The 57,671-nt window shown below is 71.1% G+C and carries 43 protein-coding genes, 1 tRNA gene and 1 pseudogene (2 of these 45 running past the window's edge); 19 read left to right on the forward strand and 26 right to left on the reverse strand.

The window, feature by feature from the left end:
- A protein-coding gene (locus WA675_RS00535) for an arylsulfatase (RefSeq protein ID WP_336080977.1) crosses the window boundary here: on the reverse strand, positions 1-1,958 show its 5' portion. The gene continues 472 nt to the left of window position 1, outside the view; only the first 1,958 of its 2,430 coding nucleotides appear in the window; its start codon is at positions 1,956-1,958; the stop codon falls past the left edge of the window.
- A gap of 253 nt (positions 1,959-2,211) precedes the next feature.
- Between WA675_RS00535 and WA675_RS00540 the strand changes: the two genes are divergently transcribed.
- The 4 genes from WA675_RS00540 to WA675_RS00555 are packed head-to-tail and all read left to right on the forward strand — an operon-like array spanning position 2,212 to position 7,863.
- The gene (locus WA675_RS00540) at positions 2,212-3,789 is read left to right on the forward strand and encodes an ABC transporter substrate-binding protein (protein WP_336080978.1); all 1,578 of its coding nucleotides are present in this window, start codon (positions 2,212-2,214) and stop codon (positions 3,787-3,789) included.
- Entirely contained in the window at positions 3,786-4,745 is a 960-nt protein-coding gene (locus WA675_RS00545; RefSeq protein WP_336080980.1) for an ABC transporter permease, read from the forward strand. The genes WA675_RS00540 and WA675_RS00545 overlap by 4 nt, the downstream gene beginning before the upstream one ends.
- Positions 4,742-5,602 (forward strand): ABC transporter permease, encoded by an 861-nt coding sequence (locus WA675_RS00550; RefSeq protein ID WP_336080981.1) that lies wholly within the window; start codon positions 4,742-4,744, stop codon positions 5,600-5,602. Before WA675_RS00545 ends, WA675_RS00550 begins: the two co-directional genes overlap by 4 nt.
- Complete coding sequence (locus tag WA675_RS00555) at positions 5,599-7,863, forward strand: dipeptide ABC transporter ATP-binding protein (RefSeq protein WP_336080983.1); 2,265 nt, start codon at positions 5,599-5,601, stop codon at positions 7,861-7,863. Before WA675_RS00550 ends, WA675_RS00555 begins: the two co-directional genes overlap by 4 nt.
- A 50-nt stretch (positions 7,864-7,913) precedes the next feature.
- Here WA675_RS00555 and WA675_RS00560 read toward each other — a convergent pair whose 3' ends face one another.
- From WA675_RS00560 to WA675_RS00575, 4 genes are all read right to left on the reverse strand, one after another.
- The gene (locus WA675_RS00560) at positions 7,914-8,069 is read right to left on the reverse strand and encodes a hypothetical protein (protein ID WP_336080984.1); all 156 of its coding nucleotides are present in this window, start codon (positions 8,067-8,069) and stop codon (positions 7,914-7,916) included.
- Between the two features lie 193 nt (positions 8,070-8,262).
- Positions 8,263-10,008, reverse strand: coding sequence for an NTP transferase domain-containing protein (locus WA675_RS00565; RefSeq protein WP_336080985.1), 1,746 nt, complete (start codon positions 10,006-10,008; stop codon positions 8,263-8,265).
- 222 nt (positions 10,009-10,230) lie between these two features.
- Positions 10,231-10,551, reverse strand: a complete 321-nt coding sequence (locus WA675_RS00570; RefSeq protein ID WP_336080986.1) for an MGMT family protein — start codon at positions 10,549-10,551, stop codon at positions 10,231-10,233.
- Positions 10,552-10,555: 4 nt separating this feature from the next.
- On the reverse strand, positions 10,556-11,347 hold the full coding sequence (locus WA675_RS00575) for an alpha/beta fold hydrolase (RefSeq protein WP_336080988.1): 792 nt from the start codon (positions 11,345-11,347) through the stop codon (positions 10,556-10,558).
- Between the two features lie 115 nt (positions 11,348-11,462).
- Between WA675_RS00575 and WA675_RS00580 the strand changes: the two genes are divergently transcribed.
- The 4 genes from WA675_RS00580 (at position 11,463) to nudC (ending at position 20,999) form a co-directional block, all read left to right on the forward strand.
- A complete protein-coding gene (locus tag WA675_RS00580; protein ID WP_336080989.1) occupies positions 11,463-15,212 on the forward strand; it encodes an ATP-dependent helicase in 3,750 nt (1,249 codons plus the stop codon).
- The gene (locus WA675_RS00585) at positions 15,209-18,940 is read left to right on the forward strand and encodes an ATP-dependent helicase (protein WP_442945524.1); all 3,732 of its coding nucleotides are present in this window, start codon (positions 15,209-15,211) and stop codon (positions 18,938-18,940) included. The genes WA675_RS00580 and WA675_RS00585 overlap by 4 nt, the downstream gene beginning before the upstream one ends.
- Positions 18,941-19,016: 76 nt before the next feature.
- Positions 19,017-20,072: a potassium channel family protein gene (locus tag WA675_RS00590; protein ID WP_336080991.1), complete on the forward strand. Its 1,056-nt coding sequence runs from the start codon at positions 19,017-19,019 to the stop codon at positions 20,070-20,072.
- 33 nt (positions 20,073-20,105) lie between these two features.
- Entirely contained in the window at positions 20,106-20,999 is an 894-nt protein-coding gene (gene nudC / locus WA675_RS00595; protein WP_336080993.1) for an NAD(+) diphosphatase, read from the forward strand.
- On the opposite strand, the gene WA675_RS00600 is transcribed toward nudC, so the two are convergent.
- Complete coding sequence (locus tag WA675_RS00600; protein ID WP_336081824.1) at positions 21,000-21,230, reverse strand: mycoredoxin; 231 nt, start codon at positions 21,228-21,230, stop codon at positions 21,000-21,002.
- Between the two features lie 120 nt (positions 21,231-21,350).
- Here WA675_RS00600 and WA675_RS00605 point away from each other — a divergent pair, with 120 nt between their 5' ends.
- The 5 genes from WA675_RS00605 to WA675_RS00625 all read left to right on the forward strand — a co-directional run bounded on the left by WA675_RS00605 (position 21,351) and on the right by WA675_RS00625 (position 26,493).
- Complete coding sequence (locus WA675_RS00605; protein ID WP_336081825.1) at positions 21,351-23,504, forward strand: ATP-dependent DNA helicase UvrD2; 2,154 nt, start codon at positions 21,351-21,353, stop codon at positions 23,502-23,504.
- 110 nt (positions 23,505-23,614) lie between these two features.
- Positions 23,615-23,941 (forward strand): hypothetical protein, encoded by a 327-nt coding sequence (locus WA675_RS00610; protein WP_336080995.1) that lies wholly within the window; start codon positions 23,615-23,617, stop codon positions 23,939-23,941.
- A gap of 135 nt (positions 23,942-24,076) precedes the next feature.
- Positions 24,077-24,370, forward strand: a complete 294-nt coding sequence (locus tag WA675_RS00615; RefSeq protein WP_442945525.1) for a WhiB family transcriptional regulator — start codon at positions 24,077-24,079, stop codon at positions 24,368-24,370.
- Positions 24,371-24,575: 205 nt separating this feature from the next.
- Positions 24,576-26,084: a SulP family inorganic anion transporter gene (locus WA675_RS00620; protein WP_336080996.1), complete on the forward strand. Its 1,509-nt coding sequence runs from the start codon at positions 24,576-24,578 to the stop codon at positions 26,082-26,084.
- On the forward strand, positions 26,074-26,493 hold the full coding sequence (locus WA675_RS00625; protein WP_336080999.1) for a MerR family transcriptional regulator: 420 nt from the start codon (positions 26,074-26,076) through the stop codon (positions 26,491-26,493). The genes WA675_RS00620 and WA675_RS00625 overlap by 11 nt, the downstream gene beginning before the upstream one ends.
- A gap of 34 nt (positions 26,494-26,527) precedes the next feature.
- Here WA675_RS00625 and WA675_RS00630 read toward each other — a convergent pair whose 3' ends face one another.
- From WA675_RS00630 to WA675_RS00640, 3 genes are all read right to left on the reverse strand, one after another.
- A complete protein-coding gene (locus WA675_RS00630) occupies positions 26,528-27,877 on the reverse strand; it encodes an ABC1 kinase family protein (protein ID WP_442945526.1) in 1,350 nt (449 codons plus the stop codon).
- Positions 27,878-27,921: 44 nt separating this feature from the next.
- Complete coding sequence (locus tag WA675_RS00635; RefSeq protein ID WP_336081002.1) at positions 27,922-28,797, reverse strand: TOMM precursor leader peptide-binding protein; 876 nt, start codon at positions 28,795-28,797, stop codon at positions 27,922-27,924.
- Between the two features lie 204 nt (positions 28,798-29,001).
- Positions 29,002-30,411, reverse strand: coding sequence for a zinc-dependent metalloprotease (locus WA675_RS00640; RefSeq protein WP_336081004.1), 1,410 nt, complete (start codon positions 30,409-30,411; stop codon positions 29,002-29,004).
- 127 nt (positions 30,412-30,538) lie between these two features.
- Here WA675_RS00640 and WA675_RS00645 point away from each other — a divergent pair, with 127 nt between their 5' ends.
- Positions 30,539-31,564 (forward strand): YlbL family protein, encoded by a 1,026-nt coding sequence (locus tag WA675_RS00645; RefSeq protein ID WP_336081005.1) that lies wholly within the window; start codon positions 30,539-30,541, stop codon positions 31,562-31,564.
- A 24-nt stretch (positions 31,565-31,588) separates the two neighbouring features.
- Here the strand turns inward: WA675_RS00645 and WA675_RS00650 are convergent, their stop codons facing one another.
- Entirely contained in the window at positions 31,589-32,167 is a 579-nt protein-coding gene (locus WA675_RS00650; protein ID WP_336081007.1) for a PPA1309 family protein, read from the reverse strand.
- A 156-nt stretch (positions 32,168-32,323) separates the two neighbouring features.
- On the opposite strand from WA675_RS00650, the gene WA675_RS00655 reads away from it, so the two are divergent.
- On the forward strand, positions 32,324-35,308 hold the full coding sequence (locus WA675_RS00655) for a UPF0182 family protein (RefSeq protein WP_336081009.1): 2,985 nt from the start codon (positions 32,324-32,326) through the stop codon (positions 35,306-35,308).
- Positions 35,309-35,371: 63 nt separating this feature from the next.
- On the opposite strand, the gene WA675_RS00660 is transcribed toward WA675_RS00655, so the two are convergent.
- The gene (locus tag WA675_RS00660; RefSeq protein WP_336081010.1) at positions 35,372-35,917 is read right to left on the reverse strand and encodes a transglycosylase family protein; all 546 of its coding nucleotides are present in this window, start codon (positions 35,915-35,917) and stop codon (positions 35,372-35,374) included.
- 354 nt (positions 35,918-36,271) lie between these two features.
- On the opposite strand from WA675_RS00660, the gene WA675_RS00665 reads away from it, so the two are divergent.
- Positions 36,272-36,345, forward strand: a tRNA-Met gene (locus WA675_RS00665).
- A gap of 56 nt (positions 36,346-36,401) precedes the next feature.
- On the opposite strand, the gene WA675_RS00670 is transcribed toward WA675_RS00665, so the two are convergent.
- The 6 genes and pseudogenes from WA675_RS00670 to WA675_RS00695 form a co-directional block, all read right to left on the reverse strand.
- Positions 36,402-38,072, reverse strand: a complete 1,671-nt coding sequence (locus tag WA675_RS00670; RefSeq protein WP_336081011.1) for a hypothetical protein — start codon at positions 38,070-38,072, stop codon at positions 36,402-36,404.
- Positions 38,073-38,259: 187 nt separating this feature from the next.
- Positions 38,260-38,517: an HPr family phosphocarrier protein gene (locus WA675_RS00675; RefSeq protein WP_336081013.1), complete on the reverse strand. Its 258-nt coding sequence runs from the start codon at positions 38,515-38,517 to the stop codon at positions 38,260-38,262.
- Positions 38,518-38,543: 26 nt separating this feature from the next.
- A complete protein-coding gene (locus WA675_RS00680) occupies positions 38,544-40,733 on the reverse strand; it encodes a fructose-specific PTS transporter subunit EIIC (RefSeq protein WP_336081014.1) in 2,190 nt (729 codons plus the stop codon).
- Positions 40,734-40,956: 223 nt separating this feature from the next.
- A pseudogene (locus WA675_RS00685) lies at positions 40,957-41,925 on the reverse strand (1-phosphofructokinase family hexose kinase); the annotation flags it as partial.
- Positions 41,922-42,689, reverse strand: coding sequence for a DeoR/GlpR family DNA-binding transcription regulator (locus WA675_RS00690; protein WP_336081015.1), 768 nt, complete (start codon positions 42,687-42,689; stop codon positions 41,922-41,924). The pseudogene WA675_RS00685 and the gene WA675_RS00690, both read right to left, overlap by 4 nt.
- Positions 42,690-43,142: 453 nt before the next feature.
- The gene (locus tag WA675_RS00695; RefSeq protein ID WP_336081016.1) at positions 43,143-43,352 is read right to left on the reverse strand and encodes a hypothetical protein; all 210 of its coding nucleotides are present in this window, start codon (positions 43,350-43,352) and stop codon (positions 43,143-43,145) included.
- A 123-nt stretch (positions 43,353-43,475) separates the two neighbouring features.
- Between WA675_RS00695 and WA675_RS00700 the strand changes: the two genes are divergently transcribed.
- On the forward strand, positions 43,476-44,651 hold the full coding sequence (locus WA675_RS00700; protein ID WP_336081017.1) for an alpha-hydroxy-acid oxidizing protein: 1,176 nt from the start codon (positions 43,476-43,478) through the stop codon (positions 44,649-44,651).
- A gap of 134 nt (positions 44,652-44,785) precedes the next feature.
- Entirely contained in the window at positions 44,786-45,520 is a 735-nt protein-coding gene (locus tag WA675_RS00705) for a DUF6319 family protein (protein WP_336081018.1), read from the forward strand.
- Positions 45,521-45,544: 24 nt separating this feature from the next.
- On the opposite strand, the gene WA675_RS00710 is transcribed toward WA675_RS00705, so the two are convergent.
- Positions 45,545-47,044 carry a GGDEF domain-containing protein gene (locus WA675_RS00710; protein ID WP_336081019.1) on the reverse strand — a complete coding sequence of 500 codons (1,500 nt, stop codon included), beginning with the start codon at positions 47,042-47,044 and terminating at the stop codon, positions 45,545-45,547.
- Positions 47,045-47,287: 243 nt separating this feature from the next.
- Here WA675_RS00710 and galK point away from each other — a divergent pair, with 243 nt between their 5' ends.
- Positions 47,288-48,400: a galactokinase gene (gene galK, locus WA675_RS00715; RefSeq protein WP_336081021.1), complete on the forward strand. Its 1,113-nt coding sequence runs from the start codon at positions 47,288-47,290 to the stop codon at positions 48,398-48,400.
- Between the two features lie 44 nt (positions 48,401-48,444).
- Here the strand turns inward: galK and WA675_RS00720 are convergent, their stop codons facing one another.
- The 8 genes from WA675_RS00720 to WA675_RS00755 form a co-directional block, all read right to left on the reverse strand.
- On the reverse strand, positions 48,445-48,915 hold the full coding sequence (locus WA675_RS00720; RefSeq protein WP_336081023.1) for a hypothetical protein: 471 nt from the start codon (positions 48,913-48,915) through the stop codon (positions 48,445-48,447).
- Positions 48,916-48,994: 79 nt separating this feature from the next.
- On the reverse strand, positions 48,995-50,578 hold the full coding sequence (locus WA675_RS00725) for an alkaline phosphatase D family protein (protein ID WP_336081024.1): 1,584 nt from the start codon (positions 50,576-50,578) through the stop codon (positions 48,995-48,997).
- Between the two features lie 121 nt (positions 50,579-50,699).
- Positions 50,700-51,395 carry a hypothetical protein gene (locus WA675_RS00730; RefSeq protein WP_336081025.1) on the reverse strand — a complete coding sequence of 232 codons (696 nt, stop codon included), beginning with the start codon at positions 51,393-51,395 and terminating at the stop codon, positions 50,700-50,702.
- 117 nt (positions 51,396-51,512) lie between these two features.
- On the reverse strand, positions 51,513-52,964 hold the full coding sequence (locus WA675_RS00735) for a PepSY-associated TM helix domain-containing protein (RefSeq protein ID WP_336081026.1): 1,452 nt from the start codon (positions 52,962-52,964) through the stop codon (positions 51,513-51,515).
- 209 nt (positions 52,965-53,173) lie between these two features.
- On the reverse strand, positions 53,174-53,734 hold the full coding sequence (locus WA675_RS00740; protein WP_336081027.1) for a hypothetical protein: 561 nt from the start codon (positions 53,732-53,734) through the stop codon (positions 53,174-53,176).
- Positions 53,735-53,762: 28 nt separating this feature from the next.
- A complete protein-coding gene (locus WA675_RS00745; RefSeq protein ID WP_336081028.1) occupies positions 53,763-55,421 on the reverse strand; it encodes an acyl-CoA synthetase in 1,659 nt (552 codons plus the stop codon).
- A 127-nt stretch (positions 55,422-55,548) separates the two neighbouring features.
- The gene (locus tag WA675_RS00750) at positions 55,549-57,174 is read right to left on the reverse strand and encodes an acyl-CoA synthetase (protein WP_336081029.1); all 1,626 of its coding nucleotides are present in this window, start codon (positions 57,172-57,174) and stop codon (positions 55,549-55,551) included.
- 98 nt (positions 57,175-57,272) lie between these two features.
- Positions 57,273-57,671 carry the 3' portion of an ArsR/SmtB family transcription factor gene (locus tag WA675_RS00755; RefSeq protein ID WP_336081030.1) on the reverse strand. It continues 99 nt past the right edge of the window, so only the last 399 of its 498 coding nucleotides appear in the window; the start codon falls outside the window, past its right edge; the stop codon is at positions 57,273-57,275.

Below are 57,671 nucleotides of genomic sequence, written 5' to 3' on the forward strand. Positions count from 1 at the left end.
TCGGCCCGGCTCGGCGTGTCCGGGCCGGACGCACTGGTGTGCCCGTCGGCATGCGCGCTCGCCCCAGTAGGTGTGCCGAGGGTGTCTTCGGGGCGGCGGCCGGTGAGGTCGGCGGTGATGGTGAAGTCGCGGTAGGCGATGAGGCGTTGGGAGCGGTAGCGCTCCAGGGTGGGAGTGCCGGGCAGGAGGCGGACCGGGGTCGCGAACCGGGCTTCCTCGGGTCGGCGGCGGAACAGGTCCGCGCGGGTGAGGAGGGGGAATACCGTGTTGGCCCAGGCGGATTCGTCCCAGGCAGCGGCAAGCTCCGCCGCCTTCTCGGGGAATCGCGCCGCGAGATCGCGCAGTTCGGTGGGGTCGGCGCGCACGTCGAACAGCTGCCAGTGCGGGGCGTCGATATCCGCGTCGGCCTCGTGCAGCGAGAGCAGCTTCCAGCCGTCGCGGTAGAAGCCGCGATGGCCGGTCATCTCCGAGTACTGCTCGGTGTGCCGGGTGGCGGCGGCGGGATCGCGCAGCAGATCGGTGGCCGAGACGCCGTCGAAGTCCTTGGCGGGCAGACCGTGACGGACGGAGGGCCGGTCGAGCCCGGCCAGCTCCAGGAGGGTGGGCGCCAGGTCGGTGACGTAGGCGTACTCGTGCCGGATGCCCGTGTCGCCCTCGGCGCGCGGCAGCCCCTTCGGCCACGACACGATCAGCGGCACCCGCACCCCACCGGCGAAGGTCTGGCCCTTGTAGAACCGGAACGGGGTATTGGATGCCTGGCCCCAGCCGCGCGGATAGTGCACGCCCAGCTTCGCGGTGCCGATCAGGTCCTCGTCGTGCGGCACGTCGCCGATCCACTCCGGGTCGTCGATATGGGCGAACTCGGCGAAATAGGAGCGGGTGCCCTCCGGCCCGCCCTCGGCGGTGCCGCCGTTGTCGGAGGTGAACACGATGATGGTGTTGTCGAGTTCGCCGAGATCTTCGAGGAGGTCGACGATGCGGCCCAGGCTCTGGTCGATGCTGTCGACCATGCCCGCGTACACCTCCATGTATTTGGCGTAGCGGCGCTGCTCGTCGGCGGAGAGCGAATCCCACTCCGCGGCTTCGTAACCCGGCTCGGTATTGCGCGGCTTCTGCTGGGTGCCGGGCGGGAACAGGCCCTGCGCGAGCTGCTCGGCGAAGCGCTTGCGGCGCAACTCGTCCCAGCCCTCGGCGTAGCGGCCCCGGTACTTGGCCTGGTCCTCGGGCTTGGCCTGGAGCGGGCCGTGCATGGCCACGTGCGCGAAGTACAGGAAGAACGGCTTGGTGGCGTCGTGCGCGCGCAGGTCCTTGATATAGGACAGTGCCCTGTCGGTGAGATCGTCGGTGAGGTAGTAGCCCTCCGGGTACTCCTCGACATCGACCACCGAGCTGTCGGAGACCAGCTGGTTCGGGTAGTAGAAGGAGTTCAGGCCCTCGAGCGAGCCGTAGTAGCGATCGAAACCACGCTGGGTCGGCCAGGAATCGCGGTGCGCCGCCGGGTTCATCGTGGCATCGCGGACCAGATGCCACTTGCCCACCGCGTAGGTGGCATAGCCGTTGCCGCGCAGGATCTCCGGCAGGGTGAGCACGTCGTCGGCCAGCTCCAGACGCAGGCCGGGATAGCCGGGATCGGCATTGGCGACGAAGCCGAAACCCGCACGGTGGGAATTGATCCCGGTCAGCAGCGCCGCGCGTGAGGGCGAGCACAGCGGGGTGGTGTGGTAGTTCGACAGCCGCACGCCCTGCGCCGCGAGGCGGTCCAGGGTGGGTGTCTCGATCTCGGAACCGAACGGGCCGATATCGCTGTAGCCCATGTCGTCGACGAGGACGACGACGATATTCGGCGCACCGGCGGGCGCGCTCGGCGGCGAGGTCCACCGCGGGGACGACTCGGCCGACGTGCGACCGGCCGTGCCGCCGAAGGATTCGTAACCACGGGCATGGGAGGGGACTGGCATACTCGCAGTAAATGCGGAATCCCCGCAGGTCACCAGGGTTATATGCACCGTGCGCGCAATCGGTGACCGCCCCGGGCACACCTTGTTAGCGTGCAGCCATGCCCACGAACCAGCGCACGCAGGACCCGTCCCGCTGCTGTTCGTGTCGCGTCCCGCGCGGCTGACCCGCCGCTGGTGTGCGGCCGTGCCGAGCCGATATTTCCCCTGCCCTGACGGTGCGCGAGCGTGCGCCGAATCCTCGAGGAACCTCACGATGAGCTCTACCCCCGGCGGCTTCGACCGCCGTAACTTCTTGCGCGCCAGCGGCATCGCCGCGGCCGCCATCTTCGGTGGCGCGGCGCTGGCGGCGTGCACCTCGGCCGTCCAGGAACAGAAGGCGGGCGGTGACGACGCCACCCCCGTGCGCGGCGGCACACTGAAGGTGGGCATCCGCGACGACCTCGCCCCCGCGAACCTGCTCACCAATACCGGCGCCACTCCGGTGCTGATCGGCCTGGTCTACGAATCGCTGATCCGCTACCCCAACGACTCGCTGGAACCGCGACCGCTGCTGGCGACGTCGTGGCAGCTGGCCGCCGACGGCCGCTCGCTGACCCTGGACCTGCGCGACGACGTCACCTTCCACTCCGGCCGCCGGTTCACCGCCGAGGACGTGGAGTTCTCGATCCGCACCTACGCCGACGCCAAGTGGTCGGCCCAGCTGCGCAGCAGCGCCGCGGCGGTCACCGGCTTCGACATCGTCTCGCCGACCCGGATCGTGCTCCGGCTCGCCCACCCGCTCAGCAATATCTACGACCTGCTCGACACCGTGCCGATCCTCGACAGCGAGAGCATCGACCAGCTCGGCAGCGGCGAGAAGTACATCGGCACCGGGCCGTTCAAGTACGTGCAGCGAATCCCCAACTCGCAGATCGTCTTCGAGAAGAACCCGGCCTACCGCGTGCCGGACCGGCCGTATCTGGACCGGGTGGAGGTCTCGATCATCCCCGATTCGCAGGCGCTGCTCAGTGCGCTCAAGTCCGGCCAGATCGCGCTGGCCAGGGAACTCAACTACCGCGATACCGAGAACCTGGCCAAGTCCGGCGGGTACCGGGTGCACGATCTCGAGGGCGCCGAACTGCAGGCGTATGTGGGCGTGAATGTCACCGAGCCCGCGCTGGCCGATGTGCGTGTGCGCCAGGCCATCGCCTTCGCGCTGGACCGCGAGCGCGTCATCGCCGAGGTGTTCCGCGGCTCGGGGTACCCGCTCAATGTGCCGTGGCCGAAGAACTCGCCCGCCTACGACGAAGCGCGCAACACTCGCTACAGCCGCGATATCGGCAAGGCGAAAGAGCTTGTCGCGCAGGCGGGCAAGCCGCCGACGCTGCCGCTCACCTTCGCCCCCGGCTACGACGAGCTCGCCCAGATCGTGCAGGCCAACCTGGCCGAGGCGGGCATCGAGGTCACCCTCGACCCGGTCGACGGCGCCACCTTCATCAAGCAGCTCACCGGCCAGCAGTTCCGTGGCCTGTGGGTCACCGACCATTCCTGGGCCCAGTTCGTGCCCTCGACCCTGACGGTGAGCGCCTACCCGTTCAATGCCCGGCGCAATGCCTCCCGCTACGACTCGCCCGCCTACACCGCCGCCGCCGACGCGGCCTGGCAGCTGCCGCAGGGCACCGGCCCCGAGGCGGTGCGGGCCTTCCACGCGGTGAGCGATCAGCTGCTCGAAGGGCTGTTCCTGATCGAGATCGGCGTGCGGTACCAGCAATTCGCCGGATCGAACAAGGTGCACGGTTTCGGCTGGACCAAACGCCGCGAAACCCTGCTCACCGACACCTTTCTGTCATGACGCGCTACGTGCTGCGCCGCCTGCCCTCGGCACTACTGGTGCTGTTCGGCGCCTCGGTGCTGATCTTCCTGCTGCTGCGCCTGGTCCCCGGCGACCCGGCCACCACCCTCGCGGGCACCGACGCGAGCCCGGAATCGATCGCGGCCATCCGGCACCAGCTCGGCCTGGACCGGTCGATCCCGGTGCAGTACCTGAGCTGGCTGGGCGACCTGTTCACCCTCGATCTGGGCCGCTCCTACATCATCGGCGGGCAGATCACCGACCTGGTCGGCCGTGGCCTGACCAATACGCTCGTGCTCACGGTGAGCGCGCTGGTGCTGGCCGTGGTGGTGAGCCTGGCGGTGTCGCTGGCCTCGGTGCTCTGGCCGAGCCAGTTTCTCAATAGCGTTGTGGCAGCAGCCAATACGGTCGCGGTCGCGTTGCCGACCTTCGTGGTCGGGCCGCTGCTGGTGCTCGTGTTCGCGGTGGCGATTCCGGTGCTGCCCGCCGGTGGGGTGCCGCCGGACGGGTTCATCGCCCGGCCCGATATCGCCGTGCAGTACCTGCTGCTGCCCGCGCTCTGCCTGGCGCTGCCGGTGGCGGCCGCGCTGACCCGCTTCCTCACCGAATCGCTGCGCACCGAACTGGGCAAACAGTATGTGCTGACGGCCCGTTCGCTCGGTGTCGGGCACCGCGAGATCGTCACCCGGGGCGCGCTGCGCAATGCCCTGCCGACCATGCTCACCGTGCTCGGCCTGCAGACCGGGCAGCTGCTCGGCGGGGCCGTGCTGGTGGAGGCGGCCTTCGTCTGGCCCGGTATCGGGCAGCTCATCGAACAGGGCATCAGCCGTCGCGACTACCCGGTGGTGCAGGTGCTGTTGCTGCTGTCGGTGGCGGTGTTCGTGACCATCCAGCTGCTCACCGATATCGCCCACGCCTGGCTGGACCCGCGTGTCCGGATCGGAGGACGGGCATGACCGCCACGAAAACCGCGCCGGTCCAGGCGGATTCGTTCCGGCGCTCAGGTCTGCTCGCTGCCCTGAGCAAGGGGCAGGGCCGCGCCGGTGTGCTGCTGATCGCGGTGATCGCGCTGCTGGGTGTCTTCGCCGGACTCCTCAACTCCCACGACCCGCTCACCCAGATCCCCGGCGCCAACCTCCTCGGCCCCAGCGCCGACCACTGGCTCGGCACCGACCATCTCAACCGGGACGTGGCCGCCCGGGTCCTCGCGGGCATCCGCGTCGACCTGCTGATCGTGCTGCTCGCGGTGCCGGTCGGCGCGGTGATCGGCTCGCTGGCCGGGCTGCTCGCCACGGTGAATCCGTGGGCCGACGTCACCGTGCAGCGTGTCTTCGACCTGATCCTGGCCTTCCCGGCGCTCATCTTCGCCATCGCGCTGGCCGCGATTACCGGGCCCGGCTGGCACGCGGTGGTGATCGTCATCGTGGCCACCGAGATCCCGCTGTTCGGGCGCCAGATCCGCACGGCCGTGCTCGCGGTGCGCGAACAGCCCTTCGTCGAGGCGTCCGAGGTGATCGGCGCCGACACCTGGTGGACCCTGCGCAAACACGTGCTGCCCAATGTGCTCGAGCCGCTGGGCGTGCAGTTCGCGCTGTCGCTATCGATGGCGGTGTTCATCGAGGGCGCGATGAGTTTCATCGGCATCGGGGTGCGGCCGCCGCAGCCCTCGCTGGGCGCGCTCATCGGCGAATCGATCGCCAATCTCGACGCCAATCCGTGGATGGCCATCGGGCCGCTGACCGTGGTGGCCGGGCTGACCCTCGGCTTCCTGTTGATCGCTCAGGCGCTGGGCCGGGCAAGGAGAACCGCATGAGCACCGCGCCGGAACCGGTACTCGCTATCGAAGAACTGTCCGTGCTGTTCGGCACGCGCACCGTGGTCGACCGGGTGAGCCTGCGGGTGAACCGGGGCGAGGTGGTGGCGCTGGTCGGTGAGTCCGGGTCGGGCAAGTCGCTCACCGCGCGCTCGGTGCTGGGTCTGCTGCCCGAGACCGCGCACGCCACCGGTTCGGTGCGGCTGGCGGGCACCGAGATCGTGGGTGCCACCGAATCCGCGCTGCGCGCACTGCGCGGCACCGGGGCGGCCATGGTGTTCCAGGAACCGCAGACCGCGCTGAACCCGGTCCAGAAGATCGGCACCCAGCTCAGGCAGGCCCTGCGCGCCCACGGCATCACCGACAAGGCGGCCGCCCGGACCCGCGCGATCGAACTGCTGACCGCCGTCGACCTGCCCGAACCCGAACAGCGCCTGGACTGGTACCCACACCAGCTCTCGGGCGGCCAGAAACAGCGCGTGGTCATCGCCCTGGCCCTGTCCGGCGACCCGGCCCTGCTCATCGCCGACGAACCCACCACCGCCCTGGACGTGACAGTCCAGGCCGAGATCCTCGACCTGCTGCGCACCCTGCAACGCGAGCGCGGCACCGCGACCCTGTTCATCACCCACAATCTCGGCGTGGTGGCGGAGATCGCGGACCGCGTGGTGGTGATGAACGCGGGGCGCGTGGTCGAGGAGCAGACGGTCTTCGGGCTGTTCGCCGAGCCGGGCGAGGAATACACGCGCACCTTGCTCGCTGCGGTACCCCGATTGCCCGTGGTGTCGGTGCGGGGTGGGGTTCGCGCGGTCGATTCCGTGCGGCCGGTCGAGATCGAGAAAGTCGACGCGTCTGCGGGGAGCTTCGGTGACTCCCCGGAACCGGCCGACGCGGAACCGGAGCGTACCGAGCACGTCGGAAGCCGCGAGAGCGACGGGGTGGTCGCCGATGCTGGATCGCTGACCGACGGCCGGGCGAATGGCGCTGCTACGAATGGCGCGGGACCCGCTGGCGGTCGGGCGGACGACGCGGTGGAGCCCCGTGGCCGGGTGGACGGCGCGGTGGGGGACGGTGGCGCGGCTGTGGGCGGTGGCGTGGGTGCTGATGATGCGGCGGGGACCGGTGCCCGGGTGGGCGGCGGCGTGACGGCGGGTAGTGCGGCGTCGACCGGCGGGACGGCGGACGGCGCCGTGGGGGTCGGTGATCGGGCGGATGCCGATGGTGTGGTGGCGGGTGGCGCCGGAGAGACTGAGGGTGCCGCTGCTGACGCGGGAGGTCCTGATCGTGTGGCGCAGGAGGATTCGGTAGGCGAGGGTTCGGCGGCGGGCGGGGCGGTTCCCGGGGTGCGGGGTTTGTTGCGGCGGGTGGTGTTGCGGGGGCCCGCGGTGGTCGCGGAGAAGGGTGGGGGGACCGGGGAGCGCGAGTATGCCGATGTCTTGCGGATCGACGAGTTGTCGGTGGTGTACCCGGGGAGTCGGGGTGGCGCGGAATTCACTGCGCTACAGGATGTCTCGCTGAGTCTCGGGCCGCGGGAAGTGCTCGGCGTGGTGGGGGAGTCCGGGTCGGGGAAGTCGACGCTCGGGCGCACGGCGCTCGGGCTGGTGGCCGCCACCTCGGGATCGGTGACCCTGCAAGGAGTTTCGCTGGCGGGACTCTCACCACGGGAGCTGCGGGGGCTGCGTAAGCATGTCGCGCTGGTGCATCAGGATGTGAGCGCCTCGCTCGATCCGCGACGCAGTGTCGAGGACGCCATCGGTGAACCGCTGCGCGTGCACCGGGTGGCCTCGGGTGCGCTGCTGCGCTCGCGCGTCGGGGACCTACTCGAATCGGTCCGGCTGCCACGGGATTACGCGCAGCGTAGGCCGGGGGAGCTGTCCGGTGGGCAGCGTCAGCGGGTGGCGCTGGCGCGGGCACTGGCCCTGGCGCCGCGGCTGCTGGTGGCCGACGAGCCGACCAGCGCGCTCGATGTCTCCGTGCAGGCGCAGGTGCTCGACCTGTTCGCCGATCTACGTGCCGAATACGGCTTCGCGAGCCTGTTCATCAGCCACGATCTGGCGGTTGTGCATCAGGTCGCCGACCGGGTTGTGGTGCTGCGGCAGGGCCGGATCGTCGAAACCGGCGAGGTGCGCGCCGTGTTCGCCGCACCGGCTCAGGAGTACACCCGCCGCCTGCTCGACGCGGTGCCGGTCCCCGATCCGGCCACGGCTCGGCGGGGGCGCGACGGATCCGGGGCGAACGCGCTGACAACGGTCGGGGCCTGACGTGGACGAGCCGCCGGACACAGTTCCGGCGGCTCGTCGACACACGGATATCAGAGATGGCCGGGGCGGCGCGGTTCACGCCGGTCGTCCTGGCCGGCTCGCGTGCCGCCCTGCATGTTCTCGCCCTGCTCCTGCCGCTGTTGCTGCTGCTGGCGCGGCATCTGCTTGGGCATCTTCTTAGGCGTCTTCTTCGACTTGTCAGCCATTCTCCACACGGTCCTTTCCGAGGGATGAGTAATTCGCCTAATGCACGTCCGACGCAATCCGTCTCGTGGTGCAGGGCGGGCTACGCCTGACTCGATCCACGATAGGCATCGATACGGTGCAGGGGAACAGCTGGCGTCGAAATAGCATCCTGACCTGCGGGAAAGCGGCGTGTCCAGACGCTCGGGGCGGGTCTCAGCAGGGCAGCGGGAGGAATTCGACGCGGTCGCCGTCGGCGGCGTCGGGGCCTACGATCACCAGACCGTCGTAGTCGATCAGCCCGGCCAGATGTGCGGTGCGCACCCGCGCCTCACCGAGCCAGCCGCCCTCGGGGGCGTAGCGGGCGGGCGTGATGCGCTGGACCGGGCCCGCGATGGCCGCCGCGTTGTGCAGCGGGCCGAGGATCGGGCGCGGCAGGGGCGCGCCGGTGCGGCCCGCCACGACGGCCGGGGTGAGCGCGAGCAGGATCGCCACGGCGGCGAAAGGGTTGCCCGGCAGGCCGAGAACGGTAGGGCCGGTGGGTAATTCGGCGACGATCGTCGAACCACCCGGCCGCAGTGCGAGTCTCGGCACCAGGATGTGGGCGTCGACGCGGGCGAGGGCGGCGCGCAGCTGATCGGCGGCGCCACCGCCGGTCGCGCCGACCACCACCAGCAGATCGAAACCCTCGGTGGCGGTGAGCATCTCGTCGAAACCGTGCGCGGTGTCGCGCAGGTGCACGCGATCGATCACCCGCACGCCGAGGCCGGTGAGCAGGTCGGGTAGCACCGGGCCGATCGAGTCGCGGGTCTGGCCGGTCTGCAGGGGGCCGGTGGCGCGGATCTCGTCACCGGTCATCACCACGCGGGCCCGCACCGGACCGCGGACGCGCGCGGCGGTGACCTCCACCGAGGCCGCCGCCGAGCGCAGCGCCGCGCTCACCCGGGTGCCCGCGGGGGCGACCACGTCGCCGGGCAGCTGGTCCTCGCCGCGGGTGCGGATATCGCCGCGGACCGGGGTGTCGGGGCGGCGCGCGAGGTGCTCGCCGGTGAGCATGGCGAATTCGTCGCGCAGTACCGAGGTGGTGCCGTCGGGGACGTGCGCGCCGGTGGCGATGCGCACCGCCTCGCCTGCGCCGAGCCCCGCCGGGCGGGCGCCACCGGCGAAGCCGATATCGCGGCGCAGCACCCACGGGCCGTCCCCGGCGACGGCGTAGCCGTCCATCGCGGAGACGTCGAAGCGCGGCAGGGCGCCCGCGGCGATGAGCGGGGCGGCCAGGGCAGCTCCGGGGACCTCGCCCAGCGCGGCCTCGTAGGCGACCAGCGGGGTGGACTCGGCACCGAGCACGGCCCTGGCCTCGGTGAGATCCAGGCGGGTGGGGGCCCGTTCGGCGGCCAGGCGGGCCCGGGCGCGGCGGACTTCGTCCTCGGTATCGCAGTCGCCGGTGTCGGGCAGCTCGACCAGCAGGGGTTCGGCGGGCACGATCGCCTTCATCGGCTGGTTCACCGGGGATTCCAGCGTGGCCAGCGCGGCGTCGAGGGCGCTGCGCCGCCACGCGCCGACCAGGTACTGCGGGCGGCCCGCGGCGTCGATGGCGAAGACGGCGTCGGCGGTGGAACCGGCGGCGCGGCGCAGCAATTCGTCGATCGCGTCCGGGGTGAGGAACGGCATGTCGGCGGCGAGCACCACGACCCACGGCGCGCCCTCGCGGGGGAGCGCGGCCAGCCCACTCGCGATCGCGGCCACCGGCCCCGAACCCGGCGGCACCTCGCGCACCTGCCCGATCCGTCCGTCCAGCTCCGGGCGATGCGGTCCGACCACGACGATCGCCCCGCACTTGTCCACCGCCGCGAGCGCCACCTCGAGCATCGACCGCCCGCCGACCACGATGGCGGGCTTGTCCACCCCACCCATCCGGCTGGCGCGCCCACCGGCGAGCACGATCGCCTCGGCGGTCGTCATCGGCGGGGAAGGAATCGCAGGATCAGCACGTCTTCGATGCTAATCGCGTCCGCCCCCGATACCTCGCCGCGCACCCCGCCCCGCGCGGCGACCGCCGTTGCCGTGCGGGGCGCTGCCGGATTCGGTCCGCGACAGTCGTGGCGTGGCCGCGGCGTCGCGGCGCGGTGACCCCGCTGCCGTGACGGCGCCCGCCCCGGGTTCGGTCTGCGTCGGTCCTGGCGGTCAGGGCCGCCGCCCGGGGTCAGGGTGGTCACACAGCCGGACGGCGCGGAGGTCGACGCGGCCGTCGGTGATGGGGACGCCCTCGTCGGCGAGGAGACGGAGCTGGCGGGCGGCCAGGTGGGCGGCGGGGCGGCCGGAGGCGCCGAGGACGCGATGCCAGGGGAGGTCGGCGGAGTCGGTGCGCATGATCCAGCCGACCGTGCGGGCCGAGGACAGGCCGACGGCGGCCGCGATATCGCCGTAGGTGGCCACGCGGCCGGGCGGGATGGCGGCGACGAACGCGCGCACCCGCTCGACCTGTTCCTCCGTCGTGGCGGCCATCGCCTCAGAGCACCGCGGCGATGAGGGCTGCGGTCTCGGCGGGGCGGGCCTGGGCGACCATGTGGTCGCACTCCCAGTCGTAGGCGGTGAGCCGGTCACCGAGATGGGCGGCCAGGGCGGTGCGGAACTCGGCGGTCACGTACGGCGGGGTCACCTTGGCCGCGCGCACCAGGACCGTCGGCAGCTCGGCGGGCGGGAGCACGGCCGGGCGCGCGAGCTGACCCCAGTACGAGGTGATCGCGGGCTGGAACATCCGCCAGCCGACCCGGCCGCCGCTCGTCGGCACCAGGTGTTCGGCGAGTTCGCGTTCCAGCAGCGCCGGGTCCACCTCGTCCGGGCCCCAGGCGCTGACCTGTTTGTCGGAGCGGGCCTCGGCGATGTCGGTGTAGTCGGGGGAGGCGAGGTTGGCCGCGGCGATCTGTTCGAGCAGTTTCGGGTCGATGCCCTGGGCCGGATCGAGCAGCACCAGCGCGCGCACCAGCTCGGGGTGCCGCCGGGCCAGGCGGATGCCGGCCGCGCCGCCGAAGGAATGCCCGACGACCACCACGGGGTCGGTGGTCTCGGCGCGCAGGAGCTCGGCGAGATCGTCGACGATCGTCTCGAAATCCCACGGGGGCAGCGAGGGGGAGCGGCCGTGTCCGCGCAGGTCGGGGGCGAGGACACGGGCCTGGGGCAGGTATTCGGTGGCGAGGGTTTCCCAGCGGTTGCCGTGCCCGGTCAGACCGTGCAGGGCGAGGACGACGGGACCGTCGGCGGGGCCGAACCGGTGCACATGAAGCGACGACACGACAGCCATTCTGGCCGGTCGGGCCGGGTCGCGCAGCACGTCCCCCGCGTGGGGTGGCGGCGGCGTGTCGGAGGGGTCTGTTGCAATAGCCGATGTGGTGCGATCGGATAGCTCGGTGCGACTAGTGCGCCGAACGACACGGGCGCCCCGGCCGCGGGCCTGGGGCGCCGCTGTGCGCGCGCTGTTCGACGAGCAGGCCCAGCCCGCCCCGCCGCGGCCCGGCTGGTTGCCGTGGCAGGTGCTCGGCGGCCCGGGCACCGGCAAGACCGCGCTGCTCGTGGACCTGGTGACCGCCCGGATCCGCGCAGATGCCGACACCGAATCGGTGCTGGTCCTCACCCACACCAAGCACGCGGCCGCGGCCCTGCGCGACGCCATCACCACCCAGCTCGGTCCGCACGCGGGCGGCATTCCCGGCGCGAGCCGCGAGCCGATGGTGCGCACCCTGCACTCCTACGCCTTCTCGGTGCTGCGCCGCCACGCCGACCTGCACGGCAATCCGCCGCCCCGGCTGCTCACCGGCGCCGAACAGGACGCGGTGCTGCGCGAGATGCTGCGCGGCGACCTCGCCGATATCGACGCGGGCGCCACCGGCCTGTGGCCCCCGCGCCTGCACCCCGCGCTCACCCTCGGCGGCTTCGCCGAGCAACTGCGCGACCTCATGCTGCGGGCCACCGAACGCGGCCTCGGCCCCGAGGACCTGATGGCCCTGGGTCGCGAGCACGACAACGACGCCTGGGTGGCCGCGGGCCGGTTCTTCGAACGCTACGAACAGGCATCCCTGCTGCGCTGGTCGGTCGGCGTGGCCGCCCCCGAGGCCACCGCCCCCGCCCTCGACGCCGCCGAATTGGTCGGCGCGGCCCTCGACGCCTTGGCCGGTGACCGCAACCTGCTCGCCGCCGAACGCGACCGCATCCGCTACCTGCTCGTCGACGACGCCCAGCACCTGGACCCGCAGGCCGCCATGCTGGTGCGCGCGATCGGCAGCGGCACCGCGAGCACTGTGGTCACCGGCGACCCCGACCAGAGCGTGTTCACTTTCCGCGGCGCCGACCCAGCCTTCCTCACCGACCTGGAGACCAGCCCGCGACGCCGGATCATCCTGCGCCACAACCACCGCAGCGGCGATCCGATCCGCCTCACCACGGCCCGGATCGCGGCCCGGCTGCCGGGCAGTGCGCGGCACCGGGTCCTGCCGGGTCAGCGGACCGAAGCGCCTGATGACACGGAACACGCTGTCGGCGAGACGAATTCGGCCACCTCCGCGGGGCTGTTCGACATGGGCGCCGAGCCTGCGCGGTCGGCGGCGCCGGACGACATCGACACGCACGCACGGTCTGCGGCACCGGAGGTGGACGACGTCGACGCGCGCACGCCGCCCCCGGAACTGGCTGAGGCGAGTGTGCGGGTGCGGGTGCTCGGGACCGCCGCCAAAGAAGCGGCGCTGATCGCTGACCATCTGCGGCGGGCGCATCTGACCGATGGGGTGCCGTGGTCGGAGATGGCGGTGATCGTGCGGTCGGTGCCGTTGTCGCTGGCGCCGTTGCGGCGGGCGTTGCTGGCGGCGGGGGTGCCGGTGCGCAGGCCCGCGGTGCACGAACCGCTGGCTCGCAGGCGGGGGGCGGCGTGGATGGTGCTGGCGTTGCGGGTGCTGCTGGCGGGGGATCCGTCGCGGCCCGGGTCGCGGCGGGCGATCGATGCGGTGTTCTCCCCGGAGGACGCCATGGACCTGCTGTCCGGTCCACTCGGCGGCGCCGACCAGATCGCGCTGCGCCGGTTGCGCCGGGGCGTGCGCCGCGGTGTGCTCGACCTCGAACGCGCCGGGCTGACCCACGCCGATCCGCACACCGACGACACCGAACAGTTCCTCCTGTGGGACGAGACACCGCCGCCGCCACCGGAACTGCCCGATCCCGACCCCCTCGACGACGACTGGCTCCCCCCCGAACCCGATCCGGACGACCCTCTGCGCCCGGAACCCGAACCCGCCTGGGACCGCGCCGAGGACCTCCCCGACGACATCGACCTCCTCGACACCGAAACCCCACCCGCCGCGCCACCGCCGCTCGCCGGACCGCCCCGCCCCGAACCGGAACCGCCGGTGGTCCCGCTGATCGACCAGTCCTCGGCGGAGGTCCTGCGCGACCTCATCGTCGGGATCGGCGAGGAACGCCTGCTCGACCGGCTCACCGAGGTGGAGGCCGCGCCCTTGCAGCGGGTGCTGCGCGCGGTCCGCAAGGCCGAGGAGACCCGGGCCAGGGGCCAGGGACTCGAAGACGTGCTGTGGACCCTGTGGACGAGTTCTCGGCTGGAGCGGCGCTGGTTCCGGCAGTCCCGGCGCGGTGGCGCGGCGGGTATGCAGGCCGACCGCGATCTCGACGCGTCCGTCGAATTGTTCGACGCGGCAGCGGGATACGTCGACCGGCTGCCCCGCGCCAGCATCGAGGGCTTCGTCGAATACCTGCTGCACCAGCAGATTCCGCAACAGGGCAGGCCGCTGACCGCCGAGGGCGAGGCCGTCTCGCTGCTCAGCGCGCACGCGGCGGCGGGCCGGGAGTGGGATGTGGTGGCGGTGGCCGCCGTGCAGGAAGGCATCTGGCCCAACCCGCGCGCCCGCGGCACCCTGCTGCACACCGAGGACCTCGTCGATCTGGTAGCCGGAGTCGACCCGGGCGCCACCACCAGCCGGGCCGCGCCGATCCTCGCCGAGGAGCGGCGGCTGCTGCTGGTGGCGTGCAGCCGGGCGCGCCGCTCGCTGCTCGTGACCGCCGTCGAATCGGCGGTGGGTGACCAGGATCTGGTGCCTTCGCGCTTCCTCACCGAACTCCTCGGCGACGACGACACCGGCGAACCCGGCGCCCTGCCCGTCGCCGATCCCGGTCGCGCGCTGGTCATGCACGCGCTGGTCGCCGAACTGCGCGGGGTGGTGTGCGATCCCGCGGCCGCGCCCGAACGCCGCGACCGCGCCGCCCACCAGCTGGCCCGCCTCGCCGACGCGGGCGTGCCCGGCACCGACCCCGACGACTGGTACGGCACCGCCGAACTCAGTTCCCGGCGCGAACTCTGGGACGACGACGATTCCCCCGTCGGCCTCTCACCGTCCACGGTCGAGTTGCTGCGCACCTGTCCGCTGCGCTGGGCGCTGGAACGGCACGGCGGCACCGACGGCGACAACCCGCACGCCCTCAAGGGCAATCTCGTGCACACCCTGGTGCAGGCGCTGGCCGGTGACGTGCCCGAAGCCCAGGTGCGCGCCGCGCTCGACCAGGCATGGAAGACGATCGACCCGGCCGCAGGCTGGCATTCGCGCCAGGAACTACGCCGCACCGAGGCCATGCTGGAGACCTTCCTCGCCTGGGTGCGGACCACCCGCGGCGAACTCACCCAGGCCGGGGTGGAGGTGCCGGTGGACTGCGTGCTGCCCGCCCGCGCCGAGGGCGAGCGCGCGGTGCGCATCCGCGGGCGGATCGACCGGCTGGAGCGGGATGCGCAGGGGCGCTTCGTGATCGTCGACGTGAAGACCGGCAAGACGCCGGTCAGCGCCAAGGACGTCGCCGAGCACGCCCAGCTGGCCACCTATCAGGTCGCCGCCGCGGCGGGCGCCCTGGACGAGGACGAGGAGGCGGCCACCGAGCCCGGCGGCGCCCGCCTGGTCTATGTCGCCAAGCGGCACAAGCAGACCGGCGCCACCGAACGCGAACAGAGCGCCCTCGACGGCGAGGGACTGGACAAGTGGCGCGGCACCATTCACGATGCCGCCGCCGCGACACGCGGACCGGAATACCTGGCGGTCCGCAACGACGGGTGCAGGCACTGCCCGGTCGCGGGCAGCTGCCCGGTGCAGGACACCGGACGGCAGGTGACCGACGAGTGAGCGGCGTGCGCGTCACCCCGCAGCGGCTGGCCGACGCGCTCGGTCTCCCGGCGCCCACCGACGAACAGGCGGCCGTCATCGCGGCCCCGCCCGGACCGACACTGGTGGTGGCCGGGGCCGGGGCGGGCAAGACCGAGACCATGGCCGCGCGCGTGGTGTGGATGGTGGCCAACCAGCTGGTGTCCCCCGACGAGGTGCTCGGCCTCACCTTCACCCGCAAGGCCGCCCAGCAGCTCACCGCCCGCATCCGCACCCGGCTCGCCCGGCTGGCGGGCGCGCCGCTGCTGCGCGAGATCGACCCGAGCGGCGCGCTGCGCACGGTGATCGCCGGGGCGGAACCCGAGATCAGCACCTATCACTCCTACGCGGGCAGGCTGCTCACCGCGCACGGCCTGCTGCTGCCGGTGGAACCCTCGGCCGCGCTGCTCACCCAGACCCAGCTCTGGCAGCTCGCGCACGAGGTGGTGCGCTCCTGGGACGGCGATCTCGACACCGATCGCACGCCGGTCTCGGTGACCGAGGCGGTGCTCGCACTGGCCGGTCAGCTCGCCGAACACCTGGTGGAACCCGAACAGCTGGCCGAGGCGCACGCGGAACTCGAGAAGCTGGTCTTCACGCTGCCGCCCGGTCCCCGTCAGCGCGGCGGGCCGAAACAGGAACTCCAGAACATCGTGACCGCGCAGCGCGACCGCGTGGCCCTGCTCCCGCTGGTCCGCCAGCTCGACGAGGCCCTCAACCGCCGTGGCGCCCTGGATTTCGGCTCCCAGATGTCCCTGGCCGCCCGCCTGGCCGTCGACCACCCCGAGGTCGCCGCCGCCGAACGCGCCCGCTTCGCACTCGTCCTGCTCGACGAATACCAGGACACCGGCCACGCCCAGCGCGTCCTGCTCTCGGCCCTGTTCGGCGACGCCGACGCCGCCCAACCCCACCGCACCTCACCACCGACGCGGCGCCGCAACACCGAGCCGAGTCCGCCACCCCCGGTCAATGCCCTGTGGGCAATGGATGAGCCGGAGACGCCCGACCAGGCGACCCGTGGCGCGACCGCGCCCGGCACGGAGGTGGGCCTCCGGGACGGGCGCGATCACGCCGCCGCGACGCGCGGTGTGGGCGATGCCGCCGGGCGAGAGTCGCAGGGAGACAGCAGATCCGGACACACACCGGGCATCTGTGAACGGGGAAACGGCGCGCCCGCGCTTGATATAGGGGAGCGGGACGCCGATCCCGGTGATGGGCGAGCGGGCGGCGGGCGCGGGGCGCTCGCGGTGACCGCGGTCGGCGATCCGATGCAGTCCATCTACGGCTGGCGCGGTGCCTCGGCGGCCAATCTGCCCCGGTTCGCGACCGATTTCCCCGCGGCGCCGGGAGTTCCGGCGCCGGTGCTGCCGCTGTTGACGAGCTGGCGCAATCCGCCCGAGGCGCTGGCGCTGGCGAATCTGGTGGCCGATCCGCTGCGCGTGCGGGCGCGGGCCGCCGGGGGTGCGACGGTGGACGCGTTGCGGGCCAAGCCCGCGGCGGAAACGGGCACCGTCGAGTTCGCCGTCACCGAAACGATTGCGCAGGAACGGGACTGGGTCGCCGAGCGAATCGCCCGGGAGTGGGCGGCGGCCCGCGAAGCGGAGGCCGAGCCGCCCACCTCGGCGGTGCTGATCCGGCGCAATGCCGATGCGGCGCCGCTCGCGGAAGCCTTGCGCGAGCAGGGCTTACCGGTGGAGATCGTCGGGCTCGGTGGGCTGCTTGCCACGCCGGAGGTCGCCGATATCGTCGCCACGCTGCGGCTGATCGCCGAGCCGGGGACGGGCAGCGCGGCCGTGCGGATCCTGACCGGTGCCCGTTGGCGGATCGGGGTCGCGGATCTGGCGGCCCTGGCCAAACGGGCGCGGATGCTCTCGATCGGCAGCCTGTCCGGGGACACCGCCACCGCCATCACCGATGCCGCGGGCCTGGCCAGCGCCCTGCGCGAGGTCGCCCCCGAACCCACCGAACAGGCGGGCCTGGCCGACGCCATCGCCGATCCCGGTGCGCCGGACCAGTATTCGGAGGCGGGTTACACGCGCATCGTCGCGTTGAGCGAGGAACTCGCGGCGCTGCGTGAGCGCAGTGGTCAGCCGCTGGTCGAGCTCGTCGCCGATGTCGAGCGCACCATCGGCGTCGGGGTGGAGACCCAGGCCCGCCGGGCCATCGCGGGTGGGGGCGCGGGGCGGGAGCACCTGGACGCGTTCGCCGATGTCGTGGCGGGATACGCGGCCGATACCCGGGCCTCGCTGAGCGGGCTGCTCGCCTTCTTCACCGCCGCCGAATCCGTCGAGAACGGTTTGGAGCCGGGCGAAGTGGAGGTCGCGCGTGACCGGGTGCAGATTCTCACCGTGCACGCGGCCAAGGGACTGGAGTGGGAGGTCGTCGCGGTGCCGCACGTGAGCGCGTCGGTGTTCCCGTCGAGCACGGCGCTGAGCACCTGGCTCGGCGCGCTCGCCGAACTCCCCACCACCCTGCGCGGCGACCGCGCCCAGCCCGACGCCGCCGAAGGCGTACCGGTCCTGGACCTGACCGGGCTGGCCGACCGCGCCGAACTCGAGCGCGCCATCGTCGCCCACAAGTCCGCGCTCAAGGCCCGCAGGCTCGACGAGGAACGCCGCCTGTTCTATGTCGCGCTCACCAGAACCGAACGGGTGCTGCTGGTCTCGGCCTACCACTGGCCCGAGACCGGCACTTCGCCGCGCGGTCCGTCGGAGTTCCTGCTCGAACTCAAACAGGCCGTCGACGACCCCGGCAGCGCCGCCTTCGGGACGGCCACCGTCGCCCGCTGGGACGACCCGCCCGCCCCCGACGCCGTCAACCCCTTCGCCGACAACCCGCCGACCGCCCAGTGGCCGCGCGACCCCCTCGGCGCCCGCCGCGACCCGATCGAACAGGGCGCCGCCCTGGTCCGCACGGCCCTCGACCAGCTGCGCGGCAGCCCGGCCGAACCCACCCCCGACGACGCCGAGGACCCCGACGGCTGGGCCACCGACGTCGACGCCCTGCTGGCCGAGTTCACCGCCGCCGAACGCGCCGACCAGCAGGTGGAACTGCCCGGCCAGCTCCCCGCCACCGCCCTGGTCGAACTGCGCGCCGACCCCGCCCGCCTCGCCGCCCGCCTGCGCCGCCCGCTGCCGTACCCGCCCAACCCGATGGCCCGGCGCGGCACCGCCTTCCACGCCTGGGTGCAGCAGTGGTTCGGCACCGACCAGCTGCTGGGCATGGACGAACTGCCCGGCGCCGCCGACGGTGCCGCCGAACTCGGCCGCGCCGACCAGGAACTGGCCGCCATGCAGTCCGCCTTCCGCCGCTCCCCGTGGGCGCACCGCAACCCGATCGACGTCGAGGTCCCGTTCGAGACCAGCATCGCGGGCACCGTGATCCGCGGCCGGATGGACGCGGTCTTCGCCGAACCCGGCGGCCGCTGGATCGTGGTCGACTGGAAGACCGGCGCCGAACCCGGCCCCGCCGACGAACCCGCCGTCGCCGTCCAGCTCGCCGTCTACCGCCTGGCCTGGGCCCGCCTGATGGCCGCGAGCACCGGCGCCACCGAGGCCACGATGCTCGAACGCGTAGGCGCCGCCTTCCATTACGTGCGCTCCGGCCGCACCATCGCCCCGAAGAACCTGGCAGGCCCGGCCGAACTGGCCCGCCTGATCCACGACGCGGCCCCGGAAAACACCGACGCCGATCGCCGCGAACAGCCTTGAGCCGATACGCTGACCACACCGACCGGCAAAGCTGGTCGGTCTTCTCTGGAGCCGCTATTAGACACAGGAGCGCTGGATGTTCGGTGACACGCGCACCCAGGTCGGGTTGGGTAGCAGTCCCGACTACGCGCTGGTGGGTCTGCTGCGGATTCCGGCCACCCAATCCAGTCCCTGGATCTCGCTGACCCGCCGCGTGCTCTTCGCCATCGGGTTGCTGTTCACCGCCGCGACCGTGGTGTACATCGGCCGCGACGGCTATCACGACAACAGCGGCGACGAGCTGTCGTTCCTCGACGCCATGTATTACGCCACCGTCTCGCTGTCGACCACCGGCTACGGCGATATCGCCCCGGTCACCCCGTCCGCGCGCCTGGTGAACACGATCGTCATCACCCCCCTGCGCATCCTGTTCCTGATCGTGCTGGTCGGCACCACGCTCAGTGTGCTGACCGAACGGTCGCGGCAGGCGTTCAAGATTCAGCGATGGAGGCACACCGTGCGCAACCACACCGTCGTCGTCGGTTATGGCACCAAGGGACGCACCGCGATCGACGCGATGGTCGCCGACGGGGTCCAGCTCTCCGACATCGTCGTCGTCGATACCGATGCCGTGGCGCTGGAGGCGGCAGCCGGGGTCGGCCTGGTCACCGTGCACGGTTCGGCGACCAAGTCCGATGTGCTGCGGCTGACCGGCGTGCAGCGCGCCGCGGCGGTGGTGGTGGCCACCAACCGCGACGACACCGCCGTGCTGGTGACGCTGACCGCGCGTGAGCTGAACAAGACCGCCAAGATCTCCGTCGCCATCCGCGAGGCGGAGAACACCCACCTGGTGCGCCAGTCCGGCGCGGATTCGGTGGTGGTGTCGTCGGAGACGGCGGGCCGGTTGCTCGGCATCTCCACCACCACCCCGACCGTGGTGGAGATGATGGAGGACCTGCTCACCCCGGAGCAGGGTTTCGCGGTGGCCGAGCGCGAGGTGGAGCCGGGGGAGGTCGGCGGTTCGCCGCGGCACCTGAGCGACATCGTGCTGGGTGTGGTGCGTGCCGGGGAGCTGATCCGGGTGGGCGACGCGCAGGTCGACGCGCTGGAGAACGGCGACAAGCTGCTCTACATCCGGCACACCGGCAAATAACGCGCCGGGGCCGGACCGGCTAGGCTCGACAGTGTGTCGTTCCGGCTGAAAGACGTTCCGCTGCTGTCGCGTTCCACCATCGATCGTGCCGAGCACGTGCGGCTCGACCCCGACGCCTTGCGCGAGGGGTGGGGCAAGGCCCGGGTGCTGCGCGTCGACCTGCGCGGAAAGGTACGGGTCGAGAGTTCGGGCGTGGTGCTCGACGCGGCGCTGACGGTGGCCGCGGAGCCGGGTCCGGGCGCGGTGTTCCTGGGTGTCGCCGAGGGCGCGCACCTGTGGGCGGTGCGCGAACCCGAGCTCGACGGCACACTGAAGGATCTGCGGGCGCTGGGCGCGGTGGACGATTTCACCGCCGACTTGCTCGCCACCGCCTACGCGCTGCTGAACTGGCACGACCGTGCCGGTTTCCACGGCGGCGACGGCACCACCACCATCTCCTCACGCGGCGGCTGGTCGCGGCTGACCGCGGCGGGCGAGGAGGAGTTCCCGCGCATCGATCCCGCGGTGATCTGCCTGGTCCACGATGGTGCCGACCGGGTGCTGCTGGCGCGTCAGCACACCTGGCCCGCCACCATGTTCTCGCTGCTGGCCGGGTTCGTGGAGGCGGGCGAGTCGCTCGAGCACTGCGTGGAACGCGAGGTCCGCGAGGAGGTCGGCGTCGACCTGCGCGAGATCGAATACCTCGGCAGTCAGCCGTGGCCGTTCCCGCGCTCGCTCATGCTCGGCTTCGCCGCGGTCGGCGACCCGGCCCAGGAACTGGTGTTCTCCGACGGCGAGATCGCCGAGGCGCACTGGTTCACCCGCGACGAGGTCCGCGCGGCCCTGCGACTCGGCGACTGGTCGGCCCGCGCGGCCGACGCCCGCCTCCTCGTCCCCGGATCGATCTCGATCGCCCGCACCATCATCGAATCCTGGGCGGAGCGGTGATCAGCTCTGCGCGGCCAGGGCCTTCTTGACGGCGGCCAGCGACGGGTTGGTGGCGGTGGAGCCGTCGCGGTACTTGATCGTGGGGACCACGTGGTTGCCGTTGTTGACGCTGCCGACGAACTCGGCCGAGGCGGGGTCCTCTTCGATGTCGATCACCTGATAGGTGATGCCCGCTTCGTCGAGCTGGGTCTTGAGGCGGCGGCAGTAGCCGCACCAGGTGGTCGAGTACATCGTCAGATCAGGGGTTGCTTCAGTCACGCGATGTGCAACGCGTGCGGTGGTCGTGGTGTTCCTGACCGGGCGCGCGGGCCGGTGACCAGGCGCGGCGGCGAGTTGTCGGCGGGCGCTGTCATGATGGTGCGCGTGCCAGCACTCGATCTCAGCGCCCTCGACCCGGAACAGGCCGCCGCGGTGCGGGCGCCCCGGGGGCCGGTGTGTGTGCTCGCCGGTGCGGGCACCGGCAAGACCAGGACCATCACCCATCGCATCGCGCACCTGATCGCGGGCGGGCACGTCAAGCCCGATCAGGTCCTCGCCGTCACCTTCACCGCGCGGGCGGCGGGGGAGATGCGCGGCAGGCTGCGCGCGATGGGGCTCGGCGGGGAGGCCGGGCAGGTGCAGGCGCGCACCTTCCACGCCGCCGCGCTGCGTCAGCTGCGCTATTTCTGGCCGCAGGTGGTCGGCGATGTGCCCTGGCAGCTGCTCGACAGCAAGTTCCCGGTGGTCGCCCAGGCCGCGCACCGCGCCGGGCTCGGCACCGCCACCGAGATGATCCGCGACCTGCTCAGCGAGATCGAATGGGCCAAGGCCTCGCTCATCGCCCCCGAGGACTATCCGGCCGCCGCCGCGCGCCACCACCGCGACGCCCCGGCCGAGGTCACCCGGGTCGCCCAGGTCTACGCGGGCTACGAATCGGCCAAGACCTCCGCCGACGGCCTGCTGCTCGACTTCGACGACCTGCTGCTGCACACCGCGGCCGCGCTCGAGGACTTCCCGGCGGTGGCCGACGAGTTCCGCGGCCGCTACCGCAGCTTCGTCGTCGACGAGTACCAGGACGTCACCCCGCTACAGCAGCGGGTGCTCGACGCCTGGCTGGGCGAGCGCGACGATCTGACCGTCGTCGGCGACGCCAACCAGACCATCTACTCCTTCACCGGCGCCAGCCCCAACCACCTGCTCGACTTCTCCCGCCGTTTCCCCGACGCCACCGTCATCCGGCTCGAGCGCGACTACCGCTCCACCCCGCAGGTGGTGTCGCTGGCCAACCGGGTGATCGGCGCGGCCCGTGGCCGGATCGCGGGCACCCGGCTGGCGCTGATCGGCCAGCGCCCCGACGGCCCGGAACCGGAGTTCGCCGAGTACCCCGACGTGCCCGCCGAGGCCGCCGATGTCGCCGCGAAGATCAAGAAGCTGATCGCGGCGGGCACCCCCGCCGCCGAGATCGCGGTGCTCTACCGCATCAACGCCCAGTCCGAGCCCTTCGAGCAGGCCCTGAGCGCGCGCGACATCCCGTTCCAGGTGCGTGGCGGCGAGGGCTTCTTCCAGCGACCGGAGGTGCGCCAGGCGGTGCTCGCGCTGCGCCAGGTCGACGCGCGTGACGATCTGCCCGACGAGGCGCGCAGCGGGTCCGAGCTGATTACGCTGGTCCGGGCCGCGCTGGCCCCGGTCGGGCTCACCGCCGAGGAACCGGCGGGCGCCCAGGCCAGGGAGCGCTGGTCCTCGCTGCTGGCGCTGGTGCAGCTCACCGAGGAACTCGTCGGCCACGACGCGGAGATCGACCTCACCGGCCTGCTGCGCGAACTGGCCACCCGCGCCGAGGCCAAGCATCCGCCCACCGTCGACGGCGTCACCCTGGCCTCGCTGCACGCGGCCAAGGGGCTGGAGTGGGACGCCGTGTTCCTGGTGGGTGTCAGCGACGGCACGCTGCCCATCCAGCATGTCCTCGGTGATGACGGCAAGGCCAGCGACCAGGCGGCGCTGGAGGAGGAACGCAGGCTGCTCTATGTGGGTGTCACCCGGGCGCGCGAGCACCTCACCATCTCCTGGGCGCTGGCGCGCACCGAGGGCAGGCGCCGGGTGCGCAGGCGCTCGCGCTTCCTGACGGGGCTGGTTCCCGACGAATCACCGGCCTCGCGGATCGCCGCGGCGACCGGGCCCAAGGACGTCGACGGCAAGCGCCCACTGTGCCGGGTCTGCGCCAAACCGCTGATCGGCACCTACGCCACCATGCTGGGCCGATGCAGGCGCTGCCCGGCCGAACTCGACCAGGAACTGCTCGACGCGCTGAAGGAATGGCGGGCCGAGAAGGCCGAGGCGCTGCGGGTGCGCGAGTTCGTCGTGTTCACCGACACCACGCTCACCGCCGTCGCCGAACAGCTGCCCACCGACGACGCCGCGCTGGCCTCGATCGCGGGCATCGGCCCGAAGAAGATCGAGCAGTACGGCGCCGACGTGCTGGCCATCGTGGCGTCGCGGATGCGGGCAACAACACAAAACCGCAGGTAGAAAATAGGTTGTTCGGTTCTCGATCATTGCCTATGGTGGAGAACACGCACCGAGAGTGATCTCGGTGCGCGGTAATTATCAGCACACGAGTTCAGGAGGGAGGCAGTCAGATGAACAGCAACACCGCAATGTTCGCGATGGGCAATCGCGCGCTGGTGAACGCGTCCATGGTTTCCGCCTCCCGGGGGGTCCTCGCTCTGCAGGGGACCGGTCTGTCCGGCGTCGATACCACCGCTGTGCCGATGACTCTCGTGCATCAGCACACCTCGATTCGTCTCCAGGGCAAGCCCAGCGTGGGTTGGCAGCCGACCGCCGTTCCGGCGTCGGCAGCTCCGGCCGATGAATTCGGGTACGCACCCGAGTTCGCCGGCGCAATCCGCCTCCGTGTCCACCCAGCGACCGTGCTCAGGTCTCGACAGAAATGTCGAACTAGGTAGGGAACTCCTCCCAGACCTCCTGGCCACGGATCGCGAGAAGCGAATTCCGTGGCCTTTTTCTTTCGGCTCTCCCGCCGCAGGCCCCGGGTTCGCACACCGAACACCACGACTGCAAACGAGCTGAAGGAGAACGACGTGTTCACCGCCCAGGACTGGCCGAGCGCCACTACTGACGTGACATGCCGAACCGTGGCGTCCCTGCCCTGCCGCGCCGGAAACCCCGATCTGTGGTTCGCCGAGAGCCCCACCGATCTCGAGCAGGCCAAGGCCCTGTGCGCCGCCTGCCCGATCCGTAAGGGCTGCCTGACCGCGGCCATCGACCGTGCCGAGCCGTGGGGTGTGTGGGGCGGTGAGATCTTCGACCAGGGTGTCGTGATCGCCCGCAAGCGCCCCCGTGGCCGCCCGCGCAAGGTCGCGATCCCGGCATGAACCCCGGAGAAGGGTTGTACCGCAAGCGAACCGCTCACCGAGTTCTGGTGGGCGGTTCGTTTGTCTTCCGGATGGCCGAGGCGGCGTTGGCCACGTCACCCTCCCGCCGCGGAAACTCTACCCTCCCGTAAGGGTAGAGTTCTGAGGCTCGTGGCGTCTCCACGCCTCGGGGTCTGTGGTGAGGGAAGGAAGAGCGAGAGTGTCGATGACACAGCGCACCGCCGACGACGGCGCGGTGCTGACGGCGTTGCGCAGTCCGAAGCGGCTGCGGATCGAGGTGCTGGGTGGTCTGGTGGTGGCACTCGCGCTGATCCCGGAGGCTATTTCGTTCTCGATCATCGCCGGGGTCGACCCGAGTGTCGGGCTGTTCGCCTCGTTCACCATGGCGGTGACGATCGCCGTCGTGGGCGGACGCCGGGCGATGATCTCGGCCGCGACCGGAGCCGTCGCGCTGGTCGTCGCGCCGGTGGTCGCCGACCACGGCCTGGACTATCTGATCGCCACCGTCATCCTGGCCGGTGTGCTGCAGATCGTGCTCAGCGTGATCGGGGTCGCGCGGCTGATGCGGTTCATCCCGCGCAGCGTGATGGTCGGCTTCGTGAACGCGCTGGCCATCCTCATCTTCACCGCCCAGATCCCGCATCTGCTCGGTGTGCCGTGGCTGGTCTATCCGATGGTCGCGATCGGCATCGTGATCATGGTGTTCCTGCCGAGACTGTCCACCGTGGTTCCGGCGCCGCTGGTGGCGATCGTGCTGCTGACCGCGGCGACCATCGCGTTCGCGCTGAACGTGCCCGACGTCGGCGACGAGGGCGAGCTGCCGTCGAGCCTGCCGTCCTGGCTGATCCCGGACGTCCCGTTCACCCTCGACACGCTCGAGATCATCGCCCCCTACGCCCTGGCGATGGCCTTGGTCGGGCTGCTCGAGTCGCTGATGACCGCGAAACTGGTCGATGACATCACCGATACCCACTCCGACAAGACCCGCGAAGGCTGGGGACAGGGCGTGGCGAATATCGTGACCGGATTCTTCGGCGGCATGGGCGGTTGCGCCATGATCGGCCAGACCATGATCAACGTGAAGTCCTCCGGTGCCCGTACCCGGATCTCGACGTTCCTGGCCGGTGCGTTCCTGCTGATCCTGGTGGTCGGGCTCGGGGATGTGGTCGCGTTGATCCCGATGGCGGCGCTGGTCGCGGTGATGACGATGGTCGCGGTCGGCACCTTCGATTGGCACTCGATCGCCCCGAAGACCTTGCGGCGCATGCCGATCGCCGAAACCGCCGTCATGGCGGTGACCGTCGCGGTGACCGTGGCGACGCACAACCTGGCCTACGGCGTGATCGCCGGTGTGCTGACCGCGATGGTCGCCTTCGCCCACCGCGTCGCGCACTTCACCGAGGTGGACAAGGTCTCCGAGTCCGACACCGACCACGACGGCGCGATCGACACCCGCGTCTACAAGGTGCGTGGCGAGCTGTTCTTCGCCTCCAGCAACGACCTGGTCTACCAATTCGACTACGTCGGTGACCCGGCCAATATCGTGATCGACATGTCGGACGCACACATCTGGGACGCCTCGACCGTGGCGACCCTGGACGCGATCACCACCAAATACGCCGCCAAGGGCAAACACGTGGAGATCATCGGGTTGAACGCGGCCTCGGAAGCTCGGCACGACCGGTTGTCCGGGCATCTGGCCGGTGGGCACTGACGTGGGTTCCGAGCCCGGCGGCTACTTGCAGATCGGGCAGGTCGCCGAGCGGACCGAGCTGTCGCTGAAGTCGATCCGGCACTGGGACGAGGTCGGGCTGGTGCAACCGTCGGCCCGTTCGGCGGGCGGGTTCCGGCTCTACACCGAGGCCGATGTGGACCGGATGCTGGTGATCCGCCGCATGAAGCCGCTCGGCTTCACCCTGGCACAGATGAAGCAGCTGCTCGATGCCGTCGATGTCCTCGCCGACCCGGCGGCCGACCCCGCCGCGCGAGCCGCCGCCCAGGCGGACCTGCTCGCGTTCCGGAGCATGGCCGCCGACAGCGCCGACCGGCTCCGGCGGCAGCTGGCCTACGCCGAGGAGTTCACCGGCCTGCTCGCCACGCTGACCTCCGAATCCCCGGCCTGAGCCACCACAACCGCGCACCGGCGGGTGCGGTACCTCAGGACGCCTGTTCGGTGCGGAAGCCGGGGACCCAGGTGCGGACCAGGTTCATGAAGCCGAGTTCCGCGTCGAGCTGGGCGAGGATGCCGACCGAGCCGCCGAGTACCCGGAAGATCATCAGGTACTGCGGTGGGAGTTGCAGGGCCCGTGCGGTTTTCATCTCCGGGCTGGAGAACTCCGAGGCCTTGCCCGCCACCCGCTGCATCCAGCGGCGGGTGAAGTGGAAGGTATCGGTGCGGATCGGATCGCTGAACGGGCGCAGATACGCCTCGATCTCCTCGTGGGTCACCGTGCGGCCCGGAATCACCCAGCCGTGCTCGTAGAGCAGCTCGGTGAGCGCCTCGTGCTGCTCGTCGACGGCCAGCGCCAGCATCCGGCCCAGGATGTCGGGGAAGCCGTCGGGCATGGGCGCGCACGCGCCGTAGTCGAGCACCGCCAGCCTGCCGTCGGCCAGGATCAGGAAGTTGCCGGGATGCGGGTCGCTGTGCAGCAGCCCGGCCAGCTCGGGGGAGGAGAAGTGGAAGGTGCCCATGAGCTCGGCGATCCGGTTGCGCTGGGCCCTGGTGCCCTCCGGGTCCTCGGCACCGGCCTTGATCAGCGCGGAGACCGGGGTGCCGTCGAGCCACTCGGTGACGATCACCTTCGGCGCGCCCGCCACCACCTTGGGCACCACGATGTGCGGGTGCCCGTCGAAGGCGGCGGCGAAGCGGCGCTGGTTGGCGGCCTCGGTGCGGTAGTCGAGCTCCTCCTCGGTGCGTTCGGTGATCTCGGCCAGCAGCGGCTTCACATCGGCGCCCGGGATGACCGAGGACAGCAGGCCGGTCATCCGCGACAGCGTCTTGAGATCGGCGCGCAGCGCCTCGTCGGCACCGGGGTACTGCACCTTCACCGCCACCGCGCGCCCGTCGGACCAGACCGCCCGGTGCACCTGACCGATGCTGGCCGAGGCCGCGGGGGTGTCGTCGAAGGACTGGAACCGTTCGCGCCACTTGGTGCCCAGCTGCTGGTCGAGCACCCGGTGCACGGTCGCGGCGGGCATCGGCGGCGCGGCGGCCTGCAGCTTGGTGAGCGCCTCGCGGTAGTGCTCGCCGAACTCCTCCGGGACCGCGGCCTCCATCACGCTCAGGGCCTGGCCGAACTTCATCGCCCCGCCCTTGAGCTCACCGAGCACGGCGAACAACTGCTCGGCGGCCTTCTGGTTCAGCGTCGCGTTGATCTCCTGCTTGTCACCGCCGACGAGCTTCTTGCCGAAACCGACGGCGGCTCGTCCGGCGATGCCGAGGGGAATTTTGGCCAACTTGGCATTGCGGCTGGAACTGCGGCGCACGATCTCGGACACATCACCCATCATGGCCGAACCGGTGCCCTGTGTGCCATGGGAATGCTCACACCTCATGACCGCGCCCCCGTTTCCCTGGTAGCGAGCGCGCGGCAGCCGCACTCCGGATGTGGTGACCACGGCCGCCGATGCACCTGGTGGGTGTCCAGATCCAGTTCGAGGGTGGCGTCGAGGGTGCCGGGGCGCCGCTGCGGGGAACACGCGACGATCGCCTCCAGCTCGTTCATGGTCAGCGCCGTGGTGGCGGCGATGCCCGCGGGGGAGGCGTGGCCGGTGCGCCCGAGCAGCTGGGCGGCCAGATGCGGCCAGTCCGCGTCGAATCCGGTGCGGGTCAAATCGGCGCAGCGCAGGCAGCTGGTCTCGCCCGGCAGCACCAGCGGCCCGACCACGCCGACCCCGTCACGCACCCGCACCTGCAGGTGCGGCACCCGGCGCAGCACCAGGTCCACCGCCAGCCGCGGGTCGACCATCAGCGCGTCGGTGAGGACCACCAGGTCGCAGCCGGTGGCCCCGACCGGACGATCGGACCGGTATTCGCGGGAACGGGTGGGCCGCAGACCCATTCGCCGCAGCCCCATCGCCACCGCGTCGGAGAGCGGGCCGAGCCCGTGCACCGTGATCTCGCGGATCCTGGCCTGTTTTCGTTCCGGTCGCAGCAGCAGGCCCGCGCGCTCGATCGCGGCGAGCAGGGTGCCTGCCTGGGCCGCACTGATGCCGAATTCGCCTGCCCGCCAGATGATCTGTGGCCGGGACTGCATCCCGTCGAGCAGGCGCAGGAACGCGAGCACGGTGCCGGTGTCGAGTTCGGTGGTCTCGAGCAGCAGCGCGCGTTCGGGGTCCCAGCCCAGCTGGACGGTGCCCGACGGTCGAACCAGGGTGGTGACGCGGGGGTGGAGCATCGGCCCGCGCAGCGGCGTCGTGGTGGTCATGCCTCGAAGTATCGGCACCCGCCCGTCGCCGGACGGTCGCCGAAGGCGAAGTTATCCACAGGTTTTCGGCGTGTCGAGCCACCGGGGGACGACTGTGGACAACTCGCGTCACTGCTGCTCACGACCGCGATTCGGTATCACCCGCGAGACCGGGAACCGTGTCGCGGCACCGGATGACGAAGATTTTTCGCGAAGGCGGTTGCCTCAGCGCTCGTCGGTGCCCGGCTCCGGGTCGTCGCCGGACTTACCGCGCTCGGCCTCGTCGCGCTCACGCGCCTCGGTCTCGGCCAGCTGGGCCAGCGGATCGTCGAAAGCGCCGGTGCCGCCGCCGATCACGGAATCGATGAACCCGGCCGGGGCGTCCAGATCGCTGGAGTCCGGCAGCAGGTCGGGGTGCGCCCAGACGCCGTCGCGGCGGTCCACACCCGCGTCGACGGTGAGCCTGCGCCACAGTGCCGCGGCCTCGCGGACCTTGCGCGGGCGCAGCTCCAGCCCGACCAGGGTGGCGAAGGTCTGCTCTGCCGGACCGCCGGTCGCGCGGCGGCGGCGCAGCGTCTCCGACAGCGCGTTCGCGCCCGGCAGCCGCTCACCGACCGCGTCGATGACCACCACGTCGACCCAGCCCTCGATCAGCGCCAGCAGGGTCTCCAGGCGCTCGAGCGCCTGCTTCTGCTCGGGCGTGGTCTGCGGTTCGAAGGTGCCCTGCGACAGCAGCTCCTCGAGCTTGGACGGATCGCTCAGCGACATCGGGTCGATGCCCTGGGCGGCCTCCTCCAGCGCGGAGAAGTCCATCTTGATCCCGCGCGCGTAGTCCTCGACCGCGCCGAGCACCTGCTGACGCAGCCACGGCACATGCGCGAAGAGGCGCTGGTGAGCGGCCTCGCGGGCGGCCAGGAACACCATGATCTCGCTCTCGGGCTGCTCGAGACCCGCACTGAACGCCGAGATCGCCGTGGGCAGCAGGGCCGCGGTCCCGGCCGGGCCGAGCGGCAGCCCGATATCGGTGGAGGTCAGCACCTCCTTGGCCAGCTGACCCAGCGCCTGCCCGAGCTGCGAGCCGAACGCCAGCCCGCCCATCTGGCCGAGCATGCCCACCATCGGCCCGGCGAACTGCTTGGCCTCCTCCGGCAGCTGCGCGGTCCACATCCCCGAGATCGACTCCGCGACCGGGTCGCACAGGCGCTTCCAGGTGGGCAGCGTCTCCTCGATCCAGTCGTTGGCGGTCCAGGCCACCGTCTTCGTGGCGCCCGCGGGCAGCACGGTCGCGCCGTCGAGCCACAGTTCGGCGAGGTGCGCGGCGTCGGTGACCGCCGTGGAGGTGCCCGACGCGATCGGGGCGACCGAGGCGCCGAGCTGCTGGCGGGCCAGCCGCTTGGCCACGTCGTAGTTGACCGGGCCGGACTGGCCGCCGCCGGGGCCCATGCCCTGGCCCATGCCGCTGATCATCTGCCCCAGCTGGGTCAGCATCTGACCCAGCTGCGAGGGGTCGAACCCGCCCGCGCCCGCGGCACCGAACCCGAACGGGTCGGATCCGCCGGGGCCGTTGCCCTCGTCGCGACGCTTGCCGGACTCGTCGTCGTCGCGGTTCGAGAAGCCGAAGGGGAGATCGCTCATACCTCTTACGTTACGCGGACCCCCCTGGGCCTCGGTGTTCGCGGATCGCGAAATCGCGCCACACGCGGAGGGCGCAAATGCGTGCCACTGCCGTCGGTCACCCCGGTCGATCATTACTGTGGGCGGAGTGAATCGCCGGATCCTCACCCTGATCGTCGCCCTGGTGCCCGTCCTCGTCCTCGGCGTGGTCGGCAGTGTGGTCACCGTCCCGTTCGTGGCGCTGGGCCCGGGCCCGACCTTCGACACGCTCGGCGAGGTCGACGGCAAACAGGTGGTGGACATCACCGGCGCACCCGTGGACCCGACCACCGGCCACCTCAACATGACGACGGTGTCGGTGCGCGACGGGCTCAACCTGTTCGAGGCGTTCGGGTTCTGGGCCAGCGGTGAGCACGGCCTGGTGCCGCGCTCGGAGGTCTATCCGCCCGATGTCACGCGCGAGCAGGTCGACAAGTCCAACCAGCAGCAGTTCAAGAACTCCGAGAGCAATGCCGAGGTCGCCGCGCTGCACTTCCTGAAGATGCCGACCGCCGTGGTGGTGCGCTCGGTCCTCGAGGAGGGCCCGGCCAACGGCGTACTGGCCGACGGCGACGAGCTGATCAGCATCGACGGCACCCCGGTCACCGACCCCCAGCAGGTGGTCGACCACGTCGCGGCCAAGCGCCCCGGCGACACCGTCTCGGTGGTCTACCGCCGCGGCGACGGCGAGCACACCGCCGCGATCGTGCTGGCACCGCTCCCGGATGAGCCGGAAAAGCCCTACATGGGCGTCGGCGTCGGCGAGGGCGGGCGCCCGCCGCTGCGGGTGGAGTTCAATCTCGCCGACATCGGCGGACCCTCGGCGGGCCTGATGTTCAGCCTGGCGCTGATCGACAAGCTCTCACCCGGTGAACTCAACGGCGGCCGGTTCGTCGCCGGGACCGGCACCATCGACCAGGACGGCAAGGTCGGCCCGATCGGTGGCATTCAATACAAGATGATCGCCGCGCGCGAGGCGGGCGCGGAGACCTTCCTGGTCCCCGCCGACAACTGCAACGAAGCCCGTCAGCGCGTGCCCGAGGGTCTGCGCCTGGTCAAGGTCGACACCCTGGACAGCGCCGTCGCCTCGCTCGCCGACATCGACGCGGGCCGCGAGGCGGTCAGCTGCGGTTGACACGGCGGCTGGCGCCGCGGTTGATCACTCCAGGGTGTGGTGCAGGGCCTCGACCAGGCCCGGCGCCAGATTCGGGTAGGTGCGCAGGTCCAGGTCGCCGAAGCCGTCGTCGTCCTCGGGGCGGATCTGCAGCAGCACCAGCGAGGAGCCCTGGCGCAACACGCCCGCGATGAGCCGCGCGTCGCGGCGGCCCGGGTGGGCGTGGGCGGCGGCGCGCCCGGCCGCGTCGGCGGCGTCGTCGTCGGCCAGTAGCGGCACCAGTGCCTCGTCCAGGTCGCTCTCGGCGTCCGGCGGCAGCACCACGATCTCCTGCACCAGCACGCAGCCCTCGACCGCGGGCGGCCAGGTGGTGGTGGCCAGGAACTCGTCGAGGGCCATCGAGCCGCCGGTGATGTCGTCCGGGAAGGCCTCCTGGGCGATGGGGGTGAGCTCGCTGCCCTCGTCGAGCTGATCCTGCAGATCGGGTTCGGCCGCGGCCAGCTCGGCGGTCGGTACCAACGCGAACATCTGCGGCGGATTGCCCCAGCCCTCGGCGTCGGTGAACTCGACGACCTCGCGCACGCAGCGGGCGAGGAGAACTTCGGCGTGCTCGTCTTCGGTCACCCGCCCATCCAATCATTTTCGGCCCTGACACTTGCACGGTGTCCGATTTCCGTAGAGTGGGCGCCAACGGCCCGGCATCGGGCCATCCGCAACATCGGACTGCGGTGTCTGCGCCGATCACCGGCGCGCACACCGCCGGAGCAGGAGAGTGGCACCGTGGGCATGCGGCCCCCCACCGGCTTACCTTCGTTGTCCCGACGCAGCCGTGTGCTGCTGGTGACGGCAGTCGTCCTGGCGGCACTGCTGCTGCTCGGGCCACGGCTCGTCGACGCCTACACCAACTGGTTGTGGTTCGGCGAGGTCGGCTATCGCAGTGTGTATCTGGGCGTGCTGCGCACGCGCCTGATCCTGTTCGTCGTCGTGGCGCTGTTCGTCGGGCTGGTGGTGTGGGCGGCGCTGCTGCTGGCCTACCGGTCGCGGCCGGTATTCGTGCCCGTCGCCGGGCCCAACGACCCGATCGCGCGCTATCGCACCACCGTGATGAGCAAGCTGCGCCTGTTCGGCGTCGGCATCCCGGTGCTGCTGGGCCTGCTCTCCGGGCTGGTCGCGCAGTCGAACTGGGCCACGGTGCAGATGTTCCTGCACGGCGGCGACTTCGGCGAGCAGGACCCGCAGTTCCACCTCGACGTGGGCTTCTACGCCTTCGACCTGCCGTTCTACCGGATGGTGCTGAACTGGCTGTTCGTGGCCGTGGTGATCGCCTTCTTCGCGAACCTGGTGACCCACTACGTCTTCGGCGGGCTGCGCCTGGCCGGGCGCGAGGGCACGCTGACCAGGGCCGCGCGTGTGCAGCTGGCGGTGCTGGCTGGCGTCTTCGTGCTGCTCAAGGCGGTGGCCTACTGGTTCGACCGCTACGACCTGCTCTCGAGCACCCGCAAGGAACCGACCTTCGGCGGTCCGTCGTTCACCGATATCAACGCGGTGCTGCCCGCCAAGCTGATCCTGCTCTCGATCGCGGTGATCTGCGCGGTCGCGTTCTTCGCCGGTATCGTGCTGCGCGATCTGCGGGTGCCCGCGATGGCGGCGGCGCTGCTGGTGCTGTCGTCGATCCTGGTCGGCGCCGTGTGGCCGATGGTGGTCGAGCAGTTCTCGGTGCGCCCCAACGCCGCCGACAAGGAGAGCCCGTACATCGAGCGCAACATCATGGCCACGCGCCAGGCGTACGGGATCACCGACGACAAGGTCGAGTATCAGGACTACGCGGGCCAGTCGAGCAAGAGCCCGCTCGAGGTCCCGGCCGACGCGGTGACCATCGGCAACGCGCGTCTGCTCGACCCCAACATCCTCTCGCCCACCTTCACCCAGCTGCAGCAGCGCAAGAACTTCTACGGCTTCCCGGAGTCGCTCGACATCGACCGTTACACCATCAACGGGTCGGTGCAGGACTTCATCGTCGCCGCGCGTGAGCTGAATCCCGCGGCGTTGTCGGGCAACCAGAAGGACTGGATCAACCAGCACACCGTCTACACCCACGGCAACGGCTTCGTCGCCGCGCCCGCCAACCGGGTGAACAAGCCGCAGTCCGACGCGCAGAGCGCCGCGGGCGGCAGCGACTCGGGCTACCCGCTGTTCACGGTGAGCGACCTGTTCACCAAGCAGGAAGACCAGAAGATCGAGGTCGACCAGCCGCGCATCTACTTCGGTGAGCTGATCGCGCAGTCCGATCCCGACTACGCGATCGTCGGCGCGACCGAGGGCCAGGATGCCCGCGAGTACGACTCCGACCAGGCCTCGTTCACCTACGACGGCAGCGGTGGCGTCTCGGTGGGCAACTGGTTCAACCGGCTGGCCTTCGCGGCCAAGTACGCCGAGCGCAACATCCTGTTCTCCTCGGCCATCGGTGACGAGTCCAAGATCCTGTTCAACCGTGGTCCGCGCGAGCGCGTGCAGAAGGTCGCCCCCTGGCTGACCACCGACGGCAACGCCTACCCGGCTGTCGTCGACAAGCGCATCGTCTGGATCGTCGACGCCTACACCACGCTGGACAAGTACCCCTACGCCCAGCCGACCTCGCTCGACGGCGCGGTCGAGGACAGCATCGACAAGAAGACCGGGCGCGTCATCCCGCGCAAGGAGGTCAGCTACATCCGCAACTCGGTGAAGGCCACCGTCGACGCCTACGACGGCACCGTCACCCTGTACGAGACCGACTCCACCGACCCGGTCCTCAAGGCCTGGCGCGGGGTGTTCCCGGACGCGGTGAAGCCCGAGAGCGAGATCTCGCCGGAGCTGCGCTCGCACTTCCGCTACCCGGAGGACCTGTTCAAGGTCCAGCGCGACATGCTGACCAAGTACCACGTGGACAACCCGCGTGAGTTCTTCACCAACAACGCGTTCTGGTCGGTGCCCAGCGATCCCACGATCGAGGGCGGCACCTTCAACCAGCCGCCGTACTACGTGCTGCTCGGCGACCCGAAGACCAACAAGCCGGTGTTCAACCTGACCTCGGCCATGGTCGGCTACAACCGCCAGTTCCTCTCGGCCTACATCTCGGTGCGCTCCGATCCGGAGGGCTACGGCAAGTTCACCGTGTTGCAGCTGCCGGTGGAGACGCAAACCCAGGGTCCGCAGCAGACCCAGAACTCGATGACCACCGCCGACGCGGTGTCCCGGGAGAAGACCCTGCTGTCGAACTCGAACAAGATCCGCTACGGCAATCTGCTCACCCTGCCGGTGGCCGACGGCGGCATCCTGTACGTGGAGCCGTTCTACAACGAACGCAATACCGGTTCCTCGACCTTCCCGCAGCTGCTGCGTGTGCTGGTGAGCTATCGCGACGCGGCGGGCAGCGTGAAGGTCGGTTACGCGGCGACGCTGGCCGAGGCGCTCAACCAGGTGATGCCGGGCGCGGGCGCGCTGGCCACGCCGTTCGGTGGTGATCCGGCGCTCAAGCCGAAGCCGGGCACCCTGCCGCCGGTCGACCCGGGCTCGCCCGAGCCCAATGGCGAGACCACCCCGCCTGCCGGGACGACCACCCCGCCCGCGGGCTCGACGGCCCAGGAGGCGGCGGCCGCCGAGCTCAACCGCAAGATCGACGCGGTGCGCGCGGCCATGCGGTCGGGCAACTTCAGCGATTTCGGTCAGGCGCTCGAGGAACTCGACGCCGCGGTCCAGGCCTACCAGGACGCGGGTGGTCGCTGACCCCGCACACACGAAGGGCCCCGCCGGATGGCGGGGCCCTTCGCGTGCAGGGGGAGAGGTGGATCAGCCGCCGATCTGCGCGATCAGCGGGGCACTGGCGTCGAGCAGGTCCTGGTACTGCCCGGCGACACCGTACTGTTCGGCCAGCCCGCGCCCGGCGGTGGTGGCCTGGTCGACGGCGGCCTGCAGCTGGCTCGGAGCCGCGGCGGGCAGCTCGACGGCGGGGGCTTCCTCGATCACGGCGGGCACGTTCTCCGGCTCGGAGACACCGGCCTGCAGGTACTGACCGCAGTGCGGCCAGGCGCCGATGCCCTGGCTGGCGAGCACGTTCTCCGCGACGCGGATCTGCTCTTCCTTGCTGGCGGTGTGCGCCGAGCCCTGGCCGCCGTTGGCCGCCCAGGTGCTCTGCGAGAACTGCAGGCCACCGTAGTAGCCGTTGCCGGTGTTGATGCCCCAGTTGCCGCCGCTCTCGCACTGGGCGACGCCGTCCCAGTTGTGGTTCGCGGCGGACGCGGTACCGGTGGCGAGGCTGAACGGAACGGCAACCAGCGCGCCGGTCACGGCGGCGACGCCGAGGGCTCGGGTGCGGAATTTCCGGGTCTCAGTCATGGGGGAGACGCTAACCAACAAATCCTCGCCGATCACATCTTGATAACGGCGCGATTCTGTGAATGGAACAGGCGTCTTTTCAATGTTTGCGCTGGATATCCCGTGGGAAAGGTTGGATCCCGGTCGGTCTGTTATCTCGTCGTTATGTGCGCGAGATCACCGAGAAATAGTGACCCCGGTCACCGAAATTCCCGCACCGATCGCCGTGGGCGACCCGTGGGTGAGGTACGTCACATCTGCTGGCGCGCAAGCGCTGTCGAGGCCGCCCAAGATCGCGTTCGGGTGCCGAAAAATGCTGCCTGACCGGGCGATTTGGCATCAGCGCTCACCCGTGTGTAATGTTGTATTCACCGACGCGGGGTGGAGCAGCTCGGTAGCTCGCTGGGCTCATAACCCAGAGGTCGCAGGTTCAAATCCTGTCCCCGCTACAAAGACAAGGCCCCGGAACCTCTGGTTCCGGGGCCTTCGTCTTGTCACCGGCCGGTCAAGAGCGCCGCAGCGTCACCTCGAAGCCTTCGGTCGTGCGCAAGGTGAATTCGGCGGTGTTCGACGTGGCCATGATGTTGGCGGCCCGGTCGTCGCCGGTGATCCGCTCGACCACCGCGCGCAAGGCGGGCGAGAGCGCTTTCCACTGGTCCTCGGGGGATTGCAGCAGGCCGTGGTAGACGCGCGGGGTGTCCGACAGGCCCTCGGGCTGCCAGCCGAAACGGGGCGTGCTCGCCAGGAACATGCTCAGCTCGGTGCATTCGCCGCCCAGGCACAGCCGCATCGGCATCACATCGTCGGCGTAGTCGTAGTCGCGCAGGCTCACTGTCCAGCCCGCCGGGTCGCGATGGTCGTAGCCGACGCCGGTCGGCGGGGCCAGGGTCAGGGCGGAGGTGTCGCCGGGGCGGTTGTCGAGCAGGTCGGTGGTCAGTGGGCGGTCGGTGGGGGTGAAGGCCCAGGTGTCGTCCTCGATGGGCTTGTGCCAGTACCCGGTGCGCCCGTCCTGACGGCCCTCCACCCGCAGTTCGCGCTGTTCGGAACGCCCGCCGGTGGTGTGCACGCTGATCGTCGAGGTGATCTCGCCGGGAATCTTCGGCTGCCGCACCCAGGACGGTGGCGGCAGATGGATGCCGGTGTACTGCGGGAAGAACGGGCGCAGGAATTCGAATTGCCCCACCCAGGCATCGAAATTGGTCGGTGCCTCGGCGAGATCGGGTTCGTCGCCATAGGTATAGGAGAAGAACAGGGTGTCGGCGCCGGAGATGTCGAAATCCCAGAGCCGGGTGTACATGTCGCCGTAGTCGTTGATCAGGAAGGTCTGCGAGCCCGACGCGCTCAGATTCACCGCCTGGAACCGGCCGTCGAGCGGGCCGGGCAGCTCGTAGCTGTAGTCGTCGGCGAACTCGGGCTGGTTCGGGCGCAGCGGATCGCTGCCGGGCAGCCACGGATCGAGGATGTGGATGCGATTGCCCTCGGGCGAGAGGACGAACACCGTGGTGACCCCGGCCCCACCGACCGGCTGCTGCTTACCGGTGGGATCGGTCCAGAAACCCTGCTGACGGAACGGGATCAGCTGCACGTACTCCGGGTCCAGCCAGGACAGGCTCCACGCGCGCGAGGCCGGTCGCACCTGGGTGCCGGTGGGATCGAGCCAGATGGGCGAGCCGAAACGGGCCGTCCACCACCACAGTTCGGGGGTCTGGTCGGCCAGATCCATGGTGAACACCCGGCCGCCCGGCACCACCGCGACCAGCCTGCTGCGATCCACCGAGATCGAGCTGACCTGTCCGCGCAGGCAGTTGGGCATCGGCGCCACCCGCCATCCCGATTCGCCCTCGAACGCCTTCACATAGAGGTTCCCGTCCAGCAGCGCGTACTGCCAGGCCTCGTTGAAACCACCGGTGGGGGTGCGCATCTCGATGCGCGCTGGCAGCCGTTCGACGACGCCCGCGGGCGCGAACGGCATGGTCAGCAGGCCGATGCCGGTATTGGGGAAGTGCATCGGCAGCGGCCAGGCGCCCGCGCGGCCGGGCAGGGTGAGCGCGGCGCAGCTCAGTGGTTCGGGCAGCACGCCGAAGGGCCACCATTCGTCGGCCACCGCCGGGCCGCTCGCTGCCAGGGTCGCCGCGGTGAGTGCGGTGGCGACCAGTCCGGACATGCCTCGACGCATCGACGATCACACCTTTCGATCACCCGGGTGCCGACACCCGGGTACTCGGGTCACGCGCGAATGAGGGGGGTGAACGCAAGATCTGGAGCGGTCGAACGCTATCAGCACCGGCCCGGCCGCCGACCACGACGGGCCCGGACGCGACACAGCCGCCCGGGAGAAACCGGGCGGCTGTGCCGGTCGGTGCTCAGGCGTCGAGGTCGCTGGCGACGAGTTCGGTGATCTTGTCCAGGGTCGGCTGGTCGTCGCTGGTGACGACCACCTCGGCGCCCTGGCCCGCGCCGAGGGTCATGATCATCAGCGCCGAACCCGCGTCGACCGGGTCGCCGCCGACCAGGCCGATGGTGACGGGAACGCCTGCCGCGCCGACGGCCTCGGCGATCAGCGCGGCGGGACGGGCGTGCAGGCCGACCGAGGAACCGACGGTGACGGTGGTGCTTGGCATGGGACTTCTCCTTGGGTGCGAAGGGACTACGCGGGGACGGGGGACGAGCTACGGACGAATTCCTTGGCGAGGGTGACGCAGACGGCGGCCACCACGGTGCCCACCAGCAGCGAGACCACGAACCAGCCGACATGGCCCATGGCGAAGAAGACGAAGATCCCGCCGTGCGGCGCGCTCAGCGTGACCTCGGTGGCCATCACCAGCCCGCCGGTGACCGCGCCGCCGAGCATCATCGACGGCAGCACCCGCAGTGGGTCGGCCGCGGCGAACGGAATGGCGCCCTCGGAGATGAACGAGGCGCCCAGCAGCCAGGCGGCCTTGCCGTTCTCGCGTTCGGCCGCGGTGTAGAGGCGCGGGCGCAGCAGCGTCGACAGCGCCATCGCCAGCGGCGGCACCATGCCCGCGGCCATGACGGCGGCCATGATCCGCAGCGTCGCCGGATCGGTCACCGACAGCCCGGCCACGGCGAACGAGTACGCCGCCTTGTTCACCGGACCGCCGAGGTCGAAGCACATCATCACGCCCAGGATGACACCGAGCGCGATGGCGGAGGTGCCGGACAGGCCGTTGAGCCAGTCGGTGAGCCCGTTGGTCACCGCCGCGAGCGGCTTGCCCAACAGCACGAACATGGCCACACCGACCACCAGCGAGGCGAGCAACGGAATCACTACCACCGGCATCAATCCGCGCGCCCACACCGGCACCGGCAGCTTGGCCACCCCCAGCGCCGCGAACCCGGCCACCAGACCACCCACCAGGCCGCCGAGGAAGCCCGCGCCGACGAACACCGCGACGGCACCGGCGGTGAAGCCCGGCGCCAGCCCGGGACGATCGGCGATCGCGAAGGCGATATACCCCGCCAGGGCCGGGACCAGGAAGGCGAAGGCGAGCGCGCCGATCTGATACAGCACGGCGCCGAAGTAGGTGGCCAGGCCGCCGTCGGAGAGATCGGTGAGGGAGTTGTCCAGCACGATCGTCTTGGCGGTATCGGCGATCTCGTAGCCACCGAGCAGGAAACTCAGCGCGATGAGCAGACCACCCGCGGCGACGAACGGGATCATGTAGCTCACGCCGGTCAGCAGGATCTGCCGCAGGCGGGTACCCCAGCCGATGCCGGTGGCCGCCTGGGCGGCGTCCGGTGCCGCGCCCGTGACGGTGGCGGCCCCCGGCGTGCTGCTCGCGGTGACCGCCTCGGCGATCATGACGTCGGGCTCGTTGATGGCGCGTTTGACGCCGGACTCGACGACCGGCTTGCCCGCGAACCGGCCGCGCTCCTTCACACCCACATCGGTGGCGAAGATGACCGCGTCGGCCGCGGCGATGACGGCGGGATCGAGAGTGGTGCCGCCGCTGGAACCCTGCGTCTCGACGGTCACCTCGATCCCGGCCCGTTCCCCGGCGGCGACCAGGGAATCGGCGGCCATATAGGTATGGGCGATGCCGGTCGGACAGGCGGTGACGGCGACGATCCTGCGTCGAGCTGCGGGAGATTTGTCTCCCGCGCCGGGCTGCTCGGCGGTGCGGCCGTCCTGCGTCCCTTCCGCCTCGGCACCCGAGGCGTCGTTCGCGTCGGAACCCGTGGTGGAACCGCGGGATTCGAGGTCGTGCCCAGCGCTTTCGCTCGCAGCACGTGGTCCGGCGCCCCCGGAGCTCGCCGCGGTCGCACCGCCAGGCGCAGCTACGGCGGGACTATGGCCGCCGGTACCCCCACCCCCTGCTGGCGCAGTGTTGCCTGCCCCAGCGGATCCCGTGTCCGCTGAGGCGGGCGCGATGACGCCGTCGACGAGCGCCACGACCTCGGCCGGAGTGGCAGCCGACCGCAGGCTCGCGACGAAGTCCGGGCGGACGAGCGCGCGAGCCAGTGCGGACAGCAGTTTCATGTGTTCGGCGCCCGCGCCCTCCGGGGCGGCGATCAGGAAGACGAGGTCGGCGGGGCCGTCGGGGGCGCCGAAGTCGACCTTCGGGGCGAGCCGGGCGAAGGCCAGGGACGCGGTGGTGACGGCGGCGACGCGGCAGTGCGGGATGGCGATCCCGCCGGGCAGACCGGTGGCCGACTGCGACTCCCGCGCCAGCGCGGCGTCGCTCACCGCGGCGGCATCGCTCGCGCGTCCCGTGTCCGCGAGCAGGCCCGCGAGCGCGGTGATGACCGCGTCCTTGTCGGCGCCGAGGTTGGTGTCGAGGGTGATCAGGTCGGTGGTGATGATCGAAGCGGCCATCGTGGTGTCTTTCGGGAGTGGGGTGTGGCGAGGTCGGCGGGATTCAGTCGGCGTGGGATGCCGGGCGTGTGCCAGGTCGGGGTGGGGTCCTATCGGGGTCGCCAGTACCGGCGCGATCGTCTCGGCGCAACCGGTCTTCGAGGCCGGGCCCCGCGTCGGCAGGTCGGTAGGGGGTACCCCGAGTCGGTGGCCCGGCGCTGTCCTCGTCCGGGGTGCTGACGGTGTCGGGCGGTTCGGTGCCGCGAGGCAGTGATTCGGCGGTGACCTCCGCCAGGGCGATGTCAGCGGTGGTGGGTAACTCGGTGCCGGGTAGGGCCGTTGCGGCGCTGCCGTAGGCGACCGCGTATCGGAGGCGATCGGCCGGGCCCGCGCCGGTGCGGTCGGCGAGCAGGTACCCGGCCAGTGCCGAATCGCCCGCGCCGACGGTGCTGCGCGGGACGATCGGTGGTGCGGCGGCGAACCAGGCGCCCGCGCCGGTCACCAGGACCGCGCCCGCCGCGCCGAGCGTGGCCAGCACCGCGCCGACCCCGCGCTCGAGCAGCAGGGTCGCGGCATCGGCCGCGGCCGTGGGGTTTTCGAGGTCGGCGGGGGAGCGGCCGGTGAGCTGGGCGAGTTCTTCGGTGTTCGGCTTGACCAGATCGGGTGCGGCGCCGAGGGATTCGTCGAACAGCGCGAGCAGAGGTGCGTCGGAGGTGTCCACCGCGATGCGGGGACGGGCCGCTCCGCCGGTGGCCAGGGTGACGACGAGCCGGGCGTACCAGTCGTCGGGGACGCCCGGCGGCAGCGAGCCCGACAGCACGATCCACTCCGCCCCGGCGGTCGCCTCGACCAGTAGCGCGGTGAGCGCGTCGAGGTCCGGCACCGTCAGCGGGCGGCCGGGCTCGTTGATCTTGGTGGTGGTGCCGTCGGTTTCGGCGATGGTCAGATTGGTGCGGGGCTGTCCGGCCACCGGCACGGTGCGGCAGCCGATGCCGGTGGCCCGCAGCCCGGACACCACCGGGTCGTCGTCGGCGCCGGGCAGCACGGCCAGGACCGGCGCGCCACCGGCCCCGATCACCCGCGCCACATTGACGCCCTTGCCGCCGGGCTGGGAGGTGACGCCCGTCGCCCGGTGCACCTGCCCCCGGCGCAGCGGCTCGGTGAGCGTCACCGTGCGGTCGACACTCGGATTCACGGTCAGCGTGACGATCATGCGAGCACCACCTCGAGGCCAGCGGCGGCCAGGTCCCGATGCGCGGCCTCCGGTAGATCGGTGTCGGTGATCAGCACGTCGATATCGTCGACAGCGCCGAACCGGACGAAGTCCTCCCGGCCGATCTTGCTCGCGTCGGCCACCACGACCACCCGATCGGCGGCGGCGATCATCGCGCGTTTCACCGCGGCCTCCTCGGGGTCGGGGGTGGACAGTCCGTGCCGGACGGTGAGCGCGTTGGTCCCGACGACCGCCACGTCCACCCGCAGCTCACCCAGCAGACGCAGGGTCTCGGCGCCGACCGCGGCCTGGGTGACACCGCGCACCCGCCCACCCAGCAGGTGCAGCCGCACCCCGGGAAAGCCGGTGAGCCGGGTGGCGATGGGCAGCGAATGGGTGACGGCCACCAGGTCGAGATCGGTCGCCAGCGCGGCCGCCACCCGGGCGGTGGTCGTGCCCGCGTCGAAGAGCACGCTGCCGCCGGACGCGGGCAGGAACCGCTGGGCCAGCTCGGCGATGCGGTCCTTCTCGGCGGCGCGCGTGCTGTCGCGCTCCGCCGTGCCGACCTCGATCGTGGTGAGCGCCCCGGCCCCGACCGCGCCGCCGTGCACCCGCCGGATCACACCGAGCCGGTCCAGCACGGCCAGATCCCGCCGCACGGTCTCGGTGGTGACCCCGTACTGCTCGGCGAGCTCGGCGACGGACACCCGCCCGCGCTGTCCGACCAGCGCCGCGATCGCCTGCTGCCGTTCCTCGGCGTACATGGGTGCCTCCCGCTCGGTGAATCTGTACTTATGTTGTTTTATGCCCATTCGTGTGGCTTTGTCAACGGGTTTTCGTGATTCGAGTCACTCTTGTTGCCGCTCGCTATCGAGGTGGTGCGGTGCTCGTGATCGCAGGTGACTGCCCTCCGCGGGTGGCGTCACGCGGAGAAGCAGTGCGGAGCAAGGGATTTCACGCGAATCGTCACGTCGTTGTCGCGCGTCTCGCGGGAGATCGGCGCGGACGCGGGTGCGGCAGGCCCGCATGAGCGGATTCGGCGTGCGGCCCCGTGTCACGGCGGCCGCCGCACGGCCAGGAGCTATGGCAGCGCCGGATCGACGAGTGTGGTGGATGTTCGGCAGGTGCGAAACTGCTCGGGGCGCGCTACCCGGCGCCCGGTGTCGTGGAATCGGGGGACGGCACGGTGCTCGCGCACCGCCCGGCAGCGCTGCGGCTCAGTCGAATCCGAGGTCGGCGGTGAGGGGATCGCGCAGGGCGCCTTCGGCGGCGCGTAGCCGGTCGGTGACGGAGGTGAGCAGGTCCATCGAGTCCTGGGACAGGCCGAGGGCGAGGCGGGTCAGCCGACGGGTGGCGGCGCACTTGATGCGCTCGGCCAGGAGGACGTCCGGGTCGGCGGGTGCGGCCGAGTGTTCGACGACGGTCACGACAGGGGCACTCACAATCTCGGAACGCGCGGGGAGGATACCCGGCTGCCTACTTTCGAGTATGACGCACCTTACATCCCCCCTGCGGTCCGTGGACCCCGGCTGGCATGGGAAAGTTCAGCGATGAGTCAGTTCGCCGACTATCAGAACGAGATCTACCTGGCCGCGCTGGGCGGGATCCTGCCGGATTTCCCCATGGACTACGCCACTCTCGAGCGCAAGGCCGCCGCCGCGCTGCCCGACACCCTGCTCAACTACATCGCCGGCGGCGCCGGTGACGAGCTCACCCAGCGCCGCAACGCCGAGGCGTTCGCCGACTGGGGTCTGGTGCCGCGCATGCTGGTCGGCGCCACCGAACGAGATCTGACCGTCACCGCGTTCGGCCACACCTTCGCCAGTCCGCTGTTCCTGGCGCCGGTCGGGGTGATCGGCCTGGTCGGCGAGAACGGGCACGGCGATATCGCGGTGGCGAAGGCGTCGGCGGAAACCGGTGTGCCCGCGATGTATTCGACGCTGATGGAGGACCCGCTCGAGGACGTGCGCCCGCACGCCGGGGACACCCCCTCCTTCTTCCAGCTCTACACCCCGAAGAACCGCGAGCTGGCCGAGAGCCTGGTGCGTCGCGCCGAGGCCGCGGGCTACGCGGGCATCACCGTCACCCTCGACACCTGGGTGCCCGGCTGGCGCCCGCGCGACCTGTCCAGCGGCAACTTCCCGCAGCTGCGCGGCCACGTGCTGAAGAACTACACCAGCGACCCGGTGTTTCAGCGAATGGTCGGCTCCGACGATCCCAAGCTGATTGTGCTGCACTGGATCGCGACCTTCGGCAACTCGCTGACCTGGGACGACCTCACCTGGCTGCGCTCGCTGACCGACCTGCCGATCATTCTCAAGGGCATCTCGCATCCCGAGGACGCGCGCAAGGCCATCGATTTCGGCGCCGACGGCATCTACTGCTCCAATCACGGTGGTCGCCAGGCCAACGGCGGGCTCAGCGCGCTGGAGACCCTGCCCGCGGTGGTCGCCGCCTGTGACGACCGGGTGCCGGTGCTGTTCGACTCCGGCGTGCGCTCCGGCGCCGATGTGGTGAAGGCGCTGGGTCTGGGCGCGACCATGGTCGGGCTCGGCAGGCCGTATGTGTACGGGCTGGCACTGGGCGGAGTGCGCGGGCTGGTGCACGTGCTGCGCGGCTACGCCGCCGAGGCCGATCTGCTGATGGCGGTCAACGGGTACCCGGATGTCGCCGCGGTGCGCGCGAACATCCGCCCGACCACCCGGGGCAACGCCGCGCGCGGCTGAGCCCGCGGGTCCGGTCTCCCGTGGCGGGAGCGGTTTTCGGGCTCGGCGGCGGACTCGGGGCGGAACATGTCGGTGCCGTGCGGCATCATCGGTGCACACCACGCAGCACACGCACCAACCTCCCGGAGTCCACGATGTCCTCGCCGAGCACCAAGTCCGCATCCCGCCGATCCGCCCCCCAGGTTCTGTCCGAGGCCGAGCTCGCGCGCATCGCGGGCGAACTCGCCGAGGGCAAACCACCGATGGTGTGGTTCACCGCCGCCGCCGTCGGTGTGGCCGAAGGGAAGTCGGGCAAGGTGGTCGCGCTGGGCGATCCGGCCGACGGTGACTTCCTGCAGGTGCGCCCCACCGGTTCCAAAGATGTGCTCTCGTTCGGCCCGAGCGAGGTGACGCTGACCAAGCCGGCCCGCGGGACTGCCGCGGCGCCGAGCAATCGAAAGGAAACCACTGTGACCCAGCCGTCGACCACGCCGAGCGCCGCCCCGACGCCGCCCCGGTCGCTCGCGCCGGTGCCCGACGCGGCGCCCAAGCCCGCACCGGCGTCGAGTCCGGCCCCGGCTCCCGCTCCGGCGCGGGCGGCCAAGGCTCCCGCGGCGCGCAAGCCCAAGGCGCCGGAGGTGACCGTCACCCTCACCGGGACCTCCGACGGGGAGTGGACCGTCGATGTGGTCAACGGCAAGAAGCGCAGTGTGAAGGGGATGTCGGTGACCAGCGCGGCCGTCGCGCAGGCCGCCGAGATCCTGCACCCGGAGGTCGCCGAGGTGGTCGCGGGAATCCTGGAGGCGGCTCGGGGCGCCCAGCAGCAGAAGGTCGAGCAGTTGCAGGCCGAACTGGAGGCGGCCAAAAGGCTGCTCGCCGAACTGGGGTAGCACCGCCGCGCCGCGGTGACCCGCTCACACCGCCGTGCTGGTCGGCTTGCTCGTGTGGACGATGCTGCGGCGCAGTGGTTTTCGCAGGTCGTCGTGGAAGGCCAGGCCGAGGTTGTACTCCTTGGCGTGGTACATGGCGGCGTCGGCGTGGCGGAGCAGGTCGTAGACGGTGGTGTCGGTGGGGCGGGTGCTCAGACAGGCCACGCCGATACTCGCGGTGATGGGGATCTCGCCGCAGCTGAGGTCGAAGGGTCGCACGAAGGCGCCGAGGAGCTGCTCGGCCAGCATCGCGGCCTCGGTTCTGGTGCGCGGGGCGAGGACCACGAACTCGTCGCCGCCGTAGCGGGCGGTGATATCGGCGCGGCGGGTGGTGCGTCGGATGCGGGAGGCGGCGTGGGCGATGAGTTCGTCGCCCACGGCGTGGCCGTAACTGTCGTTGACGCGTTTGAACCCGTCGAGGTCGATGAACAGCAGGCACAGTGGCTTTCCGGCCCACTCGGTGCGGTAGCGCAGCGGCGCGCGCAGCAGGGCGCCGCGATTGAACAGGCCGGTGAGCAGGTCGTGGTCGGCCTGGTATTGCGCGCGCCGCTCGCTACGCAGGCTGCGGGCGATCGCGCGCTCGCTGCGTACCAGCACCCCGACCAGCAGCAGCGTGAGCAGCAGGCAGATCACCACCCGGTCGCCGGGGCCGAGGTCGGCGCCGACCACGCTCACCAGGGAGGCGGCGACCAGCGCCACCGCGATCGCGCCCGCGCGCCTGCGGGAGCGGTGCGCGTGCACCTCCCCGGCGTGGTAGAGCCGGTTCATGGTGGGTTGCAGCGCGGCCAGCCCGGCGAGCAGATACGCCCACTGCTGCGGCACCGCCGCCAGCTCACTGTCGAGGACGAGTGTGCCCGCCGCCGTGAGGCTTTCGGCCAGGCCGCCGACGAGCACCGCCACCATCGCCGCCTGGAGCAGCCGCAGCGAGGTCTCCGAACCGACCACGGTGGCCAGCGAATGCGCGAGCACCGTCAGCAGCACGGCGTGCACCACCGGGTAGCTCGCGGCGAAGACGGTGTCCAGGCCGGAGCCGTGCCGCAGGATCGGTGAGATCAGGAAGGTCCACGAGGCCAGCAGCGCGCTCAGCCCGATCAGCGTCGAATCCAGCCACAGGTCCCTGGCATTGCCGAACCGGCGCGGCTGTAGCCAGCCCGCCGCCGCGACCCCCAGACACAGGTAGGCCGCCAGGGTGCACAGATCGTCGACGGGGTGCCAGTCCGCGTGCAGGCCCAGCTCCCGGAGGGCGGTGCCGATGGCGAACAGCGGCACCGAGGCGGCCAGCAGATACCAGGGCGCGCGATGCAGGGGGCGGTGCCGGTAGAGGCCGAAGCCGATCATCGCCAGGCTGCCCGCCACGACCACGACCAGCAGGGTGAACGACAGGGCCCGTGCCCCGAGCAGCGGTGCGAGCAGTACGGCCCCCGCCGCGCCGAGCAGTACCGCGTACCACCGCAGGCTGCCGTGGCGTGTCTCGCTGATGGTCATCAGCCCCCCTCGTCCTGCTAACCTGCGCACGCGACAAGCGCCGATCGAACGTGTGGCCGGTGAATGCTCGCGAGTACCGGTCGAGGAGCACCGGGTGGTGTTGTCCGAGCGAAATCCCCAGCCGGCGGGCGCCGACGCTCAAAACCTTGACAACTCAGTCGATCATGACACGTTCGGCGGGGTGTTGTCGCCCCGTTGCCGGGTTTGCCGGATACCGATTTCGCCCGAGCGAGAGGGACAGGCGTGGACAGGTGGATCGCCCCGGGCCGGGTGAACATCATCGGGGAGCACACCGACTACAACGACGGCTTCGTGCTGCCGATCGCGCTCTCGCTCGGCGTCGTCTGCGCCGCCGCGTCCCGCGCCGATCCACGGGTGGTGCTCACCTCGGCGCAGCGGCCCGGCGAGATCGTCGAGATGGCACCGGATGAGCTTGCGGCACAGCGAGATCGGCTGCCCCGGTGGGCCCGCTATCCGCTCGGCGTGGTCCACGAGTTCCGGCTGCGCGGCTACCCGGTCGGCGGGCTGAGCCTGGATCTCGACGGCACGGTCCCGATCGGCGCCGGACTCTCGTCCTCGGCCGCCCTGTGCTGCGCGGTCACCCTGGCTCTGCGCGACCTGTACGCGCCCGACCTGGGCGAACGCGCCCTGATCGAGATCGCCCACGCGGCGGAGAACCGCTTCGCCGGGGTGCCGACCGGTCTGCTCGACCAGGCGGCCTCGATCCTGTGCGCCGCCGGGCACGCGCTGCTGCTCGACGTGCGCGCCTTCACGGCCGCGAATACCGGTGCCACCGAACAGATCCCGTTCGATCCGGCGGGCCACGGGCTCGCCCTGCTGGTCGCCGACACCGGTCATCCGCACGACCTGTCCGACGGCGCCTACGCCGAACGGCGGGCCCAGTGCGCCGCGGCCGCCACCGCCCTCGGACTGCCGTCGTTGCGTGCCGCCGTGCCCACCGACCCGGCCCGCCTGACCGATGACCTGCTGCGGCGACGCGCGCGACACGTCGTCACCGAGAACGCGCGCGTCGTGGCGGTCGCCGACGGGTTGCGCGCCGGTGCCGACCCGCGCGCCATCGGCCCGCTGCTCACCGCCTCGCACACCTCCCTGCGCGACGACTTCGAAGTCTCCGCTCCGGCACTGGATCTCGCCGTCGAGGCGGCACTCGGCGCGGGCGCGCACGGTGCCAGGATGATCGGCGGCGGCTTCGGCGGCAGTGTGCTCGCGCTGGTCGACCACACCGCCACCGACCGGGTACGCGACGCGATTCTGGACTCTTTCGCCGCCGCGGGTCTCGACGCACCTCGCGTCTTCCCCGTCGAACCCGCCGCCGGGGCACGCCGACTGGATTGAGCTCCGCCCGAGTGCGCGTCCCTGGCCTGGACCGGCGGCGCCGATCAGGACCCGAAGCTCCCGGTATCCAGACTTCCGCCGCCCTGGCATCCGGGGGTTTCCGGGTCCGGTGTCGGTGTCCCGGGCGGGGCAGGGGCGACGACCACGGTCTCCGAGACTGTTTCCTTGCCCTGGGTGAGGGTGATGGTGCGGGTTCCGGCCACGGTCGGGGTCCACTCGATGCTCATCCCGGCCGCGTCCATGCCCGGGTCGAAGCGGCGGAAGCAGGTGCCGTCGTCGGCGGCGGTCACCATGGCGCTGCCGAAGATCGAGGAGCCGACGGTCGCGAACAGGTGGGTGGTGGAGCCGACGACGAAGCCGCCGGGCGGTGGGGTCGCCCGCAGGGTCAGGATGCCGCTGGGGGAGGTGTCGGCCGCGGCGGTGGGCAGGGCGGTGGCCGCCACGGCGAGGGTGGCCATGGCGACGGCGGCGCCCCAGCCGAGGCGGCGGCGCGTGGTGCTGGGTGTACTACTCATGGGCGAACGCTAACCCCGCGGCCAGGTGTGGAACTAACGTATTCCACATTTTGTCCTGCCCTGAAAACCGGGGGCGTCCTCACCCCGGAACGGCTCCCGGAATACCGTCCTGGACAACGAAACTCGCCCGGTCACTGATCGGCGCGCCCGGCCGGGTGACATACGGGACCACCCGGAAATCACTGCGCCACAACCGATGATCCAGCTCCACCCGCACATAACCGCGCTGCCGGTTGTAGAACTTCATATCCGGGTTGGCGGCGAGCAGGATCCGGCCGGTGTCGCTGAGATCGGCGCCGTCGCCGCCGGTGGTGATGGAGGTGCCGGTGAACTCGGTGGCCACCACGGCGGACCCGGGATCGCTGTAGTCGCGGCGCAGATCGGCGACATAGTTCTCGTGCCGGTCACCGGTGATCACCACCAGATTGCCCGCCGCGCGCTCGGCGGCCGCGCCGAGCACCGCGTTGCGGTCGGCGACATACCCGTCCCAGGCGTCGGTGCCCACCAGCAGCGCGGGGCCGGGGTCGTAATCGGACTGGGCCATCGCGACCTGATTGCCCAGCACCTGCCAGCGGGCGGGGGAGGTGGCCAGGCCGTCGACGAGCCATTCCCGCTGGGCCGCACCGAGAATCGTGCGGCCGGTGGCGAAGTGTTCGGCGCAACCGGTGACCGCGGTGCCGTCGCCGCAGGCCAGCGCGGACCGGTACTGGCGGGTGTCGATCATGGTGAACTCGGCCAGGTCGCCGAAGCGGTAGCGGCGGTGCAGGTGCATGCTCGGCCCCACCGGCAGCTGGGCCCGGCGCATCGGCTGATGCTCGTACATCGCCTGGAAGGCCGCGGCCTTGCGGCGCCGGAACAGTGGCGGCAGTCGGTGGATGTCGATGCCGAGGCCCGGATGTTCCCCGGCCCAGTTGTTGTCGAGCTCGTGGTCGTCGAGGGTGACCAGCCAGGGGAACGCCGCGTGCGCGGCCTGTAGCGGCGCTTCGCTCTTGGCCTGGGCGTAGCGCAGCCGGTAGCCGGTGAGATCCACCGCCTCCCCGGCGAGCTGCGGGGGCATGTGCGCCCCGCGCCGGGCCAGCAGCCAGGACGTCTCGTAGATGTAGTCGCCCAGGTGCACGACCAGATCCAGGTCCTCGGCGCCCAGATGCTCGTAGGCGGTGTAGTACCCGGAACTCCAGGATTGGCACGACGCGAACGCGAACCGCATGCGCGCGGTCGGGCTGTTCGCCACGGGCGCGGTGCGGGTGCGCCCGACCGGCGAGATCGCCGACCCCACCCGGAACCGGTAGTGGTACCACCGATCCGGTGCCAGCCCGGCGATCTCGGGATGCACGCTGTGGCCCAGCGCGCGGGTCGCCACCGCCTCACCGCGGGCGACGACCTTGGCGAACCGCTCGTCCTCGGCGACCTCGTAGTCGACGGTGACCGGGGCGAACGGCATTCCGCCGTACCCGTCGGGCGCCAGCGGATCCGGCGCCAGCCGCGTCCACAACACGAACCCGTCCGGCGTCGGCTCGCCCGAGGCGACCCCGAGCGAGAACATGTCCCCACCCGGCCTGCGCGGCGCCGCGAACCGGGCACTGCTCGCCGCCGACGCCCCCACCGCGGCCACGATCGACCCGGCGACGCCGTAGCGCAGCAGCTGCCTGCGGGACACCGCCATCGTCCGAGTTCCTTTCGCCGCCGACCGGGATCACTGTCGATTCTGTCCGGTTTTCCGCCCGGCGGCGAGGAGAGCGCGCCCGAACCAGCCGTGGCGCGGCCGGTCCGGGACACGCTGCCCGCTACTTCGCGGGCGGGGTGAACGGGGCGGTGATGGTGGCGAAGTACTGGATCGCCGCGCCGACCGCGACCGGGGCGGTGATGAAGATCTGGCCTGCCAGGGCACCGAGGGAGCCGACGGCGAGGATGCCGCCCAGGCAGCCGACCGCGGCGGCCGGGATGAACGGGCCGAACAGGCCGACGATGGTGGCCGAGGCGACGGTGGCGCCGACGATGCCGCCCAGCACACAGCCGACCGCGGCACCGCCGATGCCGCCGACCAGGGCACCGACCGAGGCGCCGAGGCCGATGGTGGCGGTCATCCGGCTCCAGGCGTCCTTCTCCCGCTCGTATTCCGACTTCCACGGCGCGGAGTTCTCGAACGGCAGCGCGACCGGCTTGTAGACAGCCTCGGCCGGATCGAGCCGCGGGGTGAGGGTGGCGCTGCGGCCGGTGATCTCGGCGGCGATCGGGAACTCGAAATCGTCGAGGCGGAAGTGCAGCGGGGTCGCGGCGACGGTGGTGCCGTCGGCGGCCAGCACCTTGAACGCGCCGTCCTCGGCGACGAGGGAGCCCGCGTCGGTGGTGATGTGCGAGACGCCGTCGACCGCTTCGGCGGTGAAGCCGATCGGGGCCGGGGCCGCGTGCGCGGTGGTGGCGGTGACGGTGCCCGCGGTGAGCAGGGCGGCGGTGGCGAGGGCGATCGTGGTGAACTTCATGATTCGGTGAATCCTTCGTGGAGAGCGTCCGCGGGCATGCGTCATCGCGACGGCACCCGGAGACGGGAAAGTGTGTGTCGGCGTGGCGGATTCGCCGTGCCGTGTGGGGGAGTGGGGTCAGGCGTCGGGGTAGGCGCGGGCGGCCAGGCCGAGCGCGACATCGACGAGCAGGAACGCCAGCAGGCTCAGCCCGACCAGCGGAATGAACCAGCCGATCCCGACCGCGGCCGCGACCAGCGGCACGGTGAGCCACGGCGAGGTCCGGCGCAGCACCCCGCGTCGCGGTGGCGTGCCGAGCGCGAGCCGGGTCGCCTTGCGGGTGGGCCTGCGCTGCCACCACATCACGTAGCCGAGCACGGCGACGGTGATCAGGCCGAGCATGATCGCCAGCAGCAACAGCTGATTGGGCAGCCCGAACAGCAGACCCATGTGGAAGGCGATGCCCCAGTTGGTGAGCTTGGCCATCAGCGGCCAGTCGGCGTAGGCCAGCCGGTCGGTGACCGCGCCGGTCGTGCCGTCGACCGCGACGGCATCGATGGTGTAGGTGCCCGGTCGCCGGGTCTCCTTGACCACGAACGCCTGCTCGGGCTTGCCCGGAATGGCGATCTCGGCGGCCTGCGTGATGCCCTCGGCCCTGGCCACCGCGTACACCCGGTCGAGCTGGGCGATGGTGGCGGCGGGGTCGGCCGGGGCGGGGGCCACGGTGCCCGCGCTGTGGTGGTCGCCGCCCGCGGGCTGGGCCGGACCGGCCGCGCCGGGCAGGGTGGCGGTGACCGCGGGGGTGGTCCAGCTGAGCTCCTGGCGCAGCTTGGTGACGTTCTCCCCGGCGTAGGTCGACCAGGTCATGCCCGTGGCCGAGAGCAGCAGCGCCACCGGCAGCACCCACAGCCCGATCGCGCCGTGCCAGTTCATCTTCCGGCGCCGCGGCTGGGACAGATCGGGGGCCAGCAGCCACCGCGCACCGTTGCGGGCCCGGCGCTTGCGCACCCGCTGCACCCACAGCACCAGGCCGAACAGGGCGATCACCCACAGCCAGGACGCGGCCAGCTCGCTGTAGAGCCTGCCCGGTTCGCCCAGGTGCAGGCTGCGGTGGAACTCGCTGAGCCAGGCCCGCAGCGGCAGCGCGCCGCCACTGCCGTAGACCACGGCCGCACCCACCGGCTGCGCGGTGTGCGGGTCGACGAAGACCGAGAGCCGCTCGGAATCGCCCAGCGACGGGTCGTTGAACAACACCCGGGTGGTCTCCCCCGCTTCGGCGGCGGGGGCGACGGCGACCGGCGTCAGGTCCGGCCGGGCCGCGACGGCGGCCCCGACCTGGGCGGAGATCGCCTGGTCGGGGCCGGTGGTGTCGACGTGCAGCAGATCGCGCGAGACGATCTGCTCGAGCGTCGGCGCGATGGCGTAGAGCGCGCCGGTGAACGCCGCGATCAGGATGAACGGGGCGACGAAGATCCCCGCGTAGAAGTGCAGGCGCAGTGCGAGCGGCGCCAGCCGGAAGGCCCGGCGTTTACCGGGCGGTGGGGTCGCCGAGGTCTCGACCTCGGCCGGACGGGTGTCCGTGATGCTCATGATGATTCGTTTCTGCCAGAGCTGGAACCCGGTGGTGCTGTCCGTCGGCCGTGCGGCCATCGTCGATCCACGCCGCGCGGGCGCCTCATCGCCGGGCAGGCGACATGGATCGCGGCGTCACCCGTGCGGCAGGCGCATCGGGCGGATCGGCCGGAGGGTCCGGCCGCGAGACAGCGCACGGCGAAGATCCGTGCACCGGGTGAGGGAAATCAGAAAGGAATCGCGAGCGGCGGACCGCGGGTGCGCAGGGCGTGCGCGGCGAAGATCCGCAGGATGACGCGGTCACGGTGGACCAGGCGCAGCGGCACCGGATCGGGAATGCGCGGGGTGCGGTAGCGCAGCGGGAGGATCCGCGCCAGGACGGCGCTGCCGAACCGGTAGGCGGCCTCGGCACCGAGGATGACGACGGCTGCCACGATCGCGGCCACCAGGTGGGCGCTGAGCATGCCGAGGCCGAGCGAATCGGCGCCGTGCTGGGAATGCCCGGACCAGCTCATCGTGGTGTGGCCGAGCAACTGCCCGCCCAGCAGCACCGCGGCCAGCCCGACCGCCCCGTTCCGCAGCGGGCCGATGCCCGCCACCAGGGCGCCGATCAGCGCCGAGACGGCGGCCAGCAGGGCGACGGTGGTGCTGCCGGGCAGCGCGCCCCCACCGGCCAGCCCGTGGGCGGCCAGCGACAGCGCGCCCGACATCGAGCCCGCGCAGGCACCGCGCAGCCGCGCGCCGACGGCACGCGACGGCGCGGCGGTCCGCGCGAACTCGATGATCACCGGCTGATGATAGACGACCGGTCTCGGCTCACTGCTCCTCGACCGCCATCTCGATCAGCGGCTTGCGCAGCAGTTTGCCGGTGGCGTTGCGGGGCAGCTCGTCGACGAAGATCACCTCGCGCGGCACCTTGTAGCGGGCCAGGTTCGCGCGCACATACTCCTTGATCTCGGCCGCGTCGCGCGCGGACTCCGGTCCGGGCACCACGAACGCGCGCAGGCGCTTGCCGTAATCGCGGTCGTCGACACCGACCACGGCCGCTTCGAAGACGTCGGCGCGGCCCGCGATGAGGTTCTCCACCTCGAGCGGGAAGACGTTCTCGCCGCCGGAGACGATCATGTCGTCGTCGCGGCCGTCGATGTAGAGCAGGCCGTCTTCGTCGAAATGGCCGACGTCGCCGGAGGACATCATGCCGTCGACGATCTCCTTGGTCCGCCCGTCGGTGTACCCGGTGAAGGCGAAACCGTTGTCCACGAAGATGGTTCCGGTGACATTCGGCGCCGTGATCGGCTTGCGGTTCTCGTCGAGCAGCACGATCCGGATGCCGACCGGGGCCTTGCCCGCGGTGGTCGGCGACTTGCGCAGATCCTCGGGGGTGGCCACGGTCATCACCGCGCACTCGGTGGAGCCGTACAGGTTGTAGAGGGTGTCACCGAAGTAGTCCAGGGTGCGGGTCACCACGTCGGGGGCGATGGCCGAGCCCGCCGCGAAGATCACCTTCATGGTGCGCGGGTCGTACTTCGCGAGGACCTCGGCGTCGAGGTCGAGGATGCGCTGGAGCATGGTCGGGACCACGACCAGCGAATCCGCCCGGTACTTCACGACATTGGCCAGCGTCAGTTCCGGATCGAACTTGCGCTGCTGGAAGATCACCCGGTTGCCCAGGGCCAGGCCCAGCGTGAACTGCGACAGGCCGGTGCCGTGGAAGATCGGCGCCGCCATGATCATGGTGCCGTTGTTGGGCAGCGGCACCCGGTCGACGAACTGCGCCGAGGCGAACGGCGAGACCTTGTCGCGCGGCGCGCCCTTGGGTGTGCCGGTGGTACCACTGGTCAGGATGACCATCCCGCCGGGCTTGCCGGGCGCGGTCAGCGGCGCGACCGACCGGCCCGCCGACAGCGACTCGACCGTGGGGATGGCCGGGTCGACGCCGTGCTTCTCGTCGACCCAGGTGAGCACGCGCGGGATCTCGGCGGGGATGGCGCTCATCAGGTCCAGGAACTCGCTGTCGTGCAGCACCGCCTTGACCTTCTCGCGCGCGGCCACATCGGCGAACTGCGGCTTGGCGAAGCCGGTGTTCATCAAGACCGCGCGCACGCCCAGCTTGCCCGCCGCGAGCAGACTGAGCACCATGCCGCGATGGTCGCGGGCCAGCACCGCTATGACATCACCCTCGGCGATGCCACTGGCCCGCAGACCACGCGCGAAGGCGTTGGACTGCTCGTCGAGCATGCCGAAGGTGAGCTCACCGCGCTCGTCGACGATCGCGCCCGCGGTCGGCCGCGACTGCGCCGCGTGCATCACCACGCCCGCGAACGGCCCGAACTTGGAGACATTGAAGAACGAGCGCGCCGCATGGTCGAGCCGCAGCGGATTGAACAGCTTGCGGTCGACCATGACCTTGACGCCCAGGGCGAAATCACCGGCACGCCGGGCGGTGCCACCGAGCGCGGGCAGAGACAGAGACATCGAACAGCCTTCCGGCGGATGGCCCATGACGAGTAGGCCGGACCGCGTCCTCGAGATCCAGTGCTGGTGGTGACAGTATCAAGTACCGGCGGTTCCGGTGACAAGCAGTCTCAGGTACTCGCCGGTCTCACTGGGACACCTCATAGTCCACCAGCACCCGCCGCAGGATCTTGCCGGTGGCATTGCGCGGCAGTTCCTCGACGAAGATGACCTCGCGCGGCACCTTGAACCGGGCCAGGTTCGACTTCACGTGCTCCTTGATCTCGTCGGCCTCGACCGAGTGCCCCGGCTCCACCACGATGAAGGCGCGCAGGCGCTTGCCGAACTCGTTGTCGTCGACGCCGACCACCGCCACGTCGAACACGTCCGGCCGCTCGACGAGCAGGTTCTCCACCTCCTGCGGGAAGACGTTCTCGCCGCCGGAGACGATCATGTCGTCGTCGCGGCCGTCGACCATGAGCAGGCCGGAGGCGGTGAAGTGGCCCAGATCGCCGCTGGACATGTAGCCGTCGATGATCTGCTTGTTGCGCCCGTCGGTGTAACCCTCGAAGGGCGCACCGCTGCGCACGAAGATCCGGCCCGGGGTCTCGGGGGCGTCCACGCGCTGGTCGTTCTCGTCGTAGAGGCGGACCTCGCAGGTGATCGGCGAGCGGCCCACCGTGCCCGGCGCCTCGGCCAGCTCGGCCGGGTTGGCGATGCTGGCGATGGCCACCTCGGTGGAGCCGTAGAGGTTGTAGAGCACCGGCCCGAACGCCTCGGTGGCGCGGATACACAGCTCCGGGGTGAGCGCGGAACCGGCGAACAGGATGACCTTCAGCGAGGACAGGTCGTATTTCGCGCGCACCTCGGCGGGCAGCTCGGTCATCCGGTGCAGCATGGTCGGCACGCAGACCAGCATCTCGACCTTGTGCTCGGCGATCGCGGCGAGGGTGGCCTCGGCGTCGAAGCGGCGGCGCATCACGATCTTGTTCGACAGGATCGAGCCGACCAGCCAGGTGCCGAGACCGGTGCTGTGGAAGATCGGCGAGACGATCATCATGGTGCCGCGCTTGGGGAAGGGCACCCGGTCCACGAACTGCGCGGTGGCCATCGGGGTGACCTTGGTGCGCGGGGCGCCCTTGGGCAGACCGGTGGTGCCGCTGGTGAGGATGATGAACCCGCCGGGCTTGCTCGGGGCGGGCAGGTCCTCGGTGCTGTTGTTCGCGATGAGGTCGTCGAAGGTCGTCGCGCCCGTGGGCAATTCGGTGCCCTCGTCGACCCAGGTGAGGTAGCGCGGCAGCTCGGCGGGCAGGGCGTCGAGCAGGCCGAGGAACTCGCTGTCGTGCAGCACCGCGCGCACGTTCTCGCGCTCGCACACCTCGGCGAACTGCGGCTTGGCGAAGCCGGTGTTCATCAGGGCGATCCGCGCGCCCAGCTTGCCCGCCGCGATCATCGACATGATCAGGCCGCGATGATCGCGTGCCAGCACCGCGATCACGGTGCCCTCGCCGATCCCGGCCGCCCGCAGCCCGCGGGCCACCGCGGTGGACTGCTGATCGAGCTCGGCGTAGGTGAGCTCACCCCGCTCGTCGGCCAGGGCGACCTGGTCGGGAGCCACGCGCGCGGAATGCCGGACCAGGGTGGCCTGCGGGCCGTAGATCTTGGATTCCTTCATGGTCCGCAGGGTCTCCAGCGGCTTGGTCGGGTCGGACACGCCGCGCGAGCGCAGCACTCCGAGCGCCTTCACGCTTTCGAGCAGGTGGGACACGTTCACTCGGCTACCTCCGGCTTCGCTGAATCTGATGCTCACCGTAGCAGTCGGTATGCTCTACATCACAGTGTTCTAACCGGACAATTCGGATATTTCTCCGGCTACCGCTGCGCGCTGGCCAAGGTGGCGAGCAGCGGGACCAGCCTGGCCTCGGGCACCTCGAACCGCCCGCGCCCCGCGGTCTGCAACCAGCCGACCGCCGCGAGCTGGCGCAGGTGCTGGTAGATCTCGGCCGAGGTGCCGAGTTCCTCGATGGCGGCCAGGTCCGCCGCGGTGCGCCTGCCGTTGACGATCTCCTGCAGCAGTCGCAGCCGCACCGGGTCGGCCAGCGCCGCGAGGCAGTTGGCCGCCTCGATGGTCCACACATCGCCCACCACCGCGTCGGTGGCGAACTGGGCCTGCCAGTTCAGCTGCTCGCCGGTGGGCAGGTGCAGCGCACCGGCCAGCAGGACGCCGCCGTTGCGCGCGCCCGCGTCGTCGAACTCGCGCCGCAGCCGGGC

Source organism: Nocardia sp. SSK8, from assembly GCF_037034205.1.
GTDB lineage: Bacteria > Actinomycetota > Actinomycetes > Mycobacteriales > Mycobacteriaceae > Nocardia.

Excerpts from the sequence above, each read along its gene's own strand:
- WA675_RS00670 (WP_336081011.1), bottom strand. The coding sequence starts at position 38,072 with ATGCGTCGAGGCATGTCCGGACTGGTCGCCACCGCACTCACCGCGGCG.
- WA675_RS00550 (WP_336080981.1), top strand. The coding sequence starts at position 4,742 with ATGACCGCCACGAAAACCGCGCCGGTCCAGGCGGATTCGTTCCGGCGC.
- WA675_RS00540 (WP_336080978.1), top strand. The coding sequence starts at position 2,212 with ATGAGCTCTACCCCCGGCGGCTTCGACCGCCGTAACTTCTTGCGCGCC.
- WA675_RS00705 (WP_336081018.1), top strand. The coding sequence starts at position 44,786 with ATGTCCTCGCCGAGCACCAAGTCCGCATCCCGCCGATCCGCCCCCCAG.
- WA675_RS00745 (WP_336081028.1), bottom strand. The coding sequence starts at position 55,421 with ATGTCTCTGTCTCTGCCCGCGCTCGGTGGCACCGCCCGGCGTGCCGGT.
- WA675_RS00735 (WP_336081026.1), bottom strand. The coding sequence starts at position 52,964 with ATGAGCATCACGGACACCCGTCCGGCCGAGGTCGAGACCTCGGCGACC.
- WA675_RS00640 (WP_336081004.1), bottom strand. The coding sequence starts at position 30,411 with ATGAGCGATCTCCCCTTCGGCTTCTCGAACCGCGACGACGACGAGTCC.
- WA675_RS00680 (WP_336081014.1), bottom strand. The coding sequence starts at position 40,733 with ATGGCCGCTTCGATCATCACCACCGACCTGATCACCCTCGACACCAAC.
- WA675_RS00570 (WP_336080986.1), bottom strand. The coding sequence starts at position 10,551 with ATGGCCGCCACGACGGAGGAACAGGTCGAGCGGGTGCGCGCGTTCGTC.
- WA675_RS00710 (WP_336081019.1), bottom strand. The coding sequence starts at position 47,044 with ATGACCATCAGCGAGACACGCCACGGCAGCCTGCGGTGGTACGCGGTA.
- WA675_RS00605 (WP_336081825.1), top strand. The coding sequence starts at position 21,351 with ATGATGGTGCGCGTGCCAGCACTCGATCTCAGCGCCCTCGACCCGGAA.
- WA675_RS00560 (WP_336080984.1), bottom strand. The coding sequence starts at position 8,069 with ATGGCTGACAAGTCGAAGAAGACGCCTAAGAAGATGCCCAAGCAGATG.
- WA675_RS00630 (WP_442945526.1), bottom strand. The coding sequence starts at position 27,877 with ATGGGTGATGTGTCCGAGATCGTGCGCCGCAGTTCCAGCCGCAATGCC.
- WA675_RS00730 (WP_336081025.1), bottom strand. The coding sequence starts at position 51,395 with ATGAAGTTCACCACGATCGCCCTCGCCACCGCCGCCCTGCTCACCGCG.
- WA675_RS00660 (WP_336081010.1), bottom strand. The coding sequence starts at position 35,917 with ATGACTGAGACCCGGAAATTCCGCACCCGAGCCCTCGGCGTCGCCGCC.
- WA675_RS00700 (WP_336081017.1), top strand. The coding sequence starts at position 43,476 with ATGAGTCAGTTCGCCGACTATCAGAACGAGATCTACCTGGCCGCGCTG.
- WA675_RS00690 (WP_336081015.1), bottom strand. The coding sequence starts at position 42,689 with ATGTACGCCGAGGAACGGCAGCAGGCGATCGCGGCGCTGGTCGGACAG.
- WA675_RS00635 (WP_336081002.1), bottom strand. The coding sequence starts at position 28,797 with ATGACCACCACGACGCCGCTGCGCGGGCCGATGCTCCACCCCCGCGTC.
- WA675_RS00590 (WP_336080991.1), top strand. The coding sequence starts at position 19,017 with ATGTTCGGTGACACGCGCACCCAGGTCGGGTTGGGTAGCAGTCCCGAC.
- WA675_RS00610 (WP_336080995.1), top strand. The coding sequence starts at position 23,615 with ATGAACAGCAACACCGCAATGTTCGCGATGGGCAATCGCGCGCTGGTG.
- WA675_RS00575 (WP_336080988.1), bottom strand. The coding sequence starts at position 11,347 with ATGGCTGTCGTGTCGTCGCTTCATGTGCACCGGTTCGGCCCCGCCGAC.
- WA675_RS00545 (WP_336080980.1), top strand. The coding sequence starts at position 3,786 with ATGACGCGCTACGTGCTGCGCCGCCTGCCCTCGGCACTACTGGTGCTG.
- WA675_RS00600 (WP_336081824.1), bottom strand. The coding sequence starts at position 21,230 with ATGTACTCGACCACCTGGTGCGGCTACTGCCGCCGCCTCAAGACCCAG.
- WA675_RS00555 (WP_336080983.1), top strand. The coding sequence starts at position 5,599 with ATGAGCACCGCGCCGGAACCGGTACTCGCTATCGAAGAACTGTCCGTG.
- WA675_RS00675 (WP_336081013.1), bottom strand. The coding sequence starts at position 38,517 with ATGCCAAGCACCACCGTCACCGTCGGTTCCTCGGTCGGCCTGCACGCC.
- WA675_RS00620 (WP_336080996.1), top strand. The coding sequence starts at position 24,576 with ATGACACAGCGCACCGCCGACGACGGCGCGGTGCTGACGGCGTTGCGC.
- WA675_RS00565 (WP_336080985.1), bottom strand. The coding sequence starts at position 10,008 with ATGACGACCGCCGAGGCGATCGTGCTCGCCGGTGGGCGCGCCAGCCGG.
- WA675_RS00725 (WP_336081024.1), bottom strand. The coding sequence starts at position 50,578 with ATGGCGGTGTCCCGCAGGCAGCTGCTGCGCTACGGCGTCGCCGGGTCG.
- WA675_RS00720 (WP_336081023.1), bottom strand. The coding sequence starts at position 48,915 with ATGAGTAGTACACCCAGCACCACGCGCCGCCGCCTCGGCTGGGGCGCC.